The sequence below is a fragment of the Neolewinella antarctica genome (assembly GCF_011927835.1).
GTDB classification, from domain to species: domain Bacteria; phylum Bacteroidota; class Bacteroidia; order Chitinophagales; family Saprospiraceae; genus Neolewinella; species Neolewinella antarctica.
This window is the reverse complement of sequence record NZ_JAATJH010000001.1, coordinates 387,104-444,774: the sequence shown is the minus strand read 5'-3', so window position 1 is coordinate 444,774 and position 57,671 is coordinate 387,104. Positions and strand designations below refer to the sequence as shown.

General features: G+C 55.3%; 46 protein-coding genes and 1 tRNA gene (1 of these 47 cut by a window edge). 27 read left to right on the top strand and 20 right to left on the bottom strand.

Going from position 1 to position 57,671, the window contains the following annotated elements:
- Positions 1 to 452 carry the end of a hypothetical protein gene (locus tag GGR27_RS01870; RefSeq protein ID WP_168035697.1) on the top strand. The gene continues 487 nt to the left of window position 1, outside the view, so the window shows 452 of its 939 coding nt (coding positions 488-939); its start codon lies off the left edge, out of view; it ends in the stop codon at positions 450 to 452.
- A gap of 47 nt (positions 453 to 499) precedes the next feature.
- On the opposite strand, the gene GGR27_RS01865 is transcribed toward GGR27_RS01870, so the two are convergent.
- The 9 genes from GGR27_RS01865 to GGR27_RS01825 all read right to left on the bottom strand — a co-directional run bounded on the left by GGR27_RS01865 (position 500) and on the right by GGR27_RS01825 (position 9,109).
- Entirely contained in the window at positions 500 to 1,135 is a 636-nt protein-coding gene (locus GGR27_RS01865) for a DUF2911 domain-containing protein (RefSeq protein ID WP_168035696.1), read from the bottom strand.
- A 109-nt stretch (positions 1,136 to 1,244) separates the two neighbouring features.
- Positions 1,245 to 3,551, bottom strand: coding sequence for an ATP-dependent helicase (locus tag GGR27_RS01860; RefSeq protein ID WP_168035695.1), 2,307 nt, complete (start codon positions 3,549 to 3,551; stop codon positions 1,245 to 1,247).
- 254 nt (positions 3,552 to 3,805) lie between these two features.
- Entirely contained in the window at positions 3,806 to 4,357 is a 552-nt protein-coding gene (locus GGR27_RS01855) for a KdsC family phosphatase (RefSeq protein WP_245184360.1), read from the bottom strand.
- 3 nt (positions 4,358 to 4,360) lie between these two features.
- A complete protein-coding gene (gene iscX / locus GGR27_RS01850) occupies positions 4,361 to 4,606 on the bottom strand; it encodes a Fe-S cluster assembly protein IscX (protein WP_168035694.1) in 246 nt (81 codons plus the stop codon).
- 59 nt (positions 4,607 to 4,665) lie between these two features.
- Positions 4,666 to 5,007, bottom strand: coding sequence for a 2Fe-2S iron-sulfur cluster-binding protein (locus tag GGR27_RS01845; RefSeq protein ID WP_168035693.1), 342 nt, complete (start codon positions 5,005 to 5,007; stop codon positions 4,666 to 4,668).
- A 150-nt stretch (positions 5,008 to 5,157) separates the two neighbouring features.
- Positions 5,158 to 5,230 (bottom strand) — tRNA-Met (locus GGR27_RS01840).
- Between the two features lie 94 nt (positions 5,231 to 5,324).
- Complete coding sequence (locus tag GGR27_RS01835; protein WP_168035692.1) at positions 5,325 to 5,660, bottom strand: 2Fe-2S iron-sulfur cluster-binding protein; 336 nt, start codon at positions 5,658 to 5,660, stop codon at positions 5,325 to 5,327.
- Between the two features lie 90 nt (positions 5,661 to 5,750).
- Entirely contained in the window at positions 5,751 to 7,208 is a 1,458-nt protein-coding gene (locus GGR27_RS01830) for a S8 family serine peptidase (protein ID WP_168035691.1), read from the bottom strand.
- Between the two features lie 497 nt (positions 7,209 to 7,705).
- Entirely contained in the window at positions 7,706 to 9,109 is a 1,404-nt protein-coding gene (locus tag GGR27_RS01825; RefSeq protein ID WP_168035690.1) for an RtcB family protein, read from the bottom strand.
- Positions 9,110 to 9,222: 113 nt separating this feature from the next.
- Here GGR27_RS01825 and GGR27_RS01820 point away from each other — a divergent pair, with 113 nt between their 5' ends.
- From GGR27_RS01820 to GGR27_RS01795, 6 genes are all read left to right on the top strand, one after another.
- Positions 9,223 to 10,239: a helix-turn-helix transcriptional regulator gene (locus GGR27_RS01820; RefSeq protein ID WP_168035689.1), complete on the top strand. Its 1,017-nt coding sequence runs from the start codon at positions 9,223 to 9,225 to the stop codon at positions 10,237 to 10,239.
- 133 nt (positions 10,240 to 10,372) lie between these two features.
- Positions 10,373 to 12,592 (top strand): TonB-dependent receptor, encoded by a 2,220-nt coding sequence (locus GGR27_RS01815; RefSeq protein WP_209037847.1) that lies wholly within the window; start codon positions 10,373 to 10,375, stop codon positions 12,590 to 12,592.
- A gap of 244 nt (positions 12,593 to 12,836) precedes the next feature.
- Positions 12,837 to 14,600, top strand: coding sequence for a DUF4331 domain-containing protein (locus GGR27_RS01810; RefSeq protein WP_168035688.1), 1,764 nt, complete (start codon positions 12,837 to 12,839; stop codon positions 14,598 to 14,600).
- Positions 14,601 to 14,679: 79 nt separating this feature from the next.
- Positions 14,680 to 16,761, top strand: a complete 2,082-nt coding sequence (locus GGR27_RS01805; protein ID WP_168035687.1) for a DUF4331 family protein — start codon at positions 14,680 to 14,682, stop codon at positions 16,759 to 16,761.
- Between the two features lie 217 nt (positions 16,762 to 16,978).
- The gene (locus GGR27_RS01800) at positions 16,979 to 18,214 is read left to right on the top strand and encodes a tetratricopeptide repeat protein (RefSeq protein WP_168035686.1); all 1,236 of its coding nucleotides are present in this window, start codon (positions 16,979 to 16,981) and stop codon (positions 18,212 to 18,214) included.
- Between the two features lie 165 nt (positions 18,215 to 18,379).
- Positions 18,380 to 19,534, top strand: a complete 1,155-nt coding sequence (locus GGR27_RS01795; RefSeq protein WP_168035685.1) for a homogentisate 1,2-dioxygenase — start codon at positions 18,380 to 18,382, stop codon at positions 19,532 to 19,534.
- A 158-nt stretch (positions 19,535 to 19,692) separates the two neighbouring features.
- On the opposite strand, the gene GGR27_RS01790 is transcribed toward GGR27_RS01795, so the two are convergent.
- Both GGR27_RS01790 and GGR27_RS01785 read right to left on the bottom strand, forming a co-directional pair.
- Positions 19,693 to 20,316, bottom strand: a complete 624-nt coding sequence (locus tag GGR27_RS01790) for a hypothetical protein (protein WP_168035684.1) — start codon at positions 20,314 to 20,316, stop codon at positions 19,693 to 19,695.
- Positions 20,317 to 20,529: 213 nt separating this feature from the next.
- Complete coding sequence (locus tag GGR27_RS01785) at positions 20,530 to 21,462, bottom strand: NAD(P)-dependent oxidoreductase (RefSeq protein WP_168035683.1); 933 nt, start codon at positions 21,460 to 21,462, stop codon at positions 20,530 to 20,532.
- A gap of 157 nt (positions 21,463 to 21,619) precedes the next feature.
- On the opposite strand from GGR27_RS01785, the gene GGR27_RS01780 reads away from it, so the two are divergent.
- On the top strand, positions 21,620 to 24,316 hold the full coding sequence (locus GGR27_RS01780; protein WP_168035682.1) for a TonB-dependent receptor: 2,697 nt from the start codon (positions 21,620 to 21,622) through the stop codon (positions 24,314 to 24,316).
- A 126-nt stretch (positions 24,317 to 24,442) separates the two neighbouring features.
- Here GGR27_RS01780 and argS read toward each other — a convergent pair whose 3' ends face one another.
- On the bottom strand, positions 24,443 to 26,296 hold the full coding sequence (gene argS / locus GGR27_RS01775) for an arginine--tRNA ligase (RefSeq protein ID WP_168035681.1): 1,854 nt from the start codon (positions 26,294 to 26,296) through the stop codon (positions 24,443 to 24,445).
- Positions 26,297 to 26,459: 163 nt separating this feature from the next.
- On the opposite strand from argS, the gene GGR27_RS01770 reads away from it, so the two are divergent.
- Positions 26,460 to 27,014: a YqgE/AlgH family protein gene (locus GGR27_RS01770; protein WP_168035680.1), complete on the top strand. Its 555-nt coding sequence runs from the start codon at positions 26,460 to 26,462 to the stop codon at positions 27,012 to 27,014.
- Positions 27,015 to 27,118: 104 nt separating this feature from the next.
- On the opposite strand, the gene GGR27_RS01765 is transcribed toward GGR27_RS01770, so the two are convergent.
- A complete protein-coding gene (locus tag GGR27_RS01765; protein ID WP_168035679.1) occupies positions 27,119 to 27,577 on the bottom strand; it encodes a hypothetical protein in 459 nt (152 codons plus the stop codon).
- A gap of 54 nt (positions 27,578 to 27,631) precedes the next feature.
- Here GGR27_RS01765 and GGR27_RS01760 point away from each other — a divergent pair, with 54 nt between their 5' ends.
- The 4 genes from GGR27_RS01760 (at position 27,632) to folE (ending at position 31,137) form a co-directional block, all read left to right on the top strand.
- A complete protein-coding gene (locus GGR27_RS01760) occupies positions 27,632 to 28,207 on the top strand; it encodes a WbqC family protein (protein WP_168035678.1) in 576 nt (191 codons plus the stop codon).
- A 54-nt stretch (positions 28,208 to 28,261) separates the two neighbouring features.
- The gene (locus tag GGR27_RS01755) at positions 28,262 to 29,989 is read left to right on the top strand and encodes a dynamin family protein (RefSeq protein WP_168035677.1); all 1,728 of its coding nucleotides are present in this window, start codon (positions 28,262 to 28,264) and stop codon (positions 29,987 to 29,989) included.
- A 122-nt stretch (positions 29,990 to 30,111) separates the two neighbouring features.
- Positions 30,112 to 30,537 (top strand): 6-pyruvoyl trahydropterin synthase family protein, encoded by a 426-nt coding sequence (locus tag GGR27_RS01750; RefSeq protein WP_168035676.1) that lies wholly within the window; start codon positions 30,112 to 30,114, stop codon positions 30,535 to 30,537.
- A gap of 3 nt (positions 30,538 to 30,540) precedes the next feature.
- Entirely contained in the window at positions 30,541 to 31,137 is a 597-nt protein-coding gene (folE, locus tag GGR27_RS01745) for a GTP cyclohydrolase I FolE (protein ID WP_168035675.1), read from the top strand.
- A gap of 341 nt (positions 31,138 to 31,478) precedes the next feature.
- Here the strand turns inward: folE and GGR27_RS01740 are convergent, their stop codons facing one another.
- A complete protein-coding gene (locus GGR27_RS01740; protein WP_168035674.1) occupies positions 31,479 to 32,363 on the bottom strand; it encodes an MBL fold metallo-hydrolase in 885 nt (294 codons plus the stop codon).
- Between the two features lie 94 nt (positions 32,364 to 32,457).
- On the opposite strand from GGR27_RS01740, the gene GGR27_RS01735 reads away from it, so the two are divergent.
- Both GGR27_RS01735 and GGR27_RS01730 read left to right on the top strand, forming a co-directional pair.
- Positions 32,458 to 33,585, top strand: a complete 1,128-nt coding sequence (locus tag GGR27_RS01735; protein ID WP_168035673.1) for an endonuclease/exonuclease/phosphatase family protein — start codon at positions 32,458 to 32,460, stop codon at positions 33,583 to 33,585.
- Between the two features lie 158 nt (positions 33,586 to 33,743).
- Positions 33,744 to 34,577, top strand: coding sequence for a S24 family peptidase (locus GGR27_RS01730; RefSeq protein ID WP_209037846.1), 834 nt, complete (start codon positions 33,744 to 33,746; stop codon positions 34,575 to 34,577).
- Positions 34,578 to 34,613: 36 nt separating this feature from the next.
- On the opposite strand, the gene GGR27_RS01725 is transcribed toward GGR27_RS01730, so the two are convergent.
- The 3 genes from GGR27_RS01725 to GGR27_RS01715 all read right to left on the bottom strand — a co-directional run bounded on the left by GGR27_RS01725 (position 34,614) and on the right by GGR27_RS01715 (position 36,844).
- Entirely contained in the window at positions 34,614 to 35,033 is a 420-nt protein-coding gene (locus tag GGR27_RS01725) for an OsmC family protein (protein WP_168035672.1), read from the bottom strand.
- Between the two features lie 69 nt (positions 35,034 to 35,102).
- The gene (locus tag GGR27_RS01720; protein WP_168035671.1) at positions 35,103 to 36,320 is read right to left on the bottom strand and encodes a saccharopine dehydrogenase family protein; all 1,218 of its coding nucleotides are present in this window, start codon (positions 36,318 to 36,320) and stop codon (positions 35,103 to 35,105) included.
- Between the two features lie 29 nt (positions 36,321 to 36,349).
- Entirely contained in the window at positions 36,350 to 36,844 is a 495-nt protein-coding gene (locus GGR27_RS01715; protein ID WP_168035670.1) for a hypothetical protein, read from the bottom strand.
- A 57-nt stretch (positions 36,845 to 36,901) separates the two neighbouring features.
- Here GGR27_RS01715 and GGR27_RS01710 point away from each other — a divergent pair, with 57 nt between their 5' ends.
- From GGR27_RS01710 to ggt, 5 genes are all read left to right on the top strand, one after another.
- Positions 36,902 to 37,375: a DMT family transporter gene (locus tag GGR27_RS01710; RefSeq protein WP_168035669.1), complete on the top strand. Its 474-nt coding sequence runs from the start codon at positions 36,902 to 36,904 to the stop codon at positions 37,373 to 37,375.
- 272 nt (positions 37,376 to 37,647) lie between these two features.
- Positions 37,648 to 39,177, top strand: coding sequence for a SulP family inorganic anion transporter (locus GGR27_RS01705; RefSeq protein ID WP_168035668.1), 1,530 nt, complete (start codon positions 37,648 to 37,650; stop codon positions 39,175 to 39,177).
- 168 nt (positions 39,178 to 39,345) lie between these two features.
- Entirely contained in the window at positions 39,346 to 41,799 is a 2,454-nt protein-coding gene (gene lon, locus GGR27_RS01700) for an endopeptidase La (protein WP_209037845.1), read from the top strand.
- Positions 41,800 to 41,873: 74 nt separating this feature from the next.
- Entirely contained in the window at positions 41,874 to 42,782 is a 909-nt protein-coding gene (locus tag GGR27_RS01695) for a DUF72 domain-containing protein (protein WP_168035667.1), read from the top strand.
- 80 nt (positions 42,783 to 42,862) lie between these two features.
- Positions 42,863 to 44,563, top strand: a complete 1,701-nt coding sequence (gene ggt, locus GGR27_RS01690; RefSeq protein ID WP_168035666.1) for a gamma-glutamyltransferase — start codon at positions 42,863 to 42,865, stop codon at positions 44,561 to 44,563.
- 22 nt (positions 44,564 to 44,585) lie between these two features.
- Here ggt and GGR27_RS01685 read toward each other — a convergent pair whose 3' ends face one another.
- Positions 44,586 to 46,091, bottom strand: coding sequence for a maltokinase N-terminal cap-like domain-containing protein (locus GGR27_RS01685; protein ID WP_168035665.1), 1,506 nt, complete (start codon positions 46,089 to 46,091; stop codon positions 44,586 to 44,588).
- Positions 46,092 to 46,164: 73 nt separating this feature from the next.
- Here GGR27_RS01685 and GGR27_RS01680 point away from each other — a divergent pair, with 73 nt between their 5' ends.
- The 3 genes from GGR27_RS01680 to GGR27_RS01670 are packed head-to-tail and all read left to right on the top strand — an operon-like array spanning position 46,165 to position 49,238.
- The gene (locus GGR27_RS01680) at positions 46,165 to 47,043 is read left to right on the top strand and encodes an ATP-grasp domain-containing protein (protein WP_168035664.1); all 879 of its coding nucleotides are present in this window, start codon (positions 46,165 to 46,167) and stop codon (positions 47,041 to 47,043) included.
- On the top strand, positions 47,040 to 48,041 hold the full coding sequence (locus GGR27_RS01675; protein ID WP_168035663.1) for a succinylglutamate desuccinylase/aspartoacylase family protein: 1,002 nt from the start codon (positions 47,040 to 47,042) through the stop codon (positions 48,039 to 48,041). The genes GGR27_RS01680 and GGR27_RS01675 overlap by 4 nt, the downstream gene beginning before the upstream one ends.
- A 24-nt stretch (positions 48,042 to 48,065) precedes the next feature.
- Positions 48,066 to 49,238 carry an HU domain-containing protein gene (locus tag GGR27_RS01670; protein WP_168035662.1) on the top strand — a complete coding sequence of 391 codons (1,173 nt, stop codon included), beginning with the start codon at positions 48,066 to 48,068 and terminating at the stop codon, positions 49,236 to 49,238.
- 25 nt (positions 49,239 to 49,263) lie between these two features.
- Here GGR27_RS01670 and GGR27_RS01665 read toward each other — a convergent pair whose 3' ends face one another.
- Positions 49,264 to 49,950 carry a matrixin family metalloprotease gene (locus tag GGR27_RS01665; protein WP_168035661.1) on the bottom strand — a complete coding sequence of 229 codons (687 nt, stop codon included), beginning with the start codon at positions 49,948 to 49,950 and terminating at the stop codon, positions 49,264 to 49,266.
- Between the two features lie 368 nt (positions 49,951 to 50,318).
- Here GGR27_RS01665 and GGR27_RS01660 point away from each other — a divergent pair, with 368 nt between their 5' ends.
- Positions 50,319 to 51,080 carry a hypothetical protein gene (locus GGR27_RS01660; protein WP_168035660.1) on the top strand — a complete coding sequence of 254 codons (762 nt, stop codon included), beginning with the start codon at positions 50,319 to 50,321 and terminating at the stop codon, positions 51,078 to 51,080.
- A 57-nt stretch (positions 51,081 to 51,137) separates the two neighbouring features.
- Here GGR27_RS01660 and GGR27_RS01655 read toward each other — a convergent pair whose 3' ends face one another.
- Positions 51,138 to 52,586 carry a redoxin domain-containing protein gene (locus GGR27_RS01655; RefSeq protein ID WP_168035659.1) on the bottom strand — a complete coding sequence of 483 codons (1,449 nt, stop codon included), beginning with the start codon at positions 52,584 to 52,586 and terminating at the stop codon, positions 51,138 to 51,140.
- Between the two features lie 150 nt (positions 52,587 to 52,736).
- Between GGR27_RS01655 and GGR27_RS01650 the strand changes: the two genes are divergently transcribed.
- The 3 genes from GGR27_RS01650 to GGR27_RS01640 all read left to right on the top strand — a co-directional run bounded on the left by GGR27_RS01650 (position 52,737) and on the right by GGR27_RS01640 (position 56,795).
- Positions 52,737 to 53,987: a dipeptidase gene (locus tag GGR27_RS01650; protein WP_168035658.1), complete on the top strand. Its 1,251-nt coding sequence runs from the start codon at positions 52,737 to 52,739 to the stop codon at positions 53,985 to 53,987.
- 259 nt (positions 53,988 to 54,246) lie between these two features.
- Positions 54,247 to 55,194 (top strand): restriction endonuclease, encoded by a 948-nt coding sequence (locus tag GGR27_RS01645; RefSeq protein WP_168035657.1) that lies wholly within the window; start codon positions 54,247 to 54,249, stop codon positions 55,192 to 55,194.
- A 335-nt stretch (positions 55,195 to 55,529) separates the two neighbouring features.
- Positions 55,530 to 56,795 carry a hypothetical protein gene (locus tag GGR27_RS01640; protein WP_168035656.1) on the top strand — a complete coding sequence of 422 codons (1,266 nt, stop codon included), beginning with the start codon at positions 55,530 to 55,532 and terminating at the stop codon, positions 56,793 to 56,795.
- Positions 56,796 to 57,671 lie beyond the last annotated feature (876 nt).

Here is a 57,671-nt window from a genome sequence, read left to right as displayed (position 1 = left end):
ACGACGGGCAACCGGCTTACTTTATTTTTGGTTTCGACCGCTACGCGAAATGGAGCCGTCGTAAGGTGCTCGACGTCCTGACCTTCGGCGGTGACGGGAACGCGAACTTCGGCGCACCCGTCTTCAAGACCTATACCGAGGGTGGTTTCCTCGTCGAGGATCGGAAGCGCATCATCATCAATTACGGTGCGGAGGGCAACGTCACGCTGAAGTATGAGCCGGAGACGAACCGAGTTATTTACGAAAACGTCGTTATGGTTCCGGGCACCCGGGGCAGTGGACCGGTTAATATGCCGGACGGCAGCTACCGGGCTTTAGAATTGAACGACGAAGGAATTTGGGTGGAGAACGATCGATTGTTTACCCACAAATACAAAGAAGCCCCGCGCGAAGAAGCAAAGTCTTCGGCGGGGCAGGATATCATTGGGCGCCAAAAGAGTGGCGGCCAGTAACCCGAAGTGTTATTCAGTCAATCCACTGAATGAACTAAATCGTCACGTTATTTAGCTGCGGACTTTACGGGGAAGCTAACCGTGAGGTCCGCCCACGTGAGCTTAACCGTGTTGCCGTCGAGGGCAAAATCCATCCGCTCGGCCGTGGTGCCGGTTTCAGCCGCTTCGCCGCGGATCTTTACGAGGTCATCCTTCTCATCGTAGTCGTACGCTCCCCACTGATCCGCCTTCTTGTTGAAGATGACCGTCCAGCTGTCCTTACTTGCCGGCATGGTGAATAGTGCGTAAGTCCCGGCGGCGAGCTCGGTGCCTTCATTACCGACCAGGACGGGTGCGGCAAAGGTGATGCGGGTAGCCTCGTTGGCACCCGTGCGCCATACTTTGTTGTAGGGGACTAACTCACCGAAGATGGTCCGGTCGTTGACGGAAGGACTACCGTAGTTAATCGTTACGGGAACTTCGCTGATCGTCCCCGTCAGTTCCTTGCGGGGAGATTTTATTTCGCCATCGATGGTCTTTACTTCAAAGTTTTCTCCTTTGACGTTTGCGGTATTATTCAGTTCAGCGACAGTTTGTTGCTCGACCGTCACGTCGGTAGCGGGCGTGTCCACCACCGTATTGGTATCCTGGCAGGAGACGAGTACAACTAGGCAAAAGGCTAGCAGGCTAGTTAATTTTAGCATGTTTTTGGTTGTTTATGCGTGGATAACGTAGGAGGGGGGCAAAAGTCGAAGCAAATACCGAAATATTTGTGCCCGTGCTCAGAACCGACCGGAACGTGGGTTTACCGGGTTAGGGTAAGATCTGTAGCTTAGCAAACTTCAGCATGATGCGTTTTTCCGGCTGGGGCAGATCGCTGAAGTGAATGGTCGCGATACGGTTTGCCGCTCCGCCGTCGATTTTGGTAACTCTCCCTTCGCCGAATTTGAGGTGCAGAATGCGGACGCCCTCCACAATCTCCGCGGCCGGGCTCGGCGTGAAGTTGGCGGGGTCGACTTTCGGCTTGGCGAACCGGGCCGTACCGCGAGAGCGGACGGGCGGCGTGACGCCCGACACCCTGGCGCGCTGCTCCTGCACGCGGTCGTATTCGTGCCCCTGCGAGCGGCGGGAGTGCGTTGTACTCACGATGGCCTCCGCGGGTACTTCGGCCAGGAATCGACTCGGCTCATTCATCACCATTTTACCGTAGCGGTAGCGGGTGTTTGCGTAAGACAGCGTCAGAAACTGCTCGGCGCGCGTGATGGCGACGTAGAACAAACGCCGCTCCTCGTCCATGCCGTCGAGGGTATCCATGCTCATCCAGGAAGGAAATAGCTTTTCCTCCAGGCCAACCACGAAAACGCTCTTGTACTCCAGGCCCTTCGCGGCGTGGACGGACATCAGCGTGACGACGTCGGTGCTCTCGGCATTTTTCGTATCGAAGTCGGTCAGTAGCGCGATATTTTGCAGGTAGGTTGCGAGCGTCTTATCCGGGAGTGTTTCCGTATCGATCACGGTGTCCTCTTCCACGAAGCTCTTGATGCCGTCGAGTAGCGATTGGAAGTTCTCCAGGCGGCCCATGCCCTCGATCGACGTATCGCCCCGGTGCAGGTCGAGCAACCCCGATTTTTTAGCGATCGTGTCGGCGATTTCGTACGCGTCCGTCGTGTCGACCTTCGCCCGGGCTTGCTCGATCATGTGGATGAAGCCGTCTGCCTGGTGGCGGGTGCGCTTGGCGAGGGCCACGTGTTTGGAAGCTTCGAAAAGCGTGATCTGTTGCTGGCCGGCGAGCGTGATCATCTTGCCGACGCTGGTGTTGCCGATCCCCCGCTTCGGGTTATTGATGACCCGGCGGAATGCTTCTTCGTCGTTGGGGTTCACCACGAGGCGTAGGTAGGCCACCATGTCTTTGACCTCTTTGCGCTGGTAAAAACTCATGCCGCCGTAAACGCGGTAGGCAATATTGAAGCGCCGCAGGTACTCCTCGAAAATGCGCGACTGAGCGTTCGTACGGTAGAGGATGGCGATGTCCTCGTTGGCTAAGTGGTGGCGGTTTTTTTGCTCCAGAATGGTGTCGGCCACGCGGCGGCCTTCGCCCGTGTCGTCCATCTCCCGGAGCACGGTAATCTTCTCCCCCAGCCCCTTATCCGACCAGATTTTCTTCTGAATCTGTCGACGGTTGTGGCCGATGACGGCATTGGCCGTGGCGACGATATTTTCGGTAGAGCGGTAATTCTGTTCGAGCTTGAACGTCTGGATGTCGAACTGGGAGAAATCCTGTTCGAAATCGAGGATGTTCTGGATAGTGGCACCGCGGAAGGCGTAGATGGACTGGGCGTCATCGCCCACAACGCAAATATTGCGCGGGCTGTCCGGATACTGGACTAGCTTCTTGACGATTGCGTACTGTAGCGTGTTCGTGTCCTGAAACTCGTCCACAAGTACGTATTTAAACTTTTGGCGGTACTTGCCGGCTACCTCCGGGTGGTTTTGTAATAATTCGTAGAGGCGAAAAAGGAGGTCGTCGAAGTCCATCGCGCCCGCTTTCTTACAACGATTGACGTAGGCGGCATAAATCTTGTAGACCAGCGGCATATTGGCCTGCTTATCCTGGGCCAGCAGCTCTTCGTTACGTTCGTAGAGTTTCGGCGTAATGAGGCTCGACTTCGCACTGCTGATGCGATTCTTAATGGCGTTGGTCTGGTAAACGGTCTTATCCAGACTCAACTCCCTGATGATCTGCCCGATCAGGCTCTTTGTATCGTCAGTATCATAGATAGTGAAGTTGCTGGGATAGCCAATGTGTTTGGCTTCGACACGAAGAATCCGGGCGAAAAGACTGTGAAACGTGCCCGCCCAGATGTTGCCGGCGCGTTTACCGACTACTTTGCTGATTCGCTCTTTCATCTCCCGCGCCGCCTTGTTGGTAAAGGTCAGGGCCAGGATTTCCCACGGAGCCGCCCCTTTCTCAATGAGGTGAGCGATGCGGAAGGTGAGTACCCTGGTCTTGCCGGAACCCGGGCCGGCAACGACGAGCACGGGGCCTTCGGTCGTGGTGACGGCAGCGCGCTGGATGTCGTTTAGTCCATCTAAGTAGTCGGCGGGTATTTGATCGGGCATGGGGCTGTTTTAGGGGGACGGGCGAATATACGCCAAGCGGTACGCCGGCCCTAATTTTACCACGATTTGTGGTGCCCATGCTTGTTTATCAACATTTTATAATGCAGTGCTGCTCGGAAAAAAGGATACCGCTGGGTAACGCTTTAGCTGGTAGTAGTTAGGCACAGGTTGCGCGGTCGCGGGTGCCACGTAATCGGATAAGCAGGGCTTCTTCCCCAACTACCCGGCACCGGCGTCCGCGCAAAAATGCTACACTAGACGCTCCGGGGTAGTTCTTCCCCTTCTTCCGCCGTGGGTAGCCAGTCGCCATTCAGTTTCAGCACCCGCTCGATGACGTCGCGGGCCGCTCCCGCCCCACCGTTGGCCTGGCTAACGAATTTGGATACCCCGAGTATTTCCGGGCAGGCGTCGTTCGGGCAGGCCGGTAATCCGACCATTTTCATCACCGCCAGGTCGACCATGTCGTCGCCCATAAAAAGGACATTCTCGTACGTAATCTCGTCCTCGTACAGGTACATAAACTCGCGGTAGGCTGCTACTTTGTCCTTGATGCCGTAGTACAGGTCGACCACACCCAAATTTTGCAGGCGCGTCACCACGCCCTCGCTCTTCCCCCCGGTAATGATGGCTACTTTGTACCCTTTCTCGATGGCCCGCCTGATCGCGTATCCGTCGCGCACGTTCATGTGCCGCAGTAGTGAGCCGTCCTCCATCACCAATAATTGCGAATTCGTCAGCACACCATCCACGTCAAAAATGAAAGTGGTAATGGGGTTGAATCGCTCCAGATCGTTCATCGTAACCATGGTCTATTGGTTGTCGCGCCATTCGTACACCCATTTGGCCTGGATCTGCTCCAGGTGTTCTTCGGTGGAGCTTTCCTTGTCGCCGGTAAAATTAGGAATCTCGAGAATCCACTGTAGCAACTCCGTGAATCGGATGCGATAGATTTTGTCCTGGCCGAACTCATCGCCGAAGCGGTCGTAAAGTGCCATGGCGATGTCTTCGTGCTCGACCCAACCGAAGGGGAAATTATCAAAATCTTTAAAGCTCATGCGTGTTGTGCTGTAGGGCCGCGGGGGCCGCTCGTTATCCAATAAAAGTTAAGTGGGGACTAGTGCTCGTGGCCGATGATGCCGCTTTGGTTCGGGATCTTCACTTCGATGACCGCGTCTTTATCGAGGATGACCGCCTGGCAACCAAGGCGGCTTTCGAGCCGAGGGTTGATGGCCCGGTCGATAAAATCTTCTTCCTTATCGCTGATCTCTTCCAGTGCATCTTCACCCGCCAGCACGTAGATGTGACAGGTGCTACAGGCACAGACCTCGCCGCAGTTGTGGTTGAGGTGAATACCATTGTCTTCGGTCACCTCCAGGATACTGATGTCCGTCTCCACGTTCTCGACGATCTGAGCGGCGAGGGAAGGGTCTTCGAAGGTAAATTTTACGGTGGCCATGGGGGCTTGACTTAGTTGATACTTAGGTAAAATGCCTTGCCTCGCCGATTAGTTGTGGCTGGAAATAACTGGCACGGCAAAGGGGCGGAAGGCGGCAAACGGGCATAAAAAAAGCCGCTACTGACGAGTGTCAGCAACGGCTTTTACGAGTAGCGGGGACAGGACTCGAACCTGTGACCTTCGGGTTATGAGCCCGACGAGCTACCAACTGCTCCACCCCGCGATGTTAATTTTTGTTGTGCCCCTACGTTAAGGGACCGCAAAGATAGCGCTAATTTTTAAACCGCAAAACTTTCCTCCGGATTTGCAAAAATATTTTACCCTTCCGCCTCCGGAGCCAGTTGCACCTTCAGTCCATCAATTTCCGCGGTAATTCGCACCTGGCACCCGAGGCGGGAATTGTCCTCCACGAAGAAAGCTTGGTCCAGCATGTCCTCCTCGTCGTCACCCATTTCGGGTAACTCCGTCTCCGATAGCACGTAACAGTGACACGTACTGCACAGGGCCATGCCGCCGCACGTACCCTGCACGGGTAATTCATAGGCTTTACAAACCTCCATCAGGTTCATGTTCATGTCCGTCGGCGCTTCCAGTTCGTGTGCTTCGCCGTGGCGATCGATTACCGTGATCGCTACGTTGCCATCTTCAGTCATGGTGGAGGGGATTTTGTGAGCGAGCGAAGATAAGCCTATACGGAGGACTAGCTTCCGATGTGGTGTTTATGGCTGCCACTCGCGACTGGCCTACTTAACGATGAGTGCCGTCACCGCCGACCTACCCCTTTCCTCCAGCAAAACCTGGTAATAGCCCGCGGGAAACTGACTAACGTCGAGCTCCACCACCACCGGCGCCACCCCTACCCTCCTGACGGGTGAGATAGCTATCCGCCGCCCCGTACCGTCGAATATGGTCAGGATTCCCCCACCTCCAATTACGGAAGTATTGAGCGTAAAGTAGGTTTTACCGGAGGCTGGGTTGGGTCGGACGGACGTGATGGACAAAGCTTCCCCCGCCCCGGCGTCGCACCGGTCGGCGATGAGGCGTTGGCTTTCCGCCACGTCCAGCACGCCCCCCGTAGCCACCCGAAACTGAAGACCGGGTAATTGTTTTGCGCCCGAAAGAACTGCTTCCCTCACCAAAAGGGCCGCCGCCGCCGGATCACTCACCACCAGCGCTTGAAAGATCGGACAGGGAGTCGCGTACAGTAGCGCAATGGCGCCAGTTACGTAGGGGGCCGCCGCGCTCGTGCTGCCGAAGGGACCGTAATCGGAACCGGGTAGCGTACTGTAACTACCCTCGCCGGGAGCGGCCAGATCTACGTTCTGCGGTCCGTAAGCTGAGTTACGGTAGAGGAGGTCGGCCTTCCCCAGGTTAGCCACACCGATCAGGTAGTCGGTTTGGCAGTCAGTTGGCATGTCTCCGTTATCGTCCACGTCCCAATCGCGGTTAGCGGTCGCGGCGGCCGTAAGTACGCCAACCTTCCCGAGCTCCTCGTACATCGACCCCCACACCGGGTACTGACCGCACGTACCGCCTTCAATACCGAAACTGGCGTTGGTGGCCACGACGAACGCGCCTTCGCGGCCGCCCGATTCGTTCCAACGCAGGCGCTGCTGGCGGACGTATTCGTAGGCCTCGATGACGTCCGCGACGGTTTGGAAACTGAACAGCATCAACTTAGCGTCCCAGTTCGTTCCCGCGATACCGATTTCGTTGTCCCCCCTTGCTCCTAACGTACCGATTACCTGCGTACCGTGGGTATTTACGGGGACGCGGGGGTCATCACCGATCATGTCCCAACCGCTTAGATCATCGACGTAACCGTTATTGTCATTGTCGACGCCGTCACCGGGTATCTCGCCGGCGTTCCGCCAAATCGATTCGCGCAGATCTTCGTGATTCACGTCGAAGCCCGCGTCCAGTACGGCGATGACGATCTGGCTGCCGTCCGGGGTTTGCCCTCCCGTCGTCAGGTTCCAGGCTTCTGGGAAATTAGTGCGCTCCAGATTGAGTTGCTGTTCGGTGAAAAAGTTGTCGTTGGGTGTTGTTCTGTTTTTGATTACTGTGTTGCGCTCGAAGGCGACGACACTCTCGTCATTACGGAGCTTTTCCTCGGCGAGGAAAAGCTGTTGAGGGGAATGAAAGCGAAGGAGCCCAATATTTAATGCCGGGGCTATCCAGGTCTGAGTCGCCCCAAGCATGCGCTCCCCAGTTTTTTCATCTAAGTTTTTCCATTTGATTATCAATTGGTTGGCTTGCGATATGATAGGCAGCGAAAACAATAAAAGAAAAAGCTGGATGAGTAATTGAATAGCTTTGCGAATATATTCAGATTTATTCATTTCAAGATTATCTACATTACAAGGTAGCTTAACTCTATTCGTAGGACACCGCCTCACCCACCCTACCGTCAAGCAAAAGACCAAGATATTCTGATCGAAAGTAATTGGATAGTGGTTAAATCTTAAGATTGTAACTCTTCCCTAATTTAAGCGAGAACCACTATTTGAGACAGACATTTCGATTACCGCTTTTATAAGCGATTATGTGACTTGGGCGGTTTTTTGAATAAAAAGAAATCTTTGGATGAGTAATATATTTCCATACACTACGTTTTGTTGCGCACAGAACATTTACCGCATTAGCCCGATCCGCTCGTGCGAACCGGGCCAATCACAACTGTGTGGAGGCAACTTCCCTATGATTTACCCCGACGCTTCTTCCGCCAAGGTCTGTTTCGCTTCCAGTTGCCGGCCATGATGCAGCCGTAGGGCATAATACGGTCAACTACTTCGCCTAGGCCATACTCTTTCATCTGTTTCTGTACGGTTTGCGCGTTTTTGTAAGCCGAAGGCAGCTCGGAAATATCGACGCTACCACTGAAGAAGCGAACGTCGAGCCCTTGCGTTTCCTCGTCAAAGATCTGGCGGGTAGTTTTGCCGGCCTTGCTGCGAATGTGGGCGGTCCGGCTTATATTCCGTCCGGCGCCGTGGGGAGCGAAACCGAGATTGTTTTCCGTGGTTTCTCCCCGCACGATCAGAATGGGCTCGGCCATATTCAGTGGAATCAACCGTAACCCGTTGGTGGAATCCGGCACGAACTTACCGTCGAGCGGGGTAGCGCCCTTGGCGTGGTAGAAGAGGTCACCGTCCTTGAAAACAAAATTATGCTCGTTCCACCAACGCTCTCCAGCACCCGTTGCGGCAACCGTCGAAAGGCCTTTTTGGGTCGCGTCGTGCAGTACTTCGTGATTTAATTTGGTCCAGTCGCGTACGATTTGCAGCGCTTCCCAGTATGCCTTACCGATCGCTTCGGTGTAGGGAATCCAGGCGTTTTTAGCGGGCGTACTGGGAGAAAGCTGGGTGCGAAAACTCTCCGCCACCCGCATCCCCTGCGTGTACAAGTGAGCGCCCAGACCACGGGACCCGTGGTGCGTCACCATGATCGTGTTGCCCGTCAGTTCGGACCGGCCCACGTAAAGAAAGTGGTTTCCATCACCCTGCGTACCCAGGTGTGTGATGGCGGTTACCCGAGACTTCTCGTCATTCAGAAACTGGTTTTGGCGCATTCGCAGGTGCAGGGATTCGGGAAGGGCAAAGTGATCTTCGCGCCCGCCCCCACCAAAATGCGTCACCCGGTGTGCGGCGTCCAGCACGGTTTTCGGTTCGGCGTCACCGAAGTCGGTCATCATTACCGAACAACAAACGTCAGCCGAGTGCATGGCTGGGTGGATGGCGTTTTTGGCGACGGCAATGCCACCAACGGGAATTTGCCCGGGTGGGCCGGTGGGGCAGGCGTCCGGCATCACCGCGCCGGCGACCAGGGTCGGCGTTTTCATCAGTTCGTGCATCGTGGCGAATACCTTGGTGACGTTGTCTTCTTCCTCGGCAGATTCAGCCCGTAAATTCTGGTGGTAAGGCACGGGCTCCGAGAACGGTTCCACGGTTGCGGGCTGGTGCGTATTTAGGTAAGCGGTTACGGCATCGCCCGTAAGGTTGCGTTCGTTGATGTCGTGCAGGGCCTGCTTGAACCAACGGCCGGGTTTGTAACCGAGCGCGATTAATTCTTTTCCTGAAATGGGGGTGGGTTTCGTTTCTTTCATGCCACAAGGTATTTTCGCACCTGCGCAACGTTTTTGCGCAGTACTTTTCTAAGGTGTCTTCTCCAAATGCCGGGGCAACCAAAAAAAGTTGCCAAGCGCTAATCGCATCACCAATGCCCATCAATAAAAACGCGCTCATCCGCTACCGCACAATCGACCGTGCCCTCCAGAACCACTCACGAAAATGGACGCTGGCGGATCTCATCGACGCTTGCTCGGACGCGCTCTACGAACTCGAAGGCAAAGACACGTACGTCTCCAAACGCACGGTACAGCTCGACATCCAGATGTTGCGCAGTAATAAGCTGGGTTATGAGGCCCCCATTGAAGTTTACGACCGGCGCTACTACCGCTACGCTGACCCCGACTACTCCATCACCAACGTGCCCCTCACCGCCACCGACCTCGACGTACTCACCGAATCCGTCACCGTGCTACGGCAATTCAAAGACTTCTCCTTATTCAGCGACCTCAACGGCGTCATTCAGAAACTAGAAGACAAAATCTACCGCGCCACCGAGCACGCGGAGCCGATCATCCATTTAGACAAGAATGAACGACTAACCGGGCTCCGGTACCTCGACGTACTGTACCAGGCCATCAGCAAGCAAATCGTCGTCGACACTACCTACCAATCTTTCAAAGCGAAAGCCGCCAGTACCTTTAGCTTTCACCCCTATATTCTCAAAGAGTTTAACAATCGCTGGTTTCTGATCGGGCGACGCGACGATCAGGCCCGCATTCACACCCTGGCGCTCGACCGTATCACCTTACTTCGCCCCAACCTTAAAGTCGATTATCGACGCGATAATTTTAGGAGTGTGGACTACTATAAGGACACGATCGGCGTGACCGTACTCTACGAGCGACCGCGAAAAGTACTGCTCTGGGTCGATGCGGCGAATTTGCCGTACATACTGACCAAACCCTTGCATCACTCGCAGGAACTACGGGAGCAGCGCCCGGACGGTAGCGGAGTAATACAACTTACCGTCCAGCATAATTATGAGTTAGAACGGTTACTTCTGGGCTTTGGTCCCGGCATTACCGTCCTGGGTCCGCCAAAAATTCGGAGAAGCATCAGACGAGCGCTGGAAGCGGCGGTGAACAACTACGAAGACCGCAAGTGACGCATACCTGGTCAGCGACGAGTTCTACCCGCATACTAATAAATGTTGCGCATCGCAAAACCGGTCACCGGTTTAAAATAGTACTTACGTTTAGTTCCCCATTTACGCTCACCTACCCGTACAGCTCTCACTCGTGAAGAAAATTTTACTGACCTTCCTACTTTTCGTAATCTCCTACTACTTGCCCGCCCAACAATTGAGTGGCGTCATCTCCGGGGAAGGAGTTGGCACGCTGCCCGGGGCTTATCTAAGCGTCGTGGGTACCCAAAAGCACGTTCATACGGATAGCCGCGGTCACTTTACGTTCCCGGAAGCTACGCTGGGCGACACCCTGGTGATAACCTATCTGGGTTTTGCGGAAGTACGCGCGGTAGTAAGCGATCTAAACGAAAAAATGTCCCTCACGCTAGTGACCGGCGCGGTCGATCTCGGACAGGTTACGGTCCGTGATTCCGAAGCGGGTACGTCCGTAATTTCCAACATCGACCTGGTCATCAACCCCGTGCAATCCAGCCAGGAGCTACTCCGGCGCGTGCCCGGGCTGTTCATCGGTCAGCACGCCGGTGGTGGAAAAGCGGAACAAATCTTCCTACGGGGGTTCGACATCGACCACGGAACGGACATCGCCATCAGCGTCGACGGTTTGCCGGTCAACATGGTCAGCCACGCACACGGGCAGGGGTACGCCGATTTGCACTTCTTAATCCCGGAATCAGTACAACGGATCGACTTCGCCAAAGGCCCCTACGCGGCCGACCGGGGGAACTTTGCCACGGCGGGTTACGTGGCCTTTCAGACTAAGAACCGGCTCGCCGAAAACATCGTCACCGTCGAGGGCGGTCAGTTCGGGTACGGTCGTTTCCTAACTGGTCTTAATTTATTGGAAACGGCAAAGAGCAACGCTTACTTCATGACGGAGTACACACGCAACGACGGCCCGTTCGATAGCCCGCAGAATTTCCGGCGCCTGAACGCACTCGGTAAATTCACGTCGGAGCTCGCCAGCGGCGATCGAATTTCTCTTACCGCCAGCCACTTCACGAGTGACTGGGACGCGAGTGGTCAGATTCCCTTACGTGCGGTAGCTTCCGGGCGGATCAGTCGTTTCGGGGCAATCGACGACACGGAGGGTGGGACCACCAGTCGCAGCAATTTGCTGCTGAAGTACACAAAAGACATTGACCGGGCGACGTTCCTGACCGCTACGGCGGGTTACTCCCGTTACGAATTTGAGCTATTCAGCAATTTTACTTTTTTCCTGGAAGACCCGGATTTTGGCGATCAAATCCGGCAACGGGAGGTGCGTGATTTATTCGTCACTTCACTCGAGTTGCAGCACCGTAATTTTTCGATCGGCGACGCAGCGGATTTCCGCGTTGGCGTCAACTTGCGTTCGGATCGTACGAAGGATAGCCACCTGGCCAATACCGTCAACCGGCGGGAAGTACAAAATTACTTGCAACGCGGAGACGTAACGGAGGATAACTTTTCCGCTTACGCCGACGCACGAATCGAACTGGGCGCGTTCACTTTTAACCCGGGTTTACGGTACGACTTATTCACCTTTGACTACGTCGACGCGCTGTCGCAAACCTTTGTGCGGGCCACGGATGCGGCTGCCCGTTTCAGCCCCAAATTCAACGTGTACTACGACGCCGGGCCCCGCACCCAGATTTTCGTCAAGACGGGGGTAGGATTTCACTCTAACGATACGCGCGTCGTGACCGATCGTGTTCTGGGTCGGTCGGCGTTACCGAAAGCGCTGGGCGCGGACGCGGGTGCCGTGTTCAAACCGTTTGAGCGATTGTACGTAGAGACCGCCCTTTGGTACTTACACCTCGACCAGGAGTTCGTGTACGTGGGGGATGCCGGCGTTGTGGAGCCCAGTGGCCGGACGCGCCGCTACGGATTTGACCTCAGTGCGCGCTACCAACTTACGGATTGGCTGTACGGAGACGTGGACGCCACGCACACCATTGCCCGGTCTACGGACTCGCCCGAAGGGGGCAACAGAATTCCGCTCGCGCCAACCACCACGCTGGCGGGAGGGCTTAGCGCTGCCCACAACGATTGGCGGGGCTGCCTACGGGGACGATACCTGGCGAACAGACCAGCCAACGAGGACAATAGTATCATCGCGAAAGGTTATGTCGTGATCGACGCTACGCTGACGAAGAGCTGGCGAAATTTTTCCTTTTCTCTCACCGCCGAAAATGTTTTGGACACGGAGTGGAACGAAGCTCAGTTCGCGACCGAAAGTAGACTCGCTGGTGAAACAACCTCGGTGGAAGAAATCCACTTCACCCCGGGCCTCCCATTCTGGGTAAAGGGAGGAGTAACCTATACTTTCTAACGTACATTTTTGCACCCGCGACCGCGCCCCGCCGACAAACAAATTAAAAAATTATCTAATGTTACCATCCATGTTGTAATCTTGTCCTAGCTACCGAGTCGGGCCCTGTTTTGCTCGACGCTAGCTGAGCAAGCAATCAACATTAATTTTTACCGCCCCCCCCAAAACCGGAGGGCGCTATTCCCCCGTACTTTACCCGATCGACTATCGGTCATTCACACGTTTTTTGAAACCACAATCCAATATGCAGCAAGTAATACTTCGCAATTCGGTAAGTTTCGTCCTTCTCATCCTGCTATCCTTCGGGCTGGCGGCATCTTCCCACCGGGAGGCGCCCCTGATTGCGGATGACCCACTGGCCGATAACACCGACGTCTACGCTTTCCGAAGCCCGGACGACCCCACCACCATCACCATTCTCGCCAGTTACATTCCGTTCGAGCTTCCCCAGGGCGGCCCGAACTACTACACGTTCGGCGAGAACATCCGCTACGAGATCCACATCGACAACGATGCCGCCGTGGCGGGTGACGAGATCACTTACCGTTTCACTTTCGAGCGGACGAACGAAGACCCGGCGACGTTCTTTAACATTCGCTTCGGCGAAAACATTAAAGCCACCTACACGCTGGAGCGCAGCATCGACGGTGGTCTATCATTCCAGACGATCGTACAGGACGGAATCGTTCCACCAAATAACATCGGCCCCCGTAGCATCGAGGGTGGCGGCGAAGATCTTCCCGGCCTCAACACTACCTACGAGCAACTGATGGCTGACGCGATCACTACCGCTAGCACGGGCGAAATGGTGTGGGCCGGTCCTTCGGACGATCCGTTCTTTGTCGACCTCGGCGGCGTATTCGACCTCGGTAACAGCCCTCGCCAGGGTGACGACGCCGAAAGCCGTGACGGTTTGGCGCAGTTCAACGTACACACGTTGGCGCTTAAAATCCCCATCGCTACCCTACTCAAGGCAGGTGCGCCCGCTACGCCGGTAGACATCCTCGACCCAAATTACGTGATCGGTGTTTGGGCTTCCGCCAGCCGCCCCGCCACGACTACGTTCGAAAGTGGCGATTCCACAACTTTCTCCGGCGACTGGGTGCAGGTTTCTCGTTTGGGCATGCCCCTGACGAACGAAGTCGTCATCCCGATCGGTATGAAAGATTACTGGAACGCAATCACGCCCTACGACGAACTGACGGATACGACACTCGACGGCTTTTTCTACAATCCGGAGCTAGCGCTCTACATGGATGAGGATAATTTCGCCATTGCCGTTCCTGCCTTCAACCCACTACGGGTTCAGACGGCTAGCCAGACTATTCTTGGCAACGTTGACTTCAGCAACGGTGCACCCGGCTTACACATCCTTAAAGGAAACGCCGCCCTTGCGGGTACGGTACTTGAATCCGGTGCTACGTACGAGCCGTTTTTGCTTCCCGGTAACGCTAAGCCCCGGTCGGTAGATCTCTGGCCGATTTTCCATACGGGTGTCCCCAACGCACGCCCCTACCAACTCGCAACCGGTAAGCCCGCGGGCAACCCGCTCGCCGCCGGTAAGCCGTTCATCAGCAACTTCCTCCCGAACGGTGGAGATATGCTGCGCTTGAACATGGCCGTCCCCGTTACCCCACGGAATAGCGACGACTTTAATTCACTCGGCCTCATTCAGGCTGCCGTGCTCGGCCTCACCGACGCTCGCTACAACGGTGACCTTACGCTTCAGAATATTCCCAACATGGACGGATTCCCGAACGGTCGCCGTTTGGAGGATGACGTGACGCGCATTGAATTGCAGGCAGTAGCCGGAGTTGTCCTTGCCGCTATCGGCTTGGGTTATGACGATCGTACCCTCCCAAATGATGGCTTAGCTTCGGATGCGCTACTCGGCGTTCTCGGTTACACTACTGAGGTGGAAGAAAATGACCGCCCCTTCACGACATCATTTCCCTACGTGGCCATGCCATGGCGTGGAACGGAGGTCGACCACACCAACATTGATTAAGCGACCAAGCTCGATCAATTCCATTAAATGACCGCCCTCACGGCGTGGTACGCCACGCCGGGGGCTCATAAAATAATAAATGAAACATACATTCTTTAATAAATGCGTCTTCACGGTGTTGTTAGGTTTGCTGATCAGTGTATCAGCATTCGCTTCCAGCCACCGCGAAGCGCCCCTCATCGCCGACGATCCCCTTGCGGATAACGTCGATGTTTATGCTTTCCGTAATCCAGAAAACACAGGTTACGTTACGCTCATCGCTACCTTCATCCCGATGCAGCTTCCCCACGGTGGGCCTAATTACTACCACTTCGGTGAAGACATTCGCTACGAAATTCACATCGATAACGATGCGGGAACGGACGGTGACGACATCATCTACCGGTTCACGTTCACGCGGACCAATGAAGACCCGACCACGTTTTTCAACATTCGCATCGGTAAGGAGAACTTGAAGACTACTTACAAGATGGAACGTAGCATGGATGGCGGTGACAGTTTCACCACCGTAATCGATGCTGGTGAAGTACCGGCTAACAACATTGGCGAGCGCTCTATTACCTCCGAAGCGTATGGCCTCGGTGCAGATAGCTACGAAGCACACTGGACGAGCAAAATCAGTAACCTGACGGCTCAGCAAGAACGTGTCTTTGCCGGTCCCGTCGACGATCCTTTCTTCGTCGACCTAGCTGGTATCTTCGACCTCGGTGACGACCCTCGCCAGAATGGCGATCCAGTTGACGGTCTAGCTTGTTTTAATACGAGCGCCATTGCTATCACGGTACCAATCAGTATGCTAAAGAAGGAAAGTGCCGCCGACCAACCAGCAAATATCCTTGACCCGGACTACGTAATCGGCGTGTGGGCTTCCGCCAGCCGCCCCTCGATGAGAACACTACAGACCGACGGCTCTAAGCCAGTGGTGAGTGGTGACTGGGTACAGGTATCGCGCTTAGGTATGCCGCTGACCAACGAAGCCGTTATTCCCGTGGGAATGAAGGATTACTGGAATGCGATTACTCCTTACGAGGAACTTGCCGACACGACGCTCGATGGATTTTTCTACAATCCTGAACTGGCGTTGTACATGGACGACAGCCTTTTTGGAGGAGTTGTCCCGGCTTTTGCGCCACTACGCATTCAGAAAGCTAGCGTAACACCACTCGGCCCGGTAGACTTTTCCAACGGCGCTGACGGTTTGTTTGTCGCTAAGGGAAATGCCGCACTAGATGGTACGGCCCTGGGATCGGAGTCACCATATGTCGACTTACTACTGCCTGGCCCCGGTAAGCCGCGCTCGGTTGATCTCTGGCCAATCTTCCACACCGGAGTACCTAACCTACCCCCCTACCAGCTCTTTACCGGAAAGGAGGGAGGAAATGTCCTAGCCGCGGGTAAGCCTTTCATCAACAACTTCCTACCCACCGGTGGCGACATGTTGCGCTTGAATATGGCCGTCCCGGTAACGCCACGCGACTCCGACGATTTCAACTCGCTCGGTCTCATCCAGGCAGCGGTGCTTGGTCTTACGGACCCACGATTTAACACGGACGCTACCCTACAGAACATCCCCAACATGGATGGTTTCCCGAACGGTCGCCGTCTTCAGGATGACGTTACGCGCATTGAGTTGCAGGCCGTCTCCGGCGTTGTACTCGCCGCAATCGGGTTGTTCTACGATGATTACGATCCTACCGATTCCACGGCATCACCCGTAACGGCTGATTTGCTCAGTGTTTTGGGTTACGAAACCGGTATCCAGGAAAATGACAAGGCTTTCCGCCCCATGTTCCCTTACATGGCTCTTCCCCACAGCGGAACGGGCGACTGTAGCGGTGCCGTGGCGACCTCCGTTGGAGACTTCTTCAACCAGGACGGTGTTGGTGCCAGCGCGCCCAACGTCATTGGTATTACTTACCCCAACCCGTTTGTATCTCAGACGACCATCAAGCTTCGTGTGCGTGAACTGACCGCGGTCAGCATCGACCTACACGACGTGAATGGCCGCCAGCTACAAAACCTGGCGAGAAGGACTTTTGCGGAAGGCGAGCACGACGTGCCCGTTAACGTAAGTAGTCTGCCCGCCGGTACTTACATGGCCGTTGTCCGTAGTGGCACGGGTCGTGTTCTACAGACGATTCGGATGGTTAAGTCTAACTAAGGACAGATCGCATCAATTGAGAACTGCCGGGCGAAACTTGTTTCGTCCGGCAGTTTCTATCTTGGCAGAACCGTACGGTGGACTATTTCCGTATGGTATTACCTAGAAAAGTAGTTGATTGGTGATTTTCGAGTTCACAGATATCGAAGGTCGCCAACAAAGCCTACCGACACTGATTTTACGGTTTAGGTATCACTAATTAGCTCAGAACACAATAATGAATAAAATTTATACTCCTTTACTCTCCTTGCTCCTTTTAATTGGCCTCTGCACCTGCGACAGCGCAGAAAAAGATAAAGACGCTTCTGTCGGTATCAACGACGTTGAAGTTCCAGAATTATTACCCCGCCCCGAGGCGTTGCAAAACGCGATGGAGTGGGACAGAACGCAAAGCGGGTACATGCAGATGGCCAGCGACCTGCGGTTGAAAGACTCCAAGGCCGTCGAGCCCCGTATTAAACTGGCCCAGATCTTCACGAACGAAGCGCGGGTCACCGGCGAGCACGGCCATTACTATCCCGCCGCCCTGAAAATGGTCAACGAAGCCCTCGGATACAATCAGGGCAAAGACACCAACCTTGAATTTCTTGGGTTGTCCACAAAAGCCAGCGTCCAGCTCTCGCAACACGATTTCACCGCGGCGCTGGCAACGGCAAAGCAGGCGATCGCCATCAACCCCTATAACGCCCAGATTTACGGTGCTTTGGTCGACGCCAACGTTGAACTCGGCAACTACGAAGCGGCCGTTACCGCAGCGGACCAGATGGTCAAGATTCGTCCGGATTTGCGGTCTTACTCGCGGGTGTCTTACCTACGGGAAATTCACGGCGACGTCGATGGCTCACAGGAGGCCATGATGAGTGCCGTCAAGGCTGGCGCACCGGGTTACGAATCCACCGCCTGGGCACGCTTGACACTAGGCGAGCTCTACCAGCGCTACGGTGAGCCGAAAAAAGCCAAGCAGCAATTCGAGATGATCCTGCGGGAAAGGCCAAACTACCCATTTGCGATGGCAGCCCTGGGGCAACTCGAAATGGACGCGGAGAACTACGCGGAAGCGGAGAAACTCGTCCAGGAGGCCGCCGACATCATCCCGGAAGTCGGCTACTACGTACAGCTCGCGGAGATTTTCAAGAAAACTGGGCAAACCGATAAGCAAGAGCAGATTGAAAAAGAGATTTTTGTGATGCTACAGGACGACGTCGACTCAGGGCACAACATGGACCTAGAGTACGCGTCATTTTACCGCGACCACTTTGGCGACTACGATAAGGCGCTTGAGTACGCGGAACGCGAGTACGAAAAGCGTCCGGAAAACATCGACGTCAACCGGATGATGGCATCCCTCTACGACCACAAGGGCATGAAAGACGAGGCACGGCCTTACTTACTAAAAGCCGGTGCGACGGAATCAAAGCACCCGGAGTTTTTGGCCTTATCCAGTAAGAAATAATTCCTCCATCCCACGCGGGATGCTTTGCTGAGGCACCCCGCCGGACCAATCCGGCGGGGTGCCTTGCGTTTGAGATCTTTGGTTAAGAACGGGACGCGCGTCGCAACAATCAAACCCACAAAGCAGTTAGCCTGACAATTATTGTAGTTGTATTAACTTTAGGCTATGCCACTCTACCACAAACTCGGTGCTCGCCCCCACAAGCGCCACACGCAATTCAGAAAGCCGGACGGATCGCTCTACCACGAGCAGCTTTTCGGCACGGTCGGCTTTGACGGGATGTCATCACTCCTCTACCACGAGCAGCGGCCGACGCAGGTCAAAGAAATTCTTTCGTCGCGTGACGTCAGTCCGAAGATTGCCAAAGCCAAGACGATCAAATCGAGAAAGCTCGTCGGCTTCGACGCCCGACCCGAAGACGATTTTCTGGACAGCAGAAAAACACTGCTCACCAACGCCACGACCAAGCTCGGAGTAGCCGCGCCCCGGCAGTCGCTCACCGAATACTTCTACAAGAACGCGGATTCGGACGAGCTCATTTTCGTGCACCGTGGCACGGGCACGTTGCGGACCATGTTCGGGCAGTTAGCCTTCGTGTCCGGAGACTACCTGGTAATCCCCCGCGGCACCATCTACCAAATTAATTTCGATACCGACGCAACGAGGCTACTTTTCGTTGAATCCACCGACCCGATCTACACCCCGAAGCGGTACCGCAATCACTTCGGTCAGCTACTGGAGCACTCACCCTACTGTGAGCGCGACCTAAAATTACCGACCGAACTCGAGACGTTCCGTGAGACGGGAGACTTCCTGATCAAGATCAAGAAACAGGGGATGCTCCACGAAGTACTTTACGCTAGCCACCCGTTTGACGTTGTTGGCTGGGATGGCTATAATTACCCTTACGGACTCAGCATCCACGATTTCGAGCCCATCACCGGCCGCGTCCACCAGCCGCCACCCGTCCACCAGACCTTTGAGACGAAGTCCTTCGTCGTCTGTTCGTTCGTGCCGCGGATGTATGACTACCACCCCCAGTCGATCCCGGCACCTTACAATCACTCGAACATTGATTCGGACGAGGTGCTGTACTACGTCGATGGCGATTTCATGAGCCGCACCGGCATCGGCCCCGGCTACCTTTCCTTACACCCCGGTGGTATCCCCCACGGCCCGCACCCGGGGACTTACGAAGGCAGCATCGGCCACACCAAAACGGAGGAACTCGCGGTGATGGTGGATACTTTCGCACCCCTTCAGATTACGGAGGAAGCCCTCAAGATTGATGACGGGAAGTATTATCAGTCCTGGCTCTAGTGAGCGATGTTTACTGAGCGTTAGCGGAGCTGAAGGCCCGGATTCACGGACACGCGAGTGGCAAGTGAATCTGCCCAATGTGATCTAACCGGTAAAAATAAAAGCCCCACGCTCCTTACGGAACGTGGGGCTTACTATTTTGCGAGGCGCGGATGCATTTACCAGCGTCCACGCTTGGCGGCCTTGCGGGCTGCCTTGGCGGCTTTGCGTTCTGCTCTCACGGTGGCATTGTTGTAAGGTCCGTACACATCATCGCGTGCTTCCACAATCGTAACGGTGGTGTAATTACCCCGGTTATTCACCCGGCGAGCGGTAGTTGATGGCTGCGTTGCCCGGCGCTGGGTGGCGTTGCGGTTGTTCGTCTGACCGGTGCGAATTGTGATGCCACCGTTGCGGCGGGGAGCTGAGTTACCGAAGACCGTAGTGGATCGACGCGGGGCCGTTTGGCGGGTCGTCGTCGTACCTCCGGGCGGGCAGTAGTTCGGGTTCGTGTTCCGGTTGGAGGCGTTGCTGGTGGTGGTGGTGCTGCTGGTGGTGGTGGTACGGCTCGTGCGACGGGGGGCGGTAGTTGTTGTGTTTCTCGTCCTGCTGGTCGAACGACTGCGGTTTACGTTCGGAGCCGTCTGGCGGTTAGTCGATACGGTACGGTTGCGGGTCGTGGTCGGTGCGGTGGTGCTGCTGTTGTTAATCCGGACACTCTGGCCACGTTGCGCGGCGGCGGGAAGAGAAACCAGGGTTAGGAGAAAAAACATCAGGGCGGGGATCGACAATTTCGTTTTCATAATTCAGGCGTTTGATTGTATCCTAAAGAACGGGGATTATGCGCCCACGGACGAACGAAGGGGTGGGCTTAACCGAAGTTTCACCTGACTGCTAACGAAGGGTTAAGGATTGAGCATAACGTTAAAATCGGTTCCCTTTAGTGGAACCCGTGCATCGCTACCGTGGACACGGGGAAGAACCGGTTTGGGGTTCACGGAACGTATTTTGTTTGATCACCAACCCTCTTGAATGTTGTCGACGATCCCATCAACCAGTGCCGTGCGGGCCTCGACGCTCGCCCAACCAATGTGCGGGGTGAGTAGGAGGCGATTTCGGTCCTTTACTCCGTGATAAGGATGATCGGCGGGTAGCGGCTCGGCGGTAAAAACATCCACCGCGGCTCCGGCAATGACGTTTTCATTGATGGCCCGCACGAGCGCTACTTCGTTCACGATACCGCCGCGGGCCACGTTGACGAGGTAAGCGGATGGTTTCATGTAAGCAAGCTCTTTTGTTCCAAGCAAGTTCTCGGTCGCGGCGTTCAGGGGGCAGTGGATGGAGACGCTGTCGCAGGTGCGCAGTAATTCCGCAAGGGGCAGAGATTCGTACCGCTGCGCCACATTCCGACCGGAGGTTGAATAGTACACCACCTCCCCGCCGAAGGCTTCCACCAACTCCGCCACCCGGCGGCCGATGGTACCCAGACCAATAATTCCGTGACGCTTGCCCCTAAGCTCGAAGAAAGGACGGCGCCAGTAAGAGAACTTTGCGCTAGCGGCGTAAGTACCATCGTAGCACGCTTCGTTCAGATACGTTATGTCCATGGCAACGCTGAACAGCGCCGTGAGGGTGAGTTGGGCGACGGACTCGGTGCTGTAGCCGGAAACATTCCGTACGGCTACGTTGCGGCGTTCCGCGGCCGGCAAGTCAACGTTGTTCTTACCCGTTGCGGCAATGCAAATCAATCGCAGGTCAGGGAGTTGCGTCAGCTCGGGTTCCCCCAAATATACTTTGTTTGAAATAGCGACTTGCGCACCGGCAAGTCGTGCAACGGCATCACCGGGTTCGGTCGATTCGTGAAAAGTACACTGCCCCAACTCACGGAGGCGGTCCAGCTGAGCGGGGAGATCGGTGAGGGTGGCGGAATCCAGAAAGACGATGTTCATGCGGGCCAATGTAAGACTAGTAGGTACTTTAGGGAGAATACGGTAAACAAAACGAGTAAATTTGCGGCTATGTGGTAGGTGGCACGCACGGATTTTTTTCGTTGCGTTAATCGCCGATGCCACAGTACCTTGCGTTTACCCACCAACCGACCCTACTTTGCGTCTATCCCCCCTACTCTGCACCCGCGTCCGCGCCCTATTCCTTTGCTTTGCCTGCGCGCTAACCGTCAACCTAGCGGGGCAAGAAGCCGCCGTCGAGGGGCACGTCAACGATGCGGAAGGCACGCCCCTCATCGGGGCTACCGTACGGGTTGTCGGTTCGGTCATCGGGACGACAACGGACCTCGACGGACGCTACGACATCGAAGTGCCGCCGGGCAATATTCGCTTGCTTTATACCTACCTCGGGTACCAAAACTTGGACACCCTCGTAATTGTGGCCAACGGCGATCGCGACATCGAGTTGAACGTAATCATGCGGCTATCCACGGCCAACAATTTACCCGAATTAATCGTGACCAGCTCACGCGCGACCGGGCAACTGCAGGCGCTACGCAACCAACAGAGCGCCCTCAGCGTCCAGACGATCATTCACAGCGAGCTCTTCAACCAGTATCCAGATATCACCATTGCCGAAACCGTGTCCCGCATGCCGGGCGTATCGATCATCCGCGGCGTCGGGGAGGGGCAGATCGTGCAGGTACGCGGGTTGCCGGAACAGTACACGGCCGTTTCCCTCAACGGGCAGCGCCTGCCGACCATCCAGCCGGAAGCGGACCAGGAAGGCACGCTGGACTTGATCCAGAGTAATTTGGTCGAAGAAGTCCGAGTCATCAAAGCACGCACGGCCGACATGGACGGCGACGCCATCGGGGGCACGGTCGACTTTCGGATCCGCCAGCCGGAGCGAAAATTTGAATTCCTTGCCCAGGGCGGCGTCGGCCAGAACTTCGGCTTCGACGCGGGCGGTAACCAGGGGACGGGCGTCACCCAACTGGCCGGGGTGCTCAACAGCGAAATTGCCGACGAAAAGCTTTACGCACTGCTGGCGGGTAGCTACCTGCGGCAGGGCCGGGGGACGCAGCAGCAGATATATGACTTCGTGGAAGGCGCGGACGGAACTCGCACGATCAGTGACGCCCGACCAAACGAAGTCGAGCGACTGACCGAACGCCGGGGCTTCGTCGGTGGCATCGAACTCAGACCCAGCATCTACAATCGGCTACGAATCGGCTTTAGTTCCGCTTCCACCGATGAGGACATTACCCACCGACAGCTGTTCGCCCGCAACCTCCCGGATGGTGCGAGTGACCTGGCGCGCCGAACCAGTAGCTGGAATAAGGAGAAGAGATTAGAACTTCTCTCACTGGAAGTAGAAAATAACTTCCCCCGCACGCGGTTGGATTATCAACTCAGCTTCAGCCAAACTTCGGAGACGCTAACCGACCGACTGAGTAGCATTGCGGCGGCGCGGAACGGACAAACTACTTTTTCGGAAAAAGCTCTACTGGACGCGCAGGCCGCGAGTCCATTTCCCGGCGACGCATTACGCCTTTCCGAGACACGGCAGGAGAACATCGAGCTGCGGGAGGTAGTCGCGCTCTTCAGCGTGAACGTAACCCGGTACCTCAACAAGAAGAAAACGAGCTACCTCAAATCCGGCGTGCGTTACCGCAGCAAAGACCGGAACTATGGTGTGTTCACGGCGAACGTGCCGGCCCCGGCGTCGCCCCCCGTCACCCTGGGTTCGGGTGAGTTCCCTGACCTACCGGAAGAGCCTCTCGTAACGGAGCTCCCCGATTTACGGGAAGAAGGACTCCGGTACTCGGCCCAACAGCGCATTTGGGCTGGCTACGCGATGTTTGCCGCAAACTTTACTAGCCGCTTTTCCGCATCGGCCGGTGTTCGGTACGAGGGGCTAGAGGTCGACACGTACGAGACGGACCTCGATACCTTCAGCTTCACGGAAGGCAGCTGGTTACCAAACCTAAACCTCACCTACCGGACGAACTCCACCACTAAAGTGCGCCAGGTCAGGCAGCTCCGTTTGAGTGCCTACCAGGCCGTTGCCCGGGTAAACTACTCCAGTTTCATCTCCGGCCGCCGCTTGCCACTCATCGCGCTCGACGAATTTTCCCGCGGGAACAAAGGATTGCGCAACACGACGAGCGACAACCTGGACCTGACGTTCGAACGCTACGGCCGGCGGGACGGTCTCGTGACGGTGGGGCTATACTACAAACGCCTAAAGAATCCTACGCTACGCGTAAGTACCACGGACCTCACGGGTGTTATACCCGTCTACGACACAAGATTGGTTAATACCGCATCCGCCGAACTGGCCGGGCTGGAGATTGGGTTTTACCAAAATCTCGGCTTTCTCGGGCTAGAAAGCGGTTGGCGGTGGTTCAACCTCAACGGTAACTATAATTTCAACGCCCTGAGCGCCGAGTCCCGCACCTTCAACTTCGACAGCTTTACCCTGCCACAGGCTCCCCGGCAAACGGCTAACCTTAGTGTCGTTTACAATAATTCTGCGAAGGGAATCAGCGTAGTGGTCGCTACGAATTTTCGGGATAGGATTTTCGACCGCGTGCTGGACAACCGCACGGTGTACAGAAACAGTGTCTTTTCTCTGGACCTCGCGGCAGACTACCGATTTTACGGAGACTTCAGTGTTTACTTACGCGCAAATAACATTTCGGACCATCCTTTTCGCGAATATTTCGGTGAACCCAACGATGACGATTCCAACCTGCGGTCGGATGCGCGTTACGGTGCCTGGGGCGTCATCGGTATTCGCTACCAGCCGCGGGGACTGCCCAAGCGTGGCCTGGCGGACGGTAGCCGTTGAGTCGGTACGTGGTTGGACAGTATCCGCTGGTACAAAGTAGCGATAGTGTGCACGCGAGTCGAACGCAACAAGTAGTAATGACGGTGTAGGGTACGTGACTTTTGACCACTGGCCGTAACTAATCGATTACATACGGGGCGGAACGTCGATACCCAGCAAATTCATGCCTCCCTTAAGCGTGTGACCCACCGCACGGCAGAGTTGCAGTCGGAAAGCAACGGCAGCGGGAGTTTCCGCGCTCAGGATGGAGTGGTCGTGCCAGAACTTGTGGAGGCCCTTGGCCAGATCGTAGCAGTACATCGCGATCAGACTCGGATCGTAGGTTTCGGCGGCTAGCTTTACTAATTCCGGAAAAGCGTACAGCTTACTCGCCAAATCCCGCTCAGCGGCGGCTAGGTCCACGTAATCCGCGGCAGTAGATACATCTACGTCCGACCCCGCCTTGCGCCAGACGGCCTGGGTCCGCACGTACGCATTCTGCACGTAAGGACCGGTTTGCCCCTGCATATCGACGGATTCTTTCGGGTCGAAAATCATGCGCTTTTGTGGCCCGACCTTAATTATGTGAAACTTGAGGGCAGCCATACCGATCTGGCGGACGATCTCCCGTTGTTCTTGCGGGCTCAAGCCTTCGGTGGCGGCACGGTCGGCACTCGCCAGGCCGGCCTCGTGGATGACTTCTTTAATCAGGTCATCGGCGTCGACTACCGTGCCCTCGCGGCTCTTCATGCGGCCGGTGGGAAGGTCGACCATTCCGTAACTCAGGTGATAAAGGCCCTTCGCGTAGGGTTCTTCAAGTCGCTTTAGCAGTTCGAAGAGCGTAGCGAAGTGGTGGTTCTGCTCGTCGCCCACGACGTAGATCATCCGGGTAGCGCCGAAGTCATCGTAGCGGAGGCGGGCGGTGCCGAGGTCCTGAGTAATGTAAATACTCGTGCCGTCGCCCCGCATGAGGGTTTTTTCGGAAAGCTTGGCGTCCGTCAGGTCGGCGTACACGGAACCATCGTCACGGGTACGGAAAACGTTCTTCTCAATTCCGAGCTCGACCATGTCCTTGCCCAACTTGTAGGTATTAGACTCGTAGTACAGCTTATCGAAGTGGACGCCGAGGGCGGTGTAGGTCGCGGCGAAGCCTTCGTACACCCAGCCGTTCATTTTCTTCCACAGGGCGACTACTTGCGCATCGCCGGCCTCCCAATCGAGCAACATTTCTTTTGCTTCCGCCCCCAGCTTGCTGTATTCGTTGAAGTACTTAGGCTTGTAGGAGGCAAAGAATTTCTCCGCGCTCAGGCCCTCCTTGGCGGACTTTTTAAAAAACGTCTTTCCTTCTTCTGACTGCTGCCAGGCCAGGTATTCCTCGCGAAACTTAGTTTCGAAGAGCACGTAGTACTCGCCGACGAAGTGATCGGGTTTGCTGCCGGTGGAAGCCGGCGTGGCGCCATCACTAAATTTTTGCCAGGCGAGCATCGACTTACAAATGGCGATGCCCCGGTCGTTGATGATCTGGACGTTCTTGACGTCGTAGCCGGCTTTTTGCAGCAGCTGGCTCGTCGACCAGCCGAGAAGGATGTTGCGAATGTGGCCGAGGTGGAGTGGCTTATTCGTATTCGGACTCGCGAATTCGACGATGACCTTTTCGCCGTTGGCGGGCGCCTGGCCGAAGTCGCCCGACTGCGGGGCAGCCAGGACGAAGTCTTTCCAGTAGGCATCGGCAACGACGAGGTTGAGAAAGCCCTTGATAACGTTGAAGTCCGCCACTTCACTGACGTTCCCTTTCAGGTACTCACCAAGCTCGCGCGCAATCACGTCCGGCTTTTTTTTGGCTAGCCGGGTGAGGGGGAAGGTTACGACGGTGAATTCGCCTTCAAATTCGCGGCGGGTCGTCTGCAGCGTGATTTCTTGGTTCTGGGCGTCGGCACCGTAGAGCTCCGTCAGGGCAGTTCTGACGGCGTCGGTGAGGAGGTCGGTAAGGGTGTGTTTCATTGCGGGGGCGAAGGTAGTTTGAATTTTGGACTAAACTCGGTTGGTCGGGCCCGGGTAAGTTTGCTGCTACGTTTGCCTACCCTGCACCCGCGTCCACGCCCGCTACCATCGATAAACCACCGGTGACCGAACGCGTTAGGTGTCCAACCAAACTACCCTGGCCATGAGCACGAACATCAAAGTTGGCTCCGTCCTACTGGCGGAACCCTTTATGCTGGATCCGAATTTTAAGCGCACGACCGTCCTGCTCGTTGACCACTCCGCCGAGGGTAGCGTCGGGTTTATCATGAACCGAAAGATGGAAATTAGCGTCGACGAATTGATCGACGACTTTCCCGAGTTTGAAGCCCCCGTGTACTTCGGCGGCCCCGTCGGGGCGGATACCGTTCACTACCTACACTGTCGGGGAGACCTGTTGTCAGGGAGCGACGAAGTCGTCAAGAACGTGTTCTGGGGCGGTGACTTCCGCCAGCTTAAAACGTTGATCAACAACAAATTGATCAAGCCGAGTGACATACGATTTTTCGTCGGTTACAGCGGCTGGAGCGACCGGCAGTTGGAAGAAGAACTCGAACTCGGCAGCTGGGTGCCGGCCAAGATGGATGCCAATTACCTGTTTAGCAGCGAGCCGGATAGTCTCTGGAAACAAGTCATGGAAAATAAGGGGAGCAACTTTGCGGTCATCGCGGACATGGAGGAAGGAGCCAGTTACAATTGACTAAGCACGCTGGATAAATTGACCACAGAAACACAGAATCACAAATTATTACGAGCACGTAGTTGCGTGACCTCTGTGTGCTTCAGTGATGGTGTGATGGAAAACTACCGTCGCTTGCGCGACTTCAACTTAGGCTTATTCCACTCTTCCTTCTGCGCGAAGTCAACTACATTCTTCATGATGGCGATCATCGACATGAAGACCAGGTAACCAAAAGTCACGACAAAAAATATCCACTTGTAGGAACCCGCCTCACCGATTGGAATACCGCTGAAGGCCCAGGCAAGCAATCCGGAGCCGAGGGCCAGGCCCATGAACGAATAAAGGCTACGGCCCCAGTACTTCAGAATATTCTTGGAAGTCGCGCTCATGATTGCGTTGAACAGCGCGTAAAATAACATAAAACTCGCCGCGCAGAGCCAGGCCCAGCGGTTGTTTACGACGTCCTCCGTTCCGGCGCTGACCGCCGTCCCGAGTGCCTGAAAGACAAATACTAGGATGAGAACGCCACCGGCCTGGTAGACGGGGTCGATCTTTTTCTCAAAAATGGAATCATCAGCCATAATGAAGTAATTTCGCCCTTGTAACGTGACTCCCTCCAGAAGGTTATTAATTTTATGCCGCTCACCACACCGACCGCCTACTTTCCGCCAGCCCACTGGGCTTCCGCCGGATTTACCGCTGGCGCGTGGACGGTGGAGGCGCACGAAAACTACCAGCGTAAAGGCTTCAGGAACCGCGCACGGATCGCCGGACCCAACGGACCACTCTGGCTTACGGTACCGCTGACGAAGGGCAAAAATCAACGCACGCCCATCGGGGAAGTCACCATCGCGAATGAGTACGACTGGCGGCGCGAGCACGAAGCTTCGATCCGTACGGCCTACGGTCGCTCCCCATTTTACGAGCATTACGCGGAGGCGATCTTCACGATACTTCGTCTTGATCATCAGTACTTATTGGATTTGAATAATACCCTGCTGACAAGCGTGTTAGCGTTACTCAATCCTCCGATTGGAATTACCGAATCAACTGAATTCATCGGAGCCGACAAAACCAAACATCTGCCGCGGCTGGCACCTTACCCACAAGTGTTCACGGACCGGTTTGGCTATCAACCCGGTCTTTCGATTTTAGACGCGCTTTTCTGCCTCGGCCCCGCGCTGCCCTCCCACCCCACCGTCGCTATTTAGGGCGCGGTCGCGGGTGAAAAGTAGATCGGCAAGCCGCAAACCATCAATACTACCATGGCAAAATTATTAGACGCAGAACTCCAGGCCACCCGCGCCCGGCTCGAAGAGATCATCAAAAATCTTCACGAGCTTACGCTGCGCATCGGTCACGAGGAGATGGCGAAGACCGTCAGCGATTTGCGCAACCGCATTTTCGAGCCGTTTATGTTCGTGATCGTCGGGGAGGTGAAAGCAGGGAAGTCCAGCTTCGTAAACGCGCTGCTCGATACCGGTCAGGAAATTGCCAAGGCCGCCCCGCAGCCCATGACGGATACGATCCAGCAAATCCTCTACGGGGAAGAACACCGCGAGGTGATGATTAACCCCTACCTCAAAAAGATCTTTCTTCCGGTCGACATCCTGCGTGAAATCGCCATCGTCGATACGCCGGGCACGAACACCATCGTCGAGCACCACCAGGAGATTACCGAGCAATTTATCCCGGCCAGCGACCTGATTGTCTTTGTGTTTGAAGCCAAGAATCCTTACCGACAGTCCGCCTGGGATTTCTTCAAATACATCCACGGCGACTGGCGGAAGAAAACGATTTTCGTCTTACAGCAGAAGGATTTGGCTAATGATTTCGAGTTGGCAACCAACCTGAATGGCGTTGGCGAAAAGGCGCGCAAAGAAGGCATCGAACAGCCGCAAGTATTTGCCGTCAGCGCCAAGTTGGAGCAGGAAAAGACCGGAGTAAGTGGCTTCGGCCCTTTACGCGAATACATCTCCGAAAACATCACCGGGGGCAAGGCGCCGCGTCTCAAGTTGAACAATAGCATCGTTACCGCCGAGACCATCAACGAACGAATTGCCGACGGTTTGGTGCTGCGCCGTCGCCAGTTCGAGGCCGATACGGAGTTTCGCCGTGAGATCGGGGAAACGCTGAGCGACCAGTCTGCGCAGAGTAACAAACAGGTCGACCTGATGGTGGAAAACTTGCTCAACACCTACGACAACATTACGCGCCAAAAACTCGAAGAATTGCGTAACGGGCTGTCCATGTTCGGCCTCGTCAAGCGCAGTTTTGCTTCGACCTTCGGCAGCACGCCCAACGCCGAAAACTGGCTGAGCAATTTGGCAACCGGCCTGGAGGCAGATTTAAACACCAAACTCAAGGCCCGTCTTAATGATAACGTAATCGACCTCGCCGAGTCCATCCAACAGATGGTGAAGATGATCGACCTTAAGATTCGTAGTAGCGCGACCATTCTTCAGAACGACCACGAGCTGTTCAGTGACATTGCCGAGCGGCGCGAAAACGTACTGCGCGACTTACAGGACCAGTTCAACCGCTTCGTGAGTAATACGGACAACTTCACCGACGAATCCATCTTCGCGGACCGGGAGAACCTGACGCCCAACATCGCCGCCGGCGGGGGCATCGCCGCGCTCGGGGTAATCCTTGCGGCCGTGACGACCGGCTCCGTTTTCGACATCACCGGCGGTATCCTCACGACCGTCGGTATCCTGTTTGCAGGTTTTAGTACCCGCGGCAAGCGCAAGCGGATCGTCGACGGCTTCGAAGCGGAGATCCGAACCGGTCGGGCTAAACTCGCCGCCGACCTGGAAGAAAAACTCAAGACCTACATCGCTACGCTGCGTCGCCGCATCGAGAACAACTTCGGTCGCTTCGACGAAAACCTCCAACGCGAGGAGAAGAACCTGGCCATCCTCGAAGGCACCCACCAGGAAATACGGGCGGAGCTGACAACGATGGGTGCCACAATGACGGACCAAGCCTAGACGTGGCTTCCTAAACCTGTCCCCTAGCGAGTCAGGCTTTAAACCGAAACTTAACCGGCTACGTCACTTAATAGACCGCAAACCATAGACCCAGGACCAACCTTAACCCCTACCTTCGCGCCATGGTATACGTAACCCGGAGAGAAACCTTTAATGCCGCCCACAAGCTTCACGTAGCGGACTGGTCGGACGAAAAAAACAAGGCCGTTTTCGGCAAGTGTTCCAACAAGAACTGGCACGGCCACAACTACGAGTTGTTCGTCACCGTAGTCGGTCAGCCGGACGAAATCACGGGTTACGTGATGGACGCCAAGGTGCTCTCCGATATCGTAAAGACTAAAATCACCAAGAGTGTCGATCACTCCAACATGAACCTCGACGTGGATTGGTTCCCCAAGAACTTCATGCCCTCTACGGAAAACGTAGCCATTCAATTCTGGAACCGGATCGAGGCGGAAGTCAGTAGCCAGGGCGCAACTCTTTACTGCATTCGGCTGCACGAAACGGAAAATATTTACGCGGAATACTTCGGCCCCAACGGAAAATAGATTATGTCCTTCGAGAAAAACATCGAGCACGAGCCCGCCACCACCGAGCGGCTCGCCACCAACTACCAATCCCTCATCGAGTCTATCGGGGAAGACGCCCAGCGGGAGGGCCTGCTGAAGACGCCAACGCGTGCGGCAAAAGCCCTCCAGTTCATGACCCAGGGCTACGAACAGGACGCGGAAGCAATCTTGCGCGGCGCCATGTTCGCCGAAGACTACTCGGAGATGGTGATCGTGAAGAATATCGAGTTTTACAGCATGTGCGAGCACCACCTGTTGCCATTTTTCGGTAAAGCCCACATCGCGTACATTCCCGAAGGTTACATCGTCGGACTCAGCAAGATCCCCCGGGTTGTCGACGTATTCGCCCGTCGTTTACAGGTCCAGGAGCGCCTGACGGACCAGATCCTCAACTCCTTACAAACCACGCTAAACCCCATGGGCGTGGCCGTCGTCATCGAGGCGCGGCACATGTGCATGATGATGCGGGGCGTTCAAAAACAGGCTTCCGTCACGACGACCAGCGCTTTTACCGGTGCCTTCAAATCGGAGCGGACGCGGAATGAGTTTTTGAAGTTGATTACTAGCGATTTGACTTAAGTAGTCATTAACTGACCTTACGCGACCGGATTATGCCACATAAACACATAAACACACAAGAATAAGTAAACGGTGCTTCGGCGTAGCTATACACCGATTTTGTGCTTTTGTGTTTGTGTGGCGAAATAATCTGCATAACATCAGTCATTAATATAACATTCGTTTGGCGCGGACGCGGGTGCTGTGGATTGTACTAGGGTCACCGCGAACGCATAAAGGCCACGTTTCAACTCTCTGGAGCTAGGCAATCCATTGAAAGCTGGCGGGTTTATGCGGAAGCTCTTCCGAAAAAAACCTTGCACCCGCGACCGCGCCACTAGCTTTAAAACCCACGTCAATTACTACTTTTTCGTACTCAGGTACCGGGCGATTCCCGCGACGCTCATGTAGGGTGGATTGGCCACGCGGTAGGCACTAATAACTTTTTCCGGCACGCCGTTTTGCCGCAATTCGGCCTCCACCATCTCGGTGAAGCCCGGCACCAGTTCAGCCGGATCGTCGATGGTGAGCAGGCGGTTGGCCACCCATTCGACGTAGCTAGTCAGGCGTTTACGCAAGGCCGGCAAGTGATCCGCGACCGGCACCTCACCGTAATGGGTCAGGTAGAACTTGTTAACGGAAAGCGACGCGAGTCGGTCCAGAGAAGCATTCCAATCTTCCGCATTGATGTCCGGCGGCGGGCAGGGCGGCACGACCGGGCCACCCTTGATTTTCACCCCACCGACGTCGCCGGTAAAGACTACCTTCCTCACCTGCCAGGCGATGTGGTGCGAGGCGTGGCCGGGGGTATGGTGCGCCGTCCAGGTATGGCCACCAAGTGCCAACGCTTCACGGTCCCCTACCGCGGTAATGGAAGCGGCATCGATCTTTTCCATCTTCCCCCAGAGCTTTGCCATGTTGTCCTCACCGTAGATCCGGGCGGCCGAGCCGTACAGCCGCGTCGGGTCGATCATGTGTTTAAGTCCGCGTGGGTGAACGTACACCCGGGTGCCCCGCGCCGCCCACCACCACGCGGCGCCGGCGTGGTCGAAGTGAATGTGGGTGAGCAGCAACGTGTGGATTTCTGAGGGAGCAATTTCAAGCACTGCGAGCTGCGCGAGTAAGGTTTCGTGCGTTGAAAATGGCCCACATTCAACCATCGTGTAGCCCGCAGCGTCGGGGATGACGAAGGCGGCGATGGCGGCGGGTTCACCCAAAAATTTTAGATCGATGGTGTGGACGAGCATTAACGTAGATTTGAGTCCGCAACTTACGCTTTCTGAAGGGGAACTTCATACCTGCCGAATACGTATGTATCCGAACATCGGTCCATAATCATGTTTGTACAATTTAAAACCCTGTCTCATCAACGAAGTGCTTAACATTATTGCCATCGTCCTGGGGTTCGTAGGAGTAATCGGTACGCTGATGCCCTTCATTCCGAAAGACGACTACTGGATTCGGGGCTTTGATTACCCCAGGCTACAGCTTGTTTGCGTACTGGCGCTCTCGGCGGGCTTATTTGCTTTTGAGAACGACCTAACGGCGATGGGTTGGCAGTTGGCCTTCTGGTTGGTGCTCGCCGTGGCCGGCCTGTACCAAGCCTACCGCATCCTCCCCTACACCCAACTGTGGCGAACCCACAGCCGTACGGCTAACTTCCCGGAGCACGACGGCCGCCACCTGCGGATGCTGGTGAGCAACGTGCTCCAAACCAACAAATCCTCCGATAAGCTAGTCGAGCGGGTCAAGACGCACAATCCGGATATTTTTCTGACGCTAGAATCCAACCAGTGGTGGGAAGAGAAGATGGACGAGGCACTGCTCGCCGATTACCCCCACAAAGTCAGCGTACCGCTCGAGAATCTTTACGGGATGCACCTTTACTCCAAGCTAGAGCTGTTCGACGCGGAGGTACTCTACCGCATCAAGGACGACATCCCCGGCATCGACGCGACCGTCGAACTCGATAATGGCAAACGGATTAAGCTGTTTTTCGTCCACCCCATGCCACCCGCACCGGGCGAAGCCTACGCCAGCACCGGGCGGGATGCGGAACTCGCTTTGGTCGGCAAGGAAGTTAAGAAATACGGCGACACGGCCATCGTGGCCGGTGATCTGAACGACGTGGCCTGGTCCCACTCTACCCGTCTGTTTAAGCGCCTGAGCGGATTGGTCGACCCCCGCGTCGGGCGCGGCTTATTCGCCACATTTCACGCTAACTTCTGGTTTGCCCGCTGGCCGCTCGATCACCTGTTCCACACGACTGACTTGGCGCTCGTGAGCCTAAAAAGGCTGAAAAGTATTGACAGCGACCACTTCCCCATCCTGGTTGAACTCAGCTACGAGCCCGAAGCGGATGACCACGATAACGAAGAGGCGGACAGTGACGATCACGCAGAGGCCGACGAGACCATCGCCAAGGGAAAATCCGGGGTGGAAGACACGGTCGACGCAACAATTTCCTAGTGAAGGCAGCAGCGGCCAGGACCTCCGTGAGGTGGAGATATAAATCCGCAAAAAGTTGTCATTTTTTCTTCGTGTAAGCACCTTACTTAGTAAGTGAGCATTTATCTTTGCCCACCCATCACGAACCGAAGCGGTGTCAGCTTCCACGATTCCTCTCTATGAACAACGTAGTCTCTCAGCGCTTCATCAAGTGCCACAATAAGCTGCGGGAGGAAAAGCGCGTTCGATCCAGCCGAGCTTTCGCCCTTTCGCTGGAGTATCTACCGCAGTCGCTTTCAGAAATTCTCAAGGGCCGGCGCGACGTAACGATTGAGCTACTGCGCAAGGCCGTCGCCACCTATAAGATCAACCCCGTTTACATCATGACCGGTGACGGGCCGATGTTCATGACCGACGAGACCAACCAAAGTTTTCGCGTACTGACCACCATCCGGACGCCACAGGATGACGAGCTGATCATCCACGTACCTCAGCCCGCGCAGTCTTCTTATTCCAGTGACCTGGGCGACCCTGCTTTCGTGCAGGACTTACCGACCTTCAGCCTCCCGGATTACAAGTATAAAGTAGGAACCCACCGCAGTTTCGACGTACCGGGCGACAGCATGGAACCGACGCTGTTCGAAGGAGACAAGGTGGTGTGTTCTTTTCTGGAACCAACGCTCTGGGAGTCCGGCATCAAGGACAACTTTGCTTACGTGATCGTTACCCGCAGTGACGTGGTTGTCCGCCGCGTCAAGAACTTAATTGGGGAGTCTAAAGAACTAGAACTGCTGCCCGAGAATAAATTCTACGAGTCGCGCCGCGTTACCCAGGCCGAGCTCCGGGAAATCTGGTACGTACGCGCGCGCATTACTCCGTTCTTGCCATCACCGCAGAACATCCAGCGTTACGTGCACGACGAGATGATGCAATTGAAAGAAACCATTGCGCAGCAGGGTCAACTCATCGGCAAGTTGACGACCGCAGTTGACCGTTTGGGGGACAAGAAGTAATTTTCGCCCGTTAGAATTGTTACCGCTACGGTTAAATTAGGCGGGAACGATTTTGTAATCCCAAGTGATGATAACCCCGCCCGCCTTCAGCATTAAGCTGACGGAACAGAGTTTCTCCATGCTCAGCCGGCAGGCGCGCTCCACCTTTTTCTCGTCCAGTTTACCGACGAATTCGTAGGCTACCTGGATGGCCGTAAAGGTTCTCGGTTCCGCATCCTTGCGTTGGCCGCTGACGGCAATTCTGAGATCCTGCAAATCCTGTCGTTGCTTTTTCAACAGCAAGATGATGTCGATTGACGAGCAACTACCAACGGCAGCCAACACCAATTCCATGGGGCGCATACCGTTGTTACGCCCACCGATGGCGGGGCTGCCGTCCGTTTGCACGGTCAGTCCGTCCTGGTTGCTAGCTTCCAGGTTGAAGGCATCGTCGAGGCGTTTGAGGTTGACGGTCATGAGGTCGGAGTCTGGTAGGGAAAAGAGTTGATGAACTAGGGGCGCATTGGTACAGTTAGCCGATCAAATTTAATCAGGGTATTCCATTTCCGTATCCACGCCCAGCTTCTCCCGCCAGGGTAAACCGTGCTCGGCCAGTTTCTTCAAGAATGGGTCCGGATTGAATTCTTCCACGTTGAATACGCCAGCGCCGGCCCACTCGCCGGTCAGAAACATCATGGCGCCGGTCATGGCGGGCACGCCGGTCGTGTAGCTTACGCCCTGCGCGCCGGTCTCCTTGTAGGCCTGCGCGTGCTGGCAGTTGTTCCAGATGTAGTAAGTCTGGTCCTTTCCGTCTTTGATTCCTTTGATTCGGCAGCCGATCGAAGTCTGGCCTACGTAGTTTTCGCCCAGGGACCCCGGGTCGGGAAGGACCGTTTTGAGAAATTCAAGCGGGATGATTTCCACGCCCTTGTGCATGACGGGCTGGATGCCGGCCATGCCGATGTTCTCGATGACGCGCAGGTGGGTTAAGTACTCGTCGCCAAACGTCATCCAAAAACGAGCCCGCTTGATGGTCGGGAAGTTCTTGACCAGCGACTCGAGTTCTTCGTGAAAAAGTACGTAGCTCGCTTTTGGGCCGACGTCCGGATAGTTGAGGTCCTTGCGGATGCTGAACGGGGGAATTTCCACCCACTCACCGTTCTCCCAGTACTTACCGTTTTGTGTAATCTCCCGGATGTTGATCTCAGGATTAAAATTTGTCGCGAAGGCCTTCCCGTGGTCACCGGCATTAGCGTCAACGATGTCGAGGTAGTGGATCTCGTCGAAGTGGTGTTTCGCGGCGTAGGCCGTAAAAACTTGGGTGACACCCGGGTCAAATCCACAACCGAGTATAGCCGTCAGGCCGGCATCTTTGAACTTCTGCTGGTACGCCCACTGGTGGCCATACTCAAACTTCGCTTCCTCCTTCGGCTCGTAATTAGCCGTGTCGAGGTAGCTGATGCCCGCGTTGAGACAAGCATCCATGATGGTCAGGTCCTGGTACGGAAGCGCCAGGTGCATGACTAGGTCGGGGCGGTACTCGTTGAGCAGTGCCGTGAGGGCGGGGACGTCTTCGGCGTCGATGGCGGCGGTGGTGACGTTTGCGTAACCCAGTTCTTTCTCGATGTCCGCCGCGATCCGATCGCACTTACTTACCGTACGGCTGGCGATCATGAACGATTCGAATACTTCCGGGTGTTCGGCGCACTTAAAGGCCGCGACGCGGGCGACTCCGCCGGCGCCGATAATCATTACTTTACTCATGGTAGGGGGTAGATTCTAAACGGGGGGGGTTAGGGCAGGTCGGGGAAGTCGATCTCGGAAGGACGCGGCACGGGCGTCACCATGGGCAGGTCAACCACCTTCGCCTCGCGCGGGCCAATCGTCATGTACCGCAGAAACCCACCGTTAGCCTCGGCGATGTGGTGGGCGAAACTTTTGAAGTCCCGGTAGTAGAGATAAGCGAAAGGTGCGGGAAGTATGGGAAAAATAGTGTTCAACTTGCTGAGGCGTTGACCGATTTCCGCCTGGCGGGGCACGACTTCGTTCGGCAGCTCCTGGCTGAGCTGGTTGATGCGCTCGGCGAGGTTGACGGTAACGTGTTCGTAGTAAGCGATGATGTGGCCCAAGTTGTTGAAACCACGGATGTCGGCGAGTCGTTTAGCTTCCGCCAGTTCCACTTCGTCCATGTCTTCGTCGGCCCCCGCCACGAGGATGGTGATTAGCGGAATGGCTTCGTACATCACCTGGGTTTCGGCGGGGCTGAGGTTCTTGAATTCTTTCAACATATTTGAGCGTACTTTGTCGCAAATATAGACCCTTAGGGCAGACTAACCTTACCCAGCATGCAACAAGCTATTTTTTTCCTCTTCGCCATCGTTGCCGGGGTAATGCTTCCCGTCCAGGCGGGGTTGAATACCGAAATTGGCCGCTCCGTCAAGGACCCGGTGTACGCGAGCCTCATCTCGTTCGTGATCGGTACGATCGGGCTGGTGCTCTACCTCTTATTGGCCCGTGCCGACTGGGGTGAGATCAGAAATACCGCGTCGCTGCCCTGGTATTACTGGACCGGCGGGCTGATGGGCGCGGTCTACGTAGCGGCCATCGTAGTCCTGACGCCGCGCCTGGGCGTGGCACTTACGTTCGGTCTGACCGTCGCCGCGCAGATGGTTTTCGGCGTCATCATGGATCATTACGGCTGGCTCGGCGTTCCGAAATCACCCATCAACTGGATGCGGGTACTCGGCGTGCTGCTCATCATCGCGGGCGTCGTGATTGTGCGCGTGAATCAAACCATTGTGGTCGCCATTCCTGAGTAGATCGTGCCAATCACGCCCGCACTTCCCAGTCACCCCGCACCAGCGTCCGCGCCCTACATCACGGCCTAAGGTAATGCGCGGTCGCGGGTGCCAGGATAATCAGACTGGAGCAAAGTTTGTAACTGAACTCCTGTAAATCAGGAGTTTGAACTGTGCGATTGCGGTGGCCGAGAAACTATAAAATCGTACCTTTGCGCCATTTTTAAGTAAAGGGCCAGCGCAGGAATCGACGATCGACCCGCGAAGCGCGCCCGGCACACCCCCACCGACGCATGATCAAGCACCTGAATTTTTTCGATTTTAGTCAAAAGATCGATTACCGAACGGAAATTCTTTCCGGATTAACCGTTGCCCTGGCCCTCATCCCGGAGGCCGTAGCTTTCGCCCTGATCGCCGGCCTCGATCCGCTGATCGGACTTTACGCCGCGTTCGTGATGGGCCTGGTGACGGCTGTTTTTGGTGGTCGCCCGGGGATGATCTCCGGGGCAACCGGTGCCGTTGCGGTGGTCATCACCGCACTGGCCATCAGCCACGGGCCGGAGTATATTTTCGCCTGCGTGATCCTCGCTGGAATTTTACAGATGATTGCCGGCGTGCTGAAGCTCGGCAAATTAATGCGGCTCGTCCCCCACCCCGTTGTTTTTGGTTTCGTGAACGGACTGGCGATCGTCATCTTCATGGCGCAACTCCCACAATTCCAGGACGCAACGGGAGACTGGCTGAATGGCGAAGCATTGTTGACGATGCTGGGGCTCGTGGGTCTCACCATGCTGATTATGTGGGGCTTACCTAAGCTGACCAAGAAGTTTCCTTCGGGCCTGGCCGGCATCCTGGTCGTTTTCGGTATCGTCTATGCTTTTGGCATCGACACCAGAACCGTTGGTGACATCGCACCGATTCAGGGCGATTTCCCCTGGCCAAAATTACCGCAGGTCCCCCTGACTTGGGAGATGCTGCAAGTGATCTTCCCCTACTCGCTGATCGTAGCGGGCGTCGGTTTGATTGAAAGCCTGCTGACCTTGAACATCATTGACGAAATTACCGAAACGCGTGGTCGCGGCAACAAGGAAGCACTGGCGCAGGGAGCGGCTAATATTCTGAGTGGCTTCACCGGCGGCATGGGTGGTTGCGCGATGATTGGCCAGAGCCTGATCAATATTTCTTCGGGTGCGCGTGCGCGCCTTTCCGGTATCGTGGCGGCCGTAATGCTGCTGGTTTTCATCATGTTCGGCGCTAGTTTGATCGAGCAGTTGCCCATGGCGGCGCTCACGGGCATCATGATTATGGTTGCCATTGGCACCTTCGAGTGGGCGAGTCTGCGTACGTTCGGCAAGATGCCCAAGTGGGACATTTTTCTGATGTTGGTCGTGACGTTGATCACGGTGTTCCTGCACAACTTGGCGTTGGCCGTGCTCGTCGGCGTAGTGATCGCGGCCCTGGTCTTTGCCTACAAAAACGCGGAGATGATTCGCGCCCGTAAGCGGATTGACGAACACGGCGTAAAGCATTACGAGATTTACGGACCGCTGTTTTTTGGTTCCGTGACGACGTTTAACAGCAAATTCGACGTGCTCGGCGACCCGGACAACATCATCATCGACTTTATGGAATCTAAAGTGGTCGACATGTCCGCGATCGAGGCGCTCAACAAGATTACGGAGCGCTACGCAAAAGTTGGCAAGAAAGTCGTGCTCAAGCATTTGTCTCCTGACTCCCGCAAACTACTCAACAAGGCCGACGAAATCATCGACGTCAACGTGGCCGAAGATCCGAATTACAAGGTGATGACGGACTTCGTTTGATGCCCTTTTACTTTGAAGGTCAATTCGCACTGCTTTAATTCAGTTAAACCACCGCAGCGAGCTATCACCGGGTTTTGTCACGAGAACACGTGAGGTAACTTGCCCAGTGGATGCACGGTAATTGCCCCGCAAACCATGAACATTGCGCGTCCCGGATTAGTATAGCTAATGACCGCCGCCCCGCTTTTGCGTCGGTGGGCTCCAGTCACCGACCAGAAAGAATACATGAACGAAGACATTGATTTCAGCGACGAAACCATCCAACAAGCTTTTGAAAGCGTCTCGATGGAATTAGTCGACCCTACCCTCCCCCAACTGCTCACTATTCTTCCGGTCGATCAACGACCTATTTTCCCGGGCATGGCTTTGCCGATCGGTTTTAGTGGCGCGCCACTGTTGATTTCGCTGAAGTTAGCCGTCGAGCAGCACGACGGCTACGTCGGCATTGTCCTGGTAAAAGAAGAGCACGGTGACGACTATCGAGAAAGTGAATACCACAGTGTGGGCGTCGTATGCCAGATCATGAAGGTGATCGATATGGGCCCGCAGGGGACCCAGGTCATCATTACCCCCATCAAGCGTTTCCGGCGGGAGCGCGTCGTGCAAACCGAGCCGCAACTGAGGTGGCGTGTCTCCTACGATAACCAGCCCAAGACAAAACCCGATCAGGAATTGAAAGCCTACATGCTGGCCATCAGCTCGGACATTCGACAGCTACTTGCGCTAAATCCACTCTTCAAAGAGCAGGTGAACTTGGTGGTCAGCCAGCTCAATTACGAGCAGCCGGGGCAAACGATGGACATCGTGAGTAACCTGATTAACTCCGAGAAAGAAAAGCTTCAGGAGTTACTCGATACTTGGGACGTCCGTAAGCGCGCCGAACTCGTCCTGGCCATCATCAAGGACGAGTTGGCCGTCGCGAAAATCCAGTCGCGCATCAATAAAAAGATCGAAGAAGGAGTAGCGGATAAACAGAAAGAGTATTTTCTGCGTGAGCAACTCAAAGCCATCCGCAGGGAACTCGGCGACGAAAAAGAGGATGGGGAAACGATTACCGAACGAATCGTGCAGTCGCTGGAAGGAAAGACCGTCCCGCAGGAAGCACGAGAATTGTTTGACCGGGAACTAAGTAAACTCAGGACGCTGAACGCCCAGTCCCCGGAGTTTAACGTCACCCGGAATTACCTGGAAACGTTCGCCGCCTTGCCGTGGGGTATTTTCACGCCAGATGCCAACTCCATTGCGGAGGCGCGAGAAATTTTGGACGAACAGCACTACGGCCTGACGGACGTGAAGGACAACATCCTTGAATTTCTGGCGACCATTCTCAAGCGCAGTTCCGTGGCCGGGTCGATCATTTGTCTGGTCGGTCCTCCGGGGGTGGGTAAAACAAGTATTGGTCAGAGCGTCGCTAAGTCGCTAGGCAGGAAATTTTACCGATTCAGCGTGGGCGGGATGCGCGACGAGGCCGAAATTAAGGGACACCGAAGAACGTACATCGGGGCGTTGCCCGGTAAGCTTATCCAGGCATTGCAACGTACCGAGACGAGCAACCCCGTCATCATGCTCGACGAGATCGACAAAATCAGCTCCGGCAGCCAGGGCGACCCGGCCTCGGCCCTACTGGAAGTACTGGACCCGGAGCAAAACGAGACCTTTGTCGACAACTACCTAGACGCGCCCTTCGATCTTTCTAACGTTCTGTTCATCTGCACGGCCAACCAACTGGATACGATCCCCGGGGCACTCCTGGATCGCATGGAAGTCATCCGCCTGAGCGGCTACGTGCTGGAAGAGAAGTTGGAAATCGCCAAGCGGTACCTCGTGAAGAAGCAGTTGAAGGAACACGGATTTGCGAGCGACGAAGTCGAGTTTGAAGAAGAAGCCTTGCACTACATGATCGACCGCTACGCGCGGGAAGCCGGGGTGCGGAATTTAGAAAAGCAGATTCGGAAAATCATCCGGAAACTCGTCCTGCGGGAAGCGGAGCACGACGAGCACAGTTTTGTCGTCACGCCTCAGCTCGTGGAGGAAATGCTCGGCAAACCCCGCTTCCGGACGGAGCAACTTTATGAAAAACCCTCACCCGGCGTAGTTCTGGGCTTAGCCTACACGACAATGGGCGGCACTACACTTTACATCGAAGCGCGGGGCATCCCGGACGAGAAGGGCGGTTTCAAACTAACCGGCCAACTGGGCGACGTGATGAAGGAGTCAGCCCAAATTGCGCTGAGTTACGTCAAATCGCTGCTGAGCAAGGAAGGCCGCGACTACTTCGATACCCACCAAGTCCACCTGCACGTACCCGCCGGAGCCACGCCGAAGGATGGCCCCAGCGCGGGCATCACCATGGCACTGGCTTTCTACACGCTCGCCACCGGTCAGGCACCGCAGGACAGTCTGGCGATGACCGGTGAACTCACCCTAACCGGACGGGTGCTCCCCATCGGCGGCGTCAAGGAAAAAACAATCGGCGCACGGCGCGTGGGGATCGAAAATTTGATCTTTCCGGAGGAAAACCGGCGCGATTGGGAAGAATTAGATGACTACATTAAGGCGGGGATCAACGCTAATTTTGCCCGGACTTTCGATGACGTGCTGGCGATGGCATTACCCGCTTAGTAAAGTAAGGCAGCCCGTCTGGCCGACCCGCAGCAACTGCTACCAACAGTCCACAACTTTTAAAGATTCCCCCCATGAAATTTGGAGCCGCCGCCGACCCCAGTAAAGTCCACTACGAACTACCCGTTGAGCCACTCGCAAATCCGGCGAGGCTCGATCGATTCGAACTCGGTGAGGGTCAGGGCAAGCCGCACGTCTACCTCGGCGCGACGGGCTGGAGCATGAAAGAGTGGGTCGGAAAGTGGTACCCAAAGGGGACCAAAACGGTGGACTACCTGCGGGAGTACGGCAAGCAATTCAACACGATCGAGTTGAATACTACGCACTACCGCATTCCGGACGCGGACCTCGTCGCGCGCTGGGTCGAAGCCGTCCCGGCCAACTTTCGCTTCTGCCCGAAACTACCCCAACACATCAGCCACCGCAACGACTTCGGCCACCAGCAGGGTCATCTGACGGCCTTTGTGGCCGCGCTCGACGGCATGGGCGAGAAAATGGGCTGCGCTTTCGCCCAACTCCCCCCTTATTTTGATGCCTCGCGGCTGGATCAGCTCAAAACCTTGTTGGACCGCTGGCCACGTCTACTGCCCCTGGCCGTCGAAGTCCGGCACGAAAGCTGGTTCACCGACCCCTTTGCCACCGAAGCCCTCATGGATGCCCTGGCCGCGCGGGGCGTGGCCGCGGTAATCACCGACGTCTCGGGTAGAAGGGACGTTTTGCATAACTACGTTACCGCACCACGCACGATGGTCCGCTTCGTGGGTAACGGCCTGATCGATTCGGATTACACTAGGCTCGGCGAGTGGGGCGATAAGATTAAAGAGTGGAATTTGCCAGAGACCTACTTTTTCCCCCACGAGCCGGAAAACGTGTTGGCACCGGACGCAAGCGCCTGGTTCGCGGATCATCTGGCGGAGATGGACTTTGCCGAAACGCGCGGACCCAAAGACTTGAGTGAGCTCGGGCAGCAAAGCCTTTTTTGAGGGAGCCAACTATCTTATCTAACCGTTGAATTGCCGAGGTAGTCAGGAACTTTAGGGTGGGATAACACTATCTTTCCGTCATGGTCAAAACTAGTTACTTTTTTTTCCTGCTTCTCGTCATTACCGCTTGTCGTACCGAGCCCGATAACGTACTTGACTACGAGGCACAAAAGACGGCCAACTTCGCCACCGCTGGCATTGTCGGCCCACACCCCCTGGCGACCGAGGTAGGTCTCTCGGTTCTGCGCAGGGGTGGTAATGCAACCGACGCAGCCGTGGCGATGCAGTTCGCCATGGCGGTTGTCTACCCCCGCGCGGGCAACCTGGGCGGAGGTGGTTTTCTCGTCTACCGCTCCGCCGACGGAGAAGTCTCCTCACTCGACTACCGCGAAAGAGCCCCCGCGGCAGCTACCCGGGATATGTACCTTGACGGGGACGGCAACGTCATTGCCGACCTCAGCACCCGCGGCCACCGGGCAGTTGGCGTTCCGGGCACGGTTGCGGGCATCCAGGCGATGTACGATCGCAACGGTTCTCTCCCCTGGGCGAGTCTGGTCCAGCCCGCCATCGATTTGGCTACGAATGGCTTTCGACTCAGCGCAGCGGAAATTGGCCGGCTAAAACGCTACCACGACGATTTTACGGAGTTTAATGAGTTCACCGCCTTCTCCGATACGACACTCACCACCGGTGCGCTCGTCAGCCAACCGGACCTGGCCGCTACGCTGACCCGCATTCGCGACGGCGGCAAAGACGGTTTTTATCGGGGGGAAACGGCGGCGCTGTTCGTAGCCGAAATGCAATCCGGGGGCGGACTCATTACCGCACAAGATCTGTCGGACTACGAAGTCTCCTGGCGCGAACCGATCACCAAAGACTACAAAAATTACCGCCTGATCTCCATGCCGCCCAGCAGTAGCGGCGGCGTTGCGCTGGCGCAAATGGTCGAGATGCTGGAGGGATTCCCTCTGGGGGAGTACGGCTTTCACTCGGCCGCCTCCGTACACCTTATCACCGAAGTGATGCGCCGTGCGTACGCGGACCGCGCCGAATACCTCGGAGACGCGGATTTCTACCCGATCCCCCAGGATAGTCTCCTCGACGATGTTTATTTGGCCAGTCGAATGTCCGACTTTAACCCGGATTCCGCCAGCCAGAGTTCGAACGTGGAAATGGGCCTGACCCTACAGAAGGAAACTTTTGAAACTACCCACATCAGCATCATCGATAGCCTGGGTAACGCCGTGTCGATCACCACCACGCTTAATGGTAACTACGGTAGCAAAGTAATGGTGGACGGAGCCGGCTTTTTCCTCAACAACGAGATGGATGATTTCAGCGCCAAACCCGGCGTCCCGAACATGTTTGGCCTCGTCGGGAAGGAAGCCAACGCGATTGCGCCGGGTAAGCGAATGCTATCGAGCATGACGCCTACCATCATTGAGAAGGACGGTCGTCTCTTCATGGTGCTCGGCGCGCCGGGTGGCTCGACCATCATCACCGCCGTGCTGCAAACGTTTCTGAACGTCGCGGAATTTGACATGACGCTGCCGGACGCCGTTGCCGCGCCGCGCTTCCACCACCAGTGGTTACCCGACCAAATACTCTACGAGCCGAATACATTTTCCCCCGAAGTGAAAAAACAACTACAAGCCATGGGCCACGGCCTCAAGGAAGTAAACGCCATGGCGGTCATCAAAGCACTGCTGGTAAACGATGACGGAACCATCGTCGCTGCCGGTGACTCCCGCAACCCCGACGATGACGTCGCCGGGTATTAATTATTCGCCCGAACCAGCCCCGTTATTCCGCCACGCCAAGCACGCCACTCAGCGGAATACTCAACCATTCCGGTCGGCTATTCAGTTCGTAGGCCACTTCATAGATCGCCTTTTCGAGAATGAACAAGTCCAAAAGTAAACTGCGGTCTTCTTCATTTTTCGGTAGAAAACTGGCCAGACCGCATTCAGCGAAATAGGCGGCTAAATAAGCTTCGGAAACTTCCTTAAACCAGCGTTCCCCGCGGGCGGCGTGTGCTGCTTTCTGGTCGTCGGAATATTTGGGGTTGAGCAGCAATTGCCCACGGGCGGCGTAGTGAAAAGAGCGCACCATACCGGCGACGTCCTTCAGCGCCGGGCGTTTGCGGCGGCGTTCGGGGATGGACAACAGGGGTTCGCCTTCAAAGTCGATGATGTAAAAATCGTGCGCCGTCACGAGCACCTGGCCCAGGTGGTAATCTCCGTGAATCCGGATCAAGTCGAGATCCATCGGCTTCGTTGCCAGCCGCTGTAGTTTATCGTCAAGCTGATCCTTCAGGCCGAGGACCTTTTTTGCCAAACTCCGTTGCTCCGGCGTGAGACCGGGTAGCTTATCGGCTAGCTCCCCCATCTGCCGGTTGAGGAGTTTGCGGGCGGCGGCGGTGATTTCGGTGCGGTAGTCCGGGCTCATCGCTTCCGGGGTCAGCATGGCACCCGCGTCCGCGCCCCTCGCTAATTTCAGGTGCATTTCCGCGGTCCTTTTGCCCAATAGTTCGGCGCGGTCCAGGGTCTCGCGGTCCACCGTGCCACCGTGCGTGTAGTAGCGTTCGGTCAGGCCCTGAAAATACTCCCAGGCATCGCCGTCGTTGTCCACCTTACCGCTCATCATACCGAGGTTGAGGTAGTCGGCGTCGTGCATTTGGCCGATTCCAATACTACCTCCGTAGGGCGGGCAGTGCTGAAAGTCAGCCCGTTCCGACAGATAGCGCACCAGTTCCAAATCGGGGTTGAGGCCCTTATCCAATTTGCGAAATAGCTTGAAGAAAAATTGATCGTTGTACACGATGGCCGTGTTGCTGGTGTCAATCGCGGGCACAACGCTGGGCGCGGTCGCGGGTGCAGTGCGCAGCAGCTTACCGGCGTCGCAGCGCAGGCCCTGATTCGTCACGGCTTCCGACCGGATCATCTCATAAATGGCCGCCCGAAAAGCAGCGGTGGGCACGGCATCGACCAGGAAAGGACCGCCCGGTACTTGCAGCATGACTAAGCCAGGGTGAGCCTTCGTGTACTGCATTTGGTCGTGGGTAGTGGTAAGTTGCGCAACCGGCATCTGGTACATTTCCGTCGAGCCGTCGGCAAAATCCACCCGAACCACCAGCAGCGCGGCCGCGTCCGTAACGCGCAGCACGCGCTCGACGTGGCACTCGTCAATCTTCTTCCCCTTGCTAGTAAACCACCGCTGGGTGGGCAGGTAGCCGGGCAGGGCATTTGCGAAGGAGGATTTGAAGGAGGGCGACGTGAAGCGTTCGGTCAACGGGGCGGGTGTCTGCATAAGGGGTTAAATGTGGGGGAGGCTTTATTATCCAGCACAATAAAGTCATCTTTGTCGACTCTAAGCCCACCCAATGCGCATTACCGTCTTTTCCCGCGGCCCCACGCTGTACAGCACCTCCAGGATCGTCGCAGCCGGTGAGGCCCGCGGCCATACCGTCGAAGTGATCGACCACGCTTTTTGCAACCCCGCCCTGGAGGCTGGCCGCCACTGTTTACTCTACGACGGCCAACCGCTGCGCACCCCGACGGTCGTCGTGCCCCGCATCGGCGCGAACATGACCGTGCGCGGCGCGTCCCTCCTCCGCCAGTTGGATACCATGAGCGTGCCCCACACGATGAGCGCCGACGGGCTCCTCCTCGCCCGGGATAAAATGGGCAGCTTACAGGCCCTGGCGAAGGCGGGTTTACCGGTCCCCACGACCATACTGTGCTTTAATCTGCGGGAAGTAAGACTGGCGGCCCTCCGGTTGGGCGACTACCCCATCGTCGTCAAAATGCTGGAAGGCACCCACGGCGAAGGCGTAGCGCTCGCTCACAATTTGCTCCAGCTGGAAAAAATCGCGCGGCGGTTCATCGATTCGCAAAGCCGCGTCATTCTTCAGGAATACGTTGCGGAAAGTCAGGGGACTGACGTGCGGGCTTTCGTCGTTGGCAACCAAATCGTCGCAACGATGCAGCGGCGGGCTACCGACGGAGAATTCCGCGCCAACATGCACCTGGGTGCGAGTGCGCTGCCCATCACTCTGTCGGAGGCAGACCAGCTCATCGTCCTCCGCGCCGCCGCCGTGCTTAACGTAGAAATCGCCGGCGTCGACCTCATCCCCAGCAACGAAGGTTACTTAATTGTGGAGGTCAACGCAAGCCCCGGACTGGAAGGGATAGAAACGACGACCGGCCAGGATGTCGCCGGAGAAATTATTGAATACGCGATCAAGAAAACTAAGGCATGAGCGACATCCAACCACTAATGATCGCCGGTGGTGAGTTTTTCCCGGGGCAGTCCGGCGAGGTAGAAATCGTAGCCGGCCAGTTACCCAGTGGCAACAAAGTTTCCATCCTCGCACACGTCTTTCGTGCCTATACCCCGGGGCCAACCGTGCTGTTTCTCGCGGGCATCCACGGCGATGAAATCAACGGTGTCGAGATCGTCCGTCGGTGCTTAGATCAGGATATTTTTAAAAACTTGATCACGGGTACGGTCATCGCCGTACCGCTCCTCAACGTCTACGGGTTCAACAACCTCAGCCGGAACGTGCACGACGGCAAGGACGTGAACCGCAGCTTCCCCGGGACCCAAAAAGGGTCGCTCGCCAGCCGGATCGCATACGGCCTCAGTAAAAACATCCTGCCCCACGCAGACCTCGTCGTGGATTTTCACACCGGCGGGCGCGGAACCTACAACTACCCCCAGATCCGGTACAACACCGACGACGCGCGTGCCGGTGCGGCGGCCCGTTCGTTCGGCGCACCGTTGATCCTGAGTAATCGCCCCCCGGCGAAATCCCTCCGCCGCTCCGCCTTCAAACACCTCGACTTGCCCGTACTTACCTACGAGGGTGGCGAGAACATGCGCTACGATGCGCTGAGCATCGACGTCGGCATCGCCGGCGTAAAAAGGTTGCTTCAGACCCAAGGAATGCTAGCCGACACCCCGCAGGATAAACTGAAACCGCCGGTATTGGTGACGGCCAGCGTGTGGGTTCGTGCGGGCCGGGCCGGCCTGTTCCAGTGGTCGAAGAAGAGTGGATTTCCCGTGCGCAAGGGTGAGCCCCTGGGTGTAATTGCGGACCCACGCGGTAAACTCCCGCCCAAACGTGTCCTTTGCCCGCGCGACGGGTTCATGATCGGCCACGCCAACGCCGCGGTAGTATCGCAGGGGGATGCCTTGTTCCACATTGGCTACGTCACGCCCCCACCAGCGGAGGCCGGAGTTGCAGCGAAGGAGTAGGGCGGAATGACGTAGATTTGTCCAATGTCGAATTTAATTGAGGCCACGTTGCGGGAAGTTTTGGTCGACGATGGTCGCGTGGCCCTGCCCGGTCTCGGCACTTTAATTCGTGAGAACCACGCCGCGGTACTCTCCGGGGCCGACCGCCAAATAATTCCACCCTCCGCCCGGGTCGTATTCAACGACAATCTGATCGTCAACGACGGTCGCCTCTTACGGACCCTCGTTGAAAAAAAAGGCTTGCTGCGTCCGGCCGCGGAGACAAGCATGGATGAGTACGTGGCGGCGGTCAGCTCCAAATTGGACAAGGGACAAAGCGTCGAACTCACCGGAGTGGGCCGCCTGTTTAAACAGTTTGACGGCAAGATCACTTTTGCCTCGACGGGGGAAGGGCTTTCGAAGCACAATTTTGGTCTGCCACGCGTGGCATTCAACCCCATCAATCGCCGCGACCGGGATGCCTCCGCCGATCCGCTCGTTGCCACCAATTTCAGCGCGGTGGACCAAACTATCGCCGTCCCCCCTACCCCACCCCCGGGCCCGGCTAGCTGGCGGGAACGGTTGCCCAAGGAAGGTTGGTACGTGATCATGGGCGCATTGGTGCTGCTCGTGCTCTGGGCGCTGCTCCGGCTGTTTGGCGCCGTGGGTGGGGCGGTGGTCGAAAATCCGCGTCGACCCGTAACGAAGCCAGATGGCGTGCGTACGGAAGCTCCCGTCGTCCGCACGGTCCCCCGTAAGCCCGCTACTACCTCCACGCCGGCGCGTGATGTTGCCCCGGCTCCGGCACCTCGGTTGAACGCCGCCCGCCGCAATCAATCATCAGTCACTGCAACTCCGGCAGTTTCATCGGCTGACTTATCTCGTTCGGAGACTAGTTCGACACCACCACTAAGTAATTCGGGCGCGGCCGCGGGTGCAGGGGAAATTGAAAAGAGCAATGTTCCTGCCGACGGTGTCAACGTCGCCCTCATCGCGACCGGACTTTTCGGTAATCAGTCCAACGTTGAGAAAAACGTATTGCGCATCGAGCAGGCTGGGTTCAAACCCTTCACCCGGCCGGCTGGGCGGTATACGCGCATCGGCGTCGAGACGAGCTACCGAACCTTAGCGGAACGTGATGGAGTGTTGGCCCGTGTCCGGGAGCAATTTGCGACGGAGGCTTTCGTGATGTACGTTAATGGGGAGCGCATCAAGTAACAAGCGCCGGGCGGACAGCCAGCAACTACTCGCCGTAGATTGATCTAATACCCGCAACGTCGCCGGGTTGTAATTCGGTGACGTCGTTCGAGAAATTGGTACTCATGATGTTGTCGCTACTGACGTGGCCCAGACCGAGCGCGTGGCCTATTTCGTGTAAGGCTAGGTTATAGAATTGATCGCAGTTTTGGCGGCCGGTGGGTACGTCAAATATAACCTGGCCCGCAAGGTTTCTACAAAAATCATCGTCGTAGTTCGGGTAACCCAGACCGCCTTGCTCAATGTCGGCGGCAAAAAATCTTAGGTCACTTTGATCCGTGGAGCCGACTTCTTCGAAAACTAGGTCCGCCACGGCCTGCCAAGCAAGCAACGCTCTATTGACCTGTTCCCTGGCGGAACAAACCATTATCAAATCGAGCGTACTACTAATGACTTCGCTTTGTGAGTGGGTGTTAAATATAACGCCCGCCTCCTGAAAACTGTAGGTAATCGTTCCTCCCGTTAACTTGGGTCCGTCGGCCTCGATCCCCGAAACCGCAAAAGGGTTGTTGTCACCCCATTTATAGCCAAACGTACAGTATTCGCCATCGCTACTTCCGAAGCAACTGGAAAGCCGGTCGTTGCAGGGGCGGTAGGAGATGGGTTCCTCGTTATCGTCCCCGCAGGAACTGATGAGTATTGCCGTAGCTAAAACTAAGAAGGCGTTTCTCATAATTATTTAAGACTGAGATTTAAGTAGTCGAATTCCATCTGGTAAGTGATTGACCACTGATTCTTTGGCTACGACATTCCGATTTCTACTGAGCAGGCACAGACCGGGCGTATTGTCTAAGTAAAAGGTTTTGAAGATGGCTCGGTCCTTCAGGTTGTTTCTATGCGAAGAAGATATTTTACCTATGCAGGTTGCATGCATTGGGTAAAATACATATATTAGTTAGTAGCGAGTATACCAGTAACGAGATTTGCCTGTTTCTCGGCTTAACTTCGTTTCTGCTTTTCAAACTGACATACGCTTGCACTAAGCTCGGGCACAGCAGATTTGAACCGAACACTTTCCTTCGTAAAATTCAAGTAGTTGATATGAAATTGATCCAGCTCAAGTTCTTATTTCTAACTGTAGCGGTTTTGTCAGTAGGCGCTCAGAAGATGTTAGCCCAGAGTAATGACCTTACCAAAGGGTATTTTCAAGCTGAACTCGGTGTCTCAAATTTCTATTTACAAGTTGCCGACCGCCCTTCTGTCAGTGAGGATATTAAAGATCGCATAACTAGTTTCACCGGAGGTCACGTCGGCCTTTCTAGAGTGCATTCTTTGACCACATCAACCAACCTTTTAATTGGTATCCGTTATCAATTGTCGGGAGTGGCAACTAGTAAATTCTTGGTAAGACCAGGTTCGAGTAATACACCGGAAGCAAGTATAGCGAAAGATCACTATTACTTTCATTCAGCAGGGGTAAGCGCTCTTCTTCGCAAACAAGTTACCATAAATGGAAAGAATATCGTTAGTGTAGCGGGAGGTATCGTGCTATCGTACGATATTCCAGAAAATTTTCGCCGAAAAACGTACGCGGATTTCAATGCGAAAGCTGGTATTACAATTAGAAGTGGAAATACGGTAAGACCTAGAGTTATCTCCATATTTGGAGCAAATATTTTGGGTGAGATTCAACTAGATTTTCTTGAATTTTTAAATAATAAAATGATCCCCATTCTGAATTTTGGATATAGTGCTTTTCCCGTTAAAACCGAAGATACTATTGTAATCAATTTTGCGGACGCAGGGGGGACAGTCCGTGGGCGACTGACACATTTAGGGCTAAAGGTGATTTACTTGCTCTAAATATAGATAAGGACAAATCACGTGACATAAATCTACAGCCGTATACACGAACAATAATTATTGAATTTTATGTAACTCTATCGCATCTAATAATTGACTCACCTTCAAATTCTTAGCCACAATCTTCCGATTCGGACCGAGCAAGTATAATTCCGGCGTGTTATCGACGTAAAAGGTTTTGAAGATGGCCCGGTTCGTGGGGTCGAACACGTTTGTGAAGGGCGTAAAATTTTGGGTCCTGACAAAGTCCTCCCATTTATCGTCGTCCGTATCCAGCGCGATGGCGTAGAAATCTACTTCATCCTTGAGGTCATCGTAGAGGGCGGTCAGCTTGGGAGCCTCTTCGACGCAGTGATGACATTCTGGGTTGTACATAAACACGGCGACGTAAGGCTTCTCCAAATCGTAAAGTCGTTCACCCCGACCGTCCAGCCCGGGAACGGTAATATCCGGCGCCTGCTGACCGACGAGGCTATAAGCCATCGTTTCCGCGCGCTGCTGCAACCCGTAAATTGTCATGCTGTCCGACCAAGTGGCGCGCTCCGGCGTGAAGTAATTTTGGATTAGGTGGACGTGGATAGCCTCCGCGTCCATAATCGTGGAATTACCGGGTTCGTACTGCAGCGCGATCCAGTTTGCGAAAAACTCATAAAATTTTCCGACGTAGTCCGTCTTGGCCAGTAACCGGTCGGCGGCCAGGTTAATGGAATCAGCGTTTTGTGGCGTCAATTCCGTGACGTAGCGCCTTAGCTTGTTTTTAATGACGGGGGTGCGCAGAAGCCGGTCGTCAGAAAAATTCACGTTGTCCCAAAAATGCAATCGAAAGTCAGCCACTTGAGCGGCTTCGTCTAAATCGCCCGTGGCCGTGTAGATGGTTTTGAGATCGGGATTTTGTCCGGCCTTTTTGTACGCTGCGAAGAGTGAATTTGGCGCACGATCGAAGAGGCTTTGCAGGTGGCTTGATCTTTTCTCTACGAGCGCGGCGCGTTCGCCCCTCATGGCGACGTATTCGGCCGAGCCGTTGCGTAATTCTGCCCGGCGAGTAGCGAGTGCTTTAAACTCAGGCTGTAAGTCTGACTCGTCGGCGAGTGCTTGGTAGAATAGTTCGTTGTCCTCACTGCCATCAACTTTCATTGATCCCACCAAATTACCCATGTCAGCGGTGGCGGTCAGCGTCTGATCTTTAGAAATGAGTAGTTGCACGGCCTCACCGTTCGTGAAATAGACGTAGTAGTGCCCGATGGGGTAAGGCTCGTCCCGTTGAAAGATAACCGTGTTGCCTTCAACCCTTGCACTATCCACCCGAAATTGCTGATCCATGTACTGTCCAATCAAGAGCGCACCGGCCGTCGGTACGTTCGTAATGGTTAAACGGATGTCGGGCGACTCCGCGTTGTCTAAAGAACCGTCGTTGACGCCGTCACCCGCCGAAGGATTCAATGCAGTGCCCGTGTCTCCGCACGAGAAAAACAAGGTAAGGAGCAAGAAACAGGCGCTTAAACGCATAGGGGTTAAAATTTTATCCGTGTAGCGGATAGTTGACGAAGCTAAGGGCCGGCAAAGTTACCCACTCTGGCGTTCGCCGCCTTTTACGTTGGAAGATCGTTAACAGCCAGATTGTCCGTTATCTTACCCGCCCCAAAAGTCTATACCAGCATGAATTTCCGTACGCTACTTCCGTTACTCAGCTTCTGCTGCCTCCTCATTGGCTGCGCGTCCGAGGCACCAACCAGCACTGGATTACCCACCGACGACGAACTCCGCACCCACGCCAACGAGTTGGCGCAGCAATTTTTGCTGACCGACGGGCACGTCGACCTACCCTACCGCCTCAAGGTCAAGAATTTCCAACTCAGTCGTGAATTCCTACCCATCCCCATCCAGAGCGACGAAGGTGACTTCGACTACGTGCGGGCGAAGGAAGGTGGCCTCGACGCACCGTTCATGTCCATCTACATCCCCAGCAGTCTCCAGGAGCAGCCCGGCGAGAGCCCTAAACTCGCGGACTCGCTCATCACGATGGTGAAAGGGATTGCCGAGGCGCACCCCGATAATTTTCGCATTACTTATTCTCCGGACGAGATGGTGGCCAATTTTAAGGAAGGCGTCATGAGCTTACCGATGGGCATGGAAAACGGCTCACCGATTGAAGATCAGTTGAGCCGAGTGCAAGAGTATAAGGACAAGGGCATCAGCTACATCACCCTCACCCACGCGAAGGACAACCTTATCTGCGACAGCAGTTACGACACCACCGGTACCCACGGCGGGTTATCAGAATTCGGCCGCGAAGTAGTGCGGGAGATGAACCGCGTCGGCATCATGGTGGACATCAGCCACGTCAGCGACAGCACATTTTGGCAAGTTGTGGAGATGACGGACGTTCCGATGATCGCCAGCCACTCGAGTGTCCGTTACTTCACGCCTGGTTTTCAACGCAACATGAGTGATGAGATGATTACCCGCCTTGGCCAGGAAGGTGGCGTGATCCAGATTAACTTCGGGTCCACTTTCCTCGACGGCGTGCTTCGTAGCCGGCAGGATAGTCTTCGGGAAGTCTTTATGGGGCGCTTGACCGATGCCGGCATTGCTAAATACGGAGACCCGGGTACGGAAGAACTAGAAAGCGCTTTTGAAACAGAATTCCCCGCCACATTCTCCGATCTGGAAATGGTAGCCGACCACATCGACCGCGTCGTCGAACTAGCCGGCGTGGACCACGTCGGGTTCGGTTCTGATTTCGACGGTGTCGGTGATTCCCTGCCCACCGGGCTGAAGGACGTTAGCGATTACCCCAACTTAATTTACACCTTGCTCAAACGCGGATATACTGATGAGGATATAGAGAAGATTTGCTCGGGTAATGTGTTGCGGGTTTGGCGGGCGGTGGTGGCGGTTGCTGGGTGAGCTGGTCAGAACTAATTACTTAAACGCATTCCCGTTCCCGTTCCCGTTCCCGATCCTTCCCAAGTATAATAGCATAAATGGAATTTTAAAATCGATTAGTGAAATTCTAATCTTGAACTAACCCAACTACCTAGACCATTCCCCCTGAAGCTGAGGTCGACCTTCCTTGTAAACCGACTATACAGCCTCACCCACGTCAAAATTCTGGAAGGAACCCCCAACTTCAACCTAACTGAAACAGCCTATAACGCCCTACCCCATGACTGATGATGTACCTGACTTCCAATCCTTTTTTCGTCCATTGTTGGAACAACTCGCTAATGGAAAAACCTGGAGTACCCAGGATCTTTATGGTTCTCTAGCTGACCGCCTGGAGTTAAGTTCGACGGCGCGGCGCGAGCGCATTCCCAGTGGAAAGCAACTGACCTACGTTAACCGTATCGGGTGGTCAAAGACCTACCTGAAAAAAGCTGGGCTAGTAGCGCAACCGGCACGTGGCCAGGTAAACATTACGGACCGGGGCCGAAAGGTTCTGGCTGCTACGGAAGGTCGGCTGGACATAAAATTTCTGACCGAGTATTCCGACGAATTTGCTAAGTTTCACTCCGTGGATACGGAGGAGACACAAGCGGATACTACGGGTAATAAAACGAAAACGGTCAGCCCTGAAAAAACCGAAGACACCCCCGATATCCGGCTGGACAAGCTGCACAGAAGCATTGAAAATGCGCTCGCTACCGAGCTTCTCAGCTGGGTAAAGGCTAACACCTTCCAATTCTTTGAGCAGCTGGTCGTCGACCTTCTCATCGCGATGGGCTACGGCGGTGCGAAGGCGGAGAATGGCTTGGTCACCGCCGCCACTCAGGACGGGGGCATCGACGGTATCATCAGCCAGGACCGCCTGGGGTTAGATCGCATCTACATTCAAGCTAAACGGTGGGACAAAACCTCCATCGGCCGGCCGGAAATCCAGAAATTCGTTGGTGCCCTAGCACAGCACGACGCACACAAAGGAGTGTTCATCACCACTTCCTCCTACGCCAAATCCGCCGTGGAATACGCCGAGCGCGTCAACTACCGCATTATCCTCATCGACGGTGAGCAACTCACCCGCCTCATGATCGAGCACGGAATTGGCGTATCGATCAAAGAAACGTATTACCTAAAACGGGTGGATACGGATTACTTCGAGGGGGATGTTGTATGAGTTGTAGGGGCGGTCGAATGGTAAAGCCGCAAGTAACACAGAGATCGATCCGGCTACTTCCTTACGTGCTGGATCGTACCGCAGAAACTAGCAGGACACAATCAACAAACCTATCGCCACTTCACCTTTCTCCTGCTAACCACCACTGCACCCGCGACCGCGCCTATTCATTGTTGAGCAACCTTTTCTTTATCGAGGTTACGGATGGAGGGCACGGACGTCAACGAAAGTCGTTAACGTAAGTTAGACCAAACGGTCTCCATGCTCTACTACTATATGGCATATTGATAGTATTTACACATCTTTGTATTCCAATGCCTTAGCAAACAAACTCCATGAGAGCCACCCTACTCTACGTCCTCTTATTCATTCTGCCGGGCTTCTCCACCCTCATACGCGGCTGGGAGACCAGTCTAACAGGCACTCTCCAGGCCCAAAATAACTGGGTGAGTGGCCATTACGTGGGGGAAGACGGCGTGCGAAAAGACGGCCAGATCAACGCTAATTTTATTGGAAACCACGTGGCCGAACTACGCTTTCGCGCCAGTGCGGAAGCCCCGACGCAACGTCTGCCACTGTCCGAATTAACGGCTTTTGAGCTGGCGGGGAATCGTTACCTGGTGCGGGATATTGTTTTCGATACCTACGGACCGGAACTAGCGGATACCCTGGAAACTTCCGGGGTAGACTCCGTTCGCGCTGCATTACACCAATTGGTCGGTGGCCGGGCCTCGCTCTACGAGTATGTGGATAAGAAAGGGCCAGTCCGCTACTTTGCTGGGGTAGGCGGGGAAGCCCCCCGGTATCTGCGACACCGAAACTACAACCGGAGGGAAGCCGACGGCCGCTTAATGGCCATGCAGGATTTCACTTATCGAGTAACGCTGAGCGAGGTACTCGGGGAGTGCACCTCGCTGATCAACGATCTACGGCGTACGAAGTACGAGCGTGGCTCCCTGCTCAAGCTCTTTTCCGCGTATTATGATTGCCTGGGTGAAGAACCGACCCGCCAGTTGCCTAAAGATCGGCCTATATTAAATGCGGGCGTAACGCTTGGCGGAGGAATTGTTCGGTACCGAAACTACATCAGTCTCCCCACGGGAAACTTTGACTGGGGCTCCGCCATCAATACCCCAACGGCAGCAGCGGGCGGCTTTCTCGAATTTAAACGGCTAAGCACCAGCAGTTACTCCATCCGGCTAGCCATAACCTATACTGCTTCGTCGGTATCAAAAACCGGATTTACGGAAAGAGAGCAAAAGCCCAAAACACTGGAATTGTCCGCCTCCTCCCTGGATGTGCGCCTAGGCGTCAAAAAACTGATCTTGCAGCGCAAATTCCCTTTCTACGGCGAGTTTGGCCTGGCAAGCGGGTTCCTGCTCGACGTCGACGACTACCGCACCTACGAGTTTGCACCGATCGTCGTTCCTGAATTACGGGTCCCTTACTCCACCGGTCTGGATTTTGGTGGCTACCTGCGCCTGAGTACCAACGTAGGCAAGGCGAACTTAGGCTTGCTTTACCAGTACAAAACGCAGGGCAATGCTCCCGTGGAAAATACCAGTTCTGCGGTCTTGTTGTTGGTTGGTTATGGATTTTGAGGGTTTTCTAGGAGAATACCGGCAATTGTAATAGTCGATGTCAATTCTAGCTTCGCTGCCGTCAAAGGCGGTCACCGGATTAATCTCTTGAAAGCTGCAACGCTGTAAAGGCTTGGATTTGTAACTGATAGTAACAAAGGGGTAACATCAGTTACAAATCCGATGAACTTTTGAAATTGCACGACCTGCGCGCAATCTCAAAAGATGCATCCGATTAGAACTGACTCGGGCGAGATAAGTAAGTAGCGTCTTTAATTTGTTAGTACGGAAGCACAAATTAGTAGTTGGAACGTGTTCATCGCAGAAACCAGTTTAGGCAATCTTCGTCAAATCAAAAAAGGAAGATATAGGTAATCAAAACCTCGGTTGTCAGTCCTAGCTTCGCTACTGCCGAAGGCGGTTGTCGGATGCATCTTTTGAAAGTCTTCGCTGCGCTGCGACTTTCAAAAGATAGCTTCACTGCTGCTAAAGGCGGTCATCAGATGTGTATCTGATAAGTCGTAATCTCCATGATCCTAAGTTCGAACGTAAGCCACTAAGTGACGCTTTCCCAAAACGCAGAAGGGCCGACCCTCCAGAGGAGAGACGGCCCAATTATGCGTGATGGAGCGGATTACAAGATGACGCAAAGGAGCGTGATCGCTGTCGCTCAAAGTTCGAACGGACACGACCTATGACGCTTTCCCAAAACGCAGAAGGGCCGACCCTCCAAAGGAGAGACGGCCCAATTATGCGTGATGGAGCGGATTACAAGATGACGCAAAGGAGCGTGATCGCTATCGCTCAAAGTTCGAACGGACACGACCTATGACGCTTTCCCAAAACGCAGAAGGGCCGACCCTCCAAAGGAGAGACGGCCCAATTATGCGTGATGGA

Coding starts and splice junctions, on each gene's coding strand:
- GGR27_RS01865 (WP_168035696.1), bottom strand. CDS start 1,135: ATGCTAAAATTAACTAGCCTGCTAGCCTTTTGCCTAGTTGTACTCGTC.
- GGR27_RS01860 (WP_168035695.1), bottom strand. CDS start 3,551: ATGCCCGATCAAATACCCGCCGACTACTTAGATGGACTAAACGACATC.
- GGR27_RS01855 (WP_245184360.1), bottom strand. CDS start 4,357: ATGGTTACGATGAACGATCTGGAGCGATTCAACCCCATTACCACTTTC.
- iscX (WP_168035694.1), bottom strand. CDS start 4,606: ATGAGCTTTAAAGATTTTGATAATTTCCCCTTCGGTTGGGTCGAGCAC.
- GGR27_RS01845 (WP_168035693.1), bottom strand. CDS start 5,007: ATGGCCACCGTAAAATTTACCTTCGAAGACCCTTCCCTCGCCGCTCAG.
- GGR27_RS01835 (WP_168035692.1), bottom strand. CDS start 5,660: ATGACTGAAGATGGCAACGTAGCGATCACGGTAATCGATCGCCACGGC.
- GGR27_RS01830 (WP_168035691.1), bottom strand. CDS start 7,208: ATGCTTGGGGCGACTCAGACCTGGATAGCCCCGGCATTAAATATTGGG.
- GGR27_RS01825 (WP_168035690.1), bottom strand. CDS start 9,109: ATGAAAGAAACGAAACCCACCCCCATTTCAGGAAAAGAATTAATCGCG.
- GGR27_RS01820 (WP_168035689.1), top strand. CDS start 9,223: ATGCCCATCAATAAAAACGCGCTCATCCGCTACCGCACAATCGACCGT.
- GGR27_RS01810 (WP_168035688.1), top strand. CDS start 12,837: ATGCAGCAAGTAATACTTCGCAATTCGGTAAGTTTCGTCCTTCTCATC.
- GGR27_RS01805 (WP_168035687.1), top strand. CDS start 14,680: ATGAAACATACATTCTTTAATAAATGCGTCTTCACGGTGTTGTTAGGT.
- GGR27_RS01800 (WP_168035686.1), top strand. CDS start 16,979: ATGAATAAAATTTATACTCCTTTACTCTCCTTGCTCCTTTTAATTGGC.
- GGR27_RS01795 (WP_168035685.1), top strand. CDS start 18,380: ATGCCACTCTACCACAAACTCGGTGCTCGCCCCCACAAGCGCCACACG.
- GGR27_RS01790 (WP_168035684.1), bottom strand. CDS start 20,316: ATGAAAACGAAATTGTCGATCCCCGCCCTGATGTTTTTTCTCCTAACC.
- GGR27_RS01785 (WP_168035683.1), bottom strand. CDS start 21,462: ATGAACATCGTCTTTCTGGATTCCGCCACCCTCACCGATCTCCCCGCT.
- argS (WP_168035681.1), bottom strand. CDS start 26,296: ATGAAACACACCCTTACCGACCTCCTCACCGACGCCGTCAGAACTGCC.
- GGR27_RS01770 (WP_168035680.1), top strand. CDS start 26,460: ATGAGCACGAACATCAAAGTTGGCTCCGTCCTACTGGCGGAACCCTTT.
- GGR27_RS01765 (WP_168035679.1), bottom strand. CDS start 27,577: ATGGCTGATGATTCCATTTTTGAGAAAAAGATCGACCCCGTCTACCAG.
- GGR27_RS01760 (WP_168035678.1), top strand. CDS start 27,632: ATGCCGCTCACCACACCGACCGCCTACTTTCCGCCAGCCCACTGGGCT.
- GGR27_RS01755 (WP_168035677.1), top strand. CDS start 28,262: ATGGCAAAATTATTAGACGCAGAACTCCAGGCCACCCGCGCCCGGCTC.
- GGR27_RS01750 (WP_168035676.1), top strand. CDS start 30,112: ATGGTATACGTAACCCGGAGAGAAACCTTTAATGCCGCCCACAAGCTT.
- folE (WP_168035675.1), top strand. CDS start 30,541: ATGTCCTTCGAGAAAAACATCGAGCACGAGCCCGCCACCACCGAGCGG.
- GGR27_RS01740 (WP_168035674.1), bottom strand. CDS start 32,363: ATGCTCGTCCACACCATCGATCTAAAATTTTTGGGTGAACCCGCCGCC.
- GGR27_RS01730 (WP_209037846.1), top strand. CDS start 33,744: ATGAACAACGTAGTCTCTCAGCGCTTCATCAAGTGCCACAATAAGCTG.
- GGR27_RS01725 (WP_168035672.1), bottom strand. CDS start 35,033: ATGACCGTCAACCTCAAACGCCTCGACGATGCCTTCAACCTGGAAGCT.
- GGR27_RS01720 (WP_168035671.1), bottom strand. CDS start 36,320: ATGAGTAAAGTAATGATTATCGGCGCCGGCGGAGTCGCCCGCGTCGCG.
- GGR27_RS01715 (WP_168035670.1), bottom strand. CDS start 36,844: ATGTTGAAAGAATTCAAGAACCTCAGCCCCGCCGAAACCCAGGTGATG.
- GGR27_RS01710 (WP_168035669.1), top strand. CDS start 36,902: ATGCAACAAGCTATTTTTTTCCTCTTCGCCATCGTTGCCGGGGTAATG.
- GGR27_RS01705 (WP_168035668.1), top strand. CDS start 37,648: ATGATCAAGCACCTGAATTTTTTCGATTTTAGTCAAAAGATCGATTAC.
- lon (WP_209037845.1), top strand. CDS start 39,346: ATGACCGCCGCCCCGCTTTTGCGTCGGTGGGCTCCAGTCACCGACCAG.
- GGR27_RS01695 (WP_168035667.1), top strand. CDS start 41,874: ATGAAATTTGGAGCCGCCGCCGACCCCAGTAAAGTCCACTACGAACTA.
- ggt (WP_168035666.1), top strand. CDS start 42,863: ATGGTCAAAACTAGTTACTTTTTTTTCCTGCTTCTCGTCATTACCGCT.
- GGR27_RS01685 (WP_168035665.1), bottom strand. CDS start 46,091: ATGCAGACACCCGCCCCGTTGACCGAACGCTTCACGTCGCCCTCCTTC.
- GGR27_RS01680 (WP_168035664.1), top strand. CDS start 46,165: ATGCGCATTACCGTCTTTTCCCGCGGCCCCACGCTGTACAGCACCTCC.
- GGR27_RS01675 (WP_168035663.1), top strand. CDS start 47,040: ATGAGCGACATCCAACCACTAATGATCGCCGGTGGTGAGTTTTTCCCG.
- GGR27_RS01670 (WP_168035662.1), top strand. CDS start 48,066: ATGTCGAATTTAATTGAGGCCACGTTGCGGGAAGTTTTGGTCGACGAT.
- GGR27_RS01665 (WP_168035661.1), bottom strand. CDS start 49,950: ATGAGAAACGCCTTCTTAGTTTTAGCTACGGCAATACTCATCAGTTCC.
- GGR27_RS01660 (WP_168035660.1), top strand. CDS start 50,319: ATGAAATTGATCCAGCTCAAGTTCTTATTTCTAACTGTAGCGGTTTTG.
- GGR27_RS01655 (WP_168035659.1), bottom strand. CDS start 52,586: ATGCGTTTAAGCGCCTGTTTCTTGCTCCTTACCTTGTTTTTCTCGTGC.
- GGR27_RS01650 (WP_168035658.1), top strand. CDS start 52,737: ATGAATTTCCGTACGCTACTTCCGTTACTCAGCTTCTGCTGCCTCCTC.
- GGR27_RS01645 (WP_168035657.1), top strand. CDS start 54,247: ATGACTGATGATGTACCTGACTTCCAATCCTTTTTTCGTCCATTGTTG.
- GGR27_RS01640 (WP_168035656.1), top strand. CDS start 55,530: ATGAGAGCCACCCTACTCTACGTCCTCTTATTCATTCTGCCGGGCTTC.